Here is a 57,671-nt window from a genome sequence, read left to right on the forward strand (position 1 = left end):
CGCAATACACTTCAAAAAAAATCAGAAGCATTTAAAAATGTGGTTAAGATTGGTAGAACACATCTTATGGATGCAACGCCATTAACATTAGGTCAAGAACTTTCTGGATATGTAGCGCAGTTAGATCATGGTTTAAAAGCTTTGGAAAACACTTTGCCACATTTAAGCGAATTAGCTTTAGGTGGAACAGCAGTTGGCACAGGTTTAAATACTCCTAAAGGTTATAGCAAGCGGGTAGCTGAATATATTGCTAAATTTACGGAACTGCCTTTTATAACTGCTCCAAACAAGTTTGAAGCGTTAGCGGCACATGATGCGATTGTTGAAACGCATGGAGCTTTAAAACAACTAGCTGTTTCTTTAAACAAAATAGCAAACGATATAAGAATGATGGCTTCTGGACCAAGAAGTGGTATTGGGGAAATTATTATTCCTGCCAATGAACCTGGTAGCTCGATCATGCCTGGAAAAGTAAACCCTACTCAATGTGAAGCTTTAACTATGGTTTGTGCACAAGTAATGGGTAACGATGTGGCAATAACTGTAGGCGGATTGCAAGGACATTATGAGTTAAATGTATTCAAGCCTGTAATGGCTGCCAATATTTTACATTCTGCGCAATTAATTGGTGATGCTTGCATAAGCTTCGATGTAAATTGTGCTGTAGGTATAGAACCAAACAATGAAGTAATTACAAAATTACTTAATAACTCTTTAATGCTTGTTACTGCTTTAAATACTAAAATTGGTTATTATAAAGCTGCGGAAATAGCTAATACAGCTCATAAAAATGGTACAACGTTAAAAGAAGAAGCTATTAACTTAGGTTATGTAACTGCCGAAGAATATGACGCTTGGGTAAAGCCTGAAGATATGGTAGGTGGGCTTAAATAAAATTCATAAAAGCATTGAAAATAAAAAACAGGTAAAAATTATTTACCTGTTTTTTTTTGGTTAGTTAGCTATCAATCCTCTATATTTTGAAAGGAAATCAAGTCAAATATAGAATTTAACATGTAATTAATAATTAACAAATGTTAATCCTTAGCTATTTTTTTTCTTATTCTACTTAACTGTACAGCTGTAATACCCAAATAAGAAGCAATATGATATTGAGGTATTAAATATTCAACATCTGGTATTTGTCGCTTTAATTCAATATATCGATTTTTCGCATCTAAAGATATTAACTCTACTAAACGCTTTTCATAAGTCATGTATACAGTTTCTAAAACTTTAGCATACAACATATTAAGAGATTCATCCTTTTTACATAAATCCATTAATTTATAATAATCAACTTCATAAATTTCACAATCTGTGAGTGCCTCAAAAACAAATAAAGAAGGCTTTTTTTGAATTAACGCCGTAACAGGTCCAACAAAACTAAAGGGCAAATAAAAACTTTTATTAAACTCTTTACCAGATTCGGTGCTTAAAAAACATCTTATAACACCTGAAACAAGCATATACACCTTTGATGGTACTTCATTCAACTTTACAATTTGAGTCCCTCCTTTTACAGATTTTAACTCAGTAATTTTAAGAAGTTCCTCAATATTCCTTTCTGAAATACTGCTAAAGGAGTTTAAAAAATTAACATGTAATTCGTTTGGATTCATAAATTTATAGCTTCGTTAAATACCTTAGTTGCATGTATTGTTGTAGTATCAAAAACAGGCACACTAACATCCTCTTGCTTAATTAACAATGGTATTTCAGTGCAACCCAAAATTACACCTTCTGCCCCATCATCTATTAATTTTTCTATAATTTGCAAATAAACAAGTTTAGATGCATCGATAAAAACACCTTTTGCCAGTTCTTTATAGATTATATTATGAATTATATTTCTATCTTCAAGATTTGGCACCATGGCCTTTATACCATGAGATTCTAAAATTTTAGTAAAAAAATCATTTTCCATAGTATATTTTGTACCCAAAAGAGCTACGGTTTTTAGATTTTTCTCTTTAATTTTTTCCGATGTGGCATCAGCTATATGTATAACGGGAATACTCACAGATTTTCTTACGGCTTCTATAGTTAAGTGCATGGTATTTGCACAAATTAAAATACTTTTAGCACCGGCAGCCTCTAAGCTTTTAGCGGCATTTGCCATAATATCATTTAATAAATCCCATCTGTCTTCCTTTTGCAATTTTGAAATCTCAGCAAAATCAACCGAATTAATGATAACTTTACATGAATGATTTTCTCCAAAATATTTGCTTGCAAGATTATTCAAAACCTCGTAATACATAATGGTAGATTGTGGAGTAATTCCACCTATTAAACCTATGGTTTGCATTATTTAAAAATTTAAACTAAAGTATATTAATATTTACAGTATTCAAATTTATAGCCTTCTATAAATAAAAAAAGCCTCAAACATTACGTTTGAGACTTTTCAATTAAGTGTTATAATCAATATTATTTCAGCGTAAACTCAGAAGTTGCAACTAAATCTTTTTCATTAAAAACGTTTACTATATAACGTCCTGTAGCAAAATCACCATTAGAAGTTATAAACTCACAAATGTTTAAGTTGTCGTTTTCGTAGTTAAACTTACTAATTAAGCTATAGTTTAAAGTTTTCTCACCAAATGATACTTGCTCATTTAAACCTAAAGTGTTGTTTTTAGAATCAATTACTTGAACATATAATTCTTGCTCACCTGCTTGAATCAACTTGTTTTTAGCAACAATAAAACAAACTCTAATTTTATCACTACGACTAGCTCTTTCAGTAGGGATTACTTTACCAGAAGTTCTAACAATAACACCTGAAGCTTTTAAATCTACAGCGGTAAGTACTGATGCGTTAGATACAACTTCAGCTAAAGCATTGTTTTGTACTAATAAAGAATCTGTGAAAATTGTACGCTCTTCTAAACGAACTCTTGTACTATCTAAAGACGTAGCTAAATAAGAATTCTCTAATTTTAAAGAATCGTTTTGAGCTAATAATACGTCCATTTCTTTTTGTAAAGACATGTATTTTTGCTTATATCTCCATAAACTTTTTACGTTAGTCTCCGATATTTTTAATGAATCAATTAAACCTTGAATACGTGCTCTAGCTTCAATTAAATTATTGTTAGCTACTTCATTCTCTCCTATAGCTTCGTCATATTGCTTAGCCATAGCGTTTAAATCATTCATTACTAATTCTTTCTGCTCAGTTAAATCTTTCTCTACTTTTTTGCTGTTAGAGTATAAGTTCATGGTATAAAATCCAGTTGCCAAAAATAAAACTACTGCAATACCTAATGCTACTTTAAGCCCCATGCTGCTTTTGTTGTTTTCCATAATTACTTGTTTTTAGTGTTCTTAAAAGTTAATCTTGTTTTAATTTTTATATTTTTATTTAAATGCTTTAATTAATGATGTATTTTTATATCCAAACTATATTTTTTCATGGATAAACTGGTTTTATTTAACAATACGACTCGTAATAAATTATTAAACAAACGCTCCGGTGAATCCAAATTTGGTCAAAATGTTCAAATATTAACCCGCATTTCCAATATATACGAGCAACTTAAAAATTTAGACGTTGACTATGTAATTTTTGGTATACCTGAAGATGTTGGAGTATTCGCAAACTTAGGAAATACGGGCACTTCAAAAGCTTGGGATGCTACTTTAAAAATTTTATTAAATATTCAAAATAACCAATTTACAAAAGCTAATAGGGTTTTAATTCTTGGACATTTAGATTTTTCTGATGAATTGCTTGAAGCATCAAACCTAAATCCATGGAAAAAAAAGGATGTTATAAAGGCTAGAAAAATTGTGGAAATTATTGACTCATATGTTTCCGATTTAATTCATCAAATTGTACTTGCAGGCAAAAAACCTATCATAGTAGGTGGTGGACATAATAATGCGTACGGGAATATAAAAGGAACTAGTTTAGCTTTAAGTAAGGCCATAAACGTTATTAATTTTGATGCGCATTCTGATTTTAGACCTGAAGAAGGCAGACACAGTGGTAATGGTTTTAGTTACGCTTTCGCGGAAGGGTTTTTAGGTAACTATTTTATTTTTGGAATACATGAAAATTATACGTCTGATGCCATTTTTAAAACACTTAACAAATTTAAAAACATAAAGTATAATACGTTTGAAGCTTTAGAAGTTAGAGATGAACTTAAATTTAAAAGTGAACTCAAAAATGCTTTGAAACACGTGTCTGAAGCGAAATTTGGCATTGAAATAGATTGTGATACTATTGAAAATATACCAAGTAGTGCTATAACTCCAAGTGGGTTTAGTGTCGCTAAAACAAGACGCTTTTTAAATGTATTTGCAAGACATGAAAACGCCTGTTATTTACATATTTGTGAAGCAGCACCAACCAAAAAAACAGCTAACCAAGTTGGTAAACTAATTACTTATTTAATAACTGATTTTATTAGAGCTAATGACCGTTGATATTATTTCTTTTGAAAAACAATATTCTAAGGATTTTTATGAATTAAATAAAGAATGGTTGGAAACGTTTTTTTATGTAGAACCCTTTGATGAAGAAGTTTTAAGCAATCCAGATAAATACATTATTAATAAAGGAGGTCACATATTTTTTGCAAAACTTAACGATACTATTGTTGGTACCGTTGCTTTAATGCCTATGAGAGAGAAAGGTTTATTTGAGCTCACAAAAATGGCAGTTTCACCTAACTATCGTGGTTATAAAATAGGTCAAAAATTGATGCAGTATTGCATTGATTTTGCAAAGTCAATGAGGTTACCTAAGCTTATACTCTATTCTAACACCAAGTTAGAAAATGCTATTTATATTTATAGAAAATACGGCTTTGTTGAAATTCCTGTAGAAGCAGATAGCCCCTATAAGCGCAGTAATATTAAGATGGAATTGGTGTTTTAGAAATTAGTCACCAACCGCCTTCAACGAATCAATCTGCCTTTGAAGTTTTTCTAACAATTCAGTCTTATCATCCTTTACTGGAATAATTTTATTAATAGAGTCTAGTACCGTTTCACCTAACTCAATATTTTTTGTTTCTTCAGTAAAATAATAGCCTATACCTTCACTAGCTCTCCATGCTTCATTTAATTGGTCGTAAACCGTTTTATCCCATTGGCTTGGGTGTTTTACATCAATCCAAACCACATCCCTGTATTCACTATCAATCAATACTAAATCTGGTGTCGCAGAACCATCAAATTGTTGTGCATTTTTATCACTGATAGACGACACCGTTCCCATAAAAAACATACGCTTTCTACCTGCTATGTCTTTTATATAGGGTCTAAATTCTACTGGCGTATTGGCTGTCCAATCATATTCTTTACGTGATTCTTTCACTTTTAAAGGCATTGCAGAAACACCTGCATATCCTTGCTTTTTTGAAGCATGATCATAATAGTACAACTTATCGGTTCCATCAGCTGGAATTAAAACACTAAAGGTTAAACTAGTACGCTCATTTCCTACAGGTTCTAAACCAAACCAATGATACAGTCCGCTATAAGCATCTGTATTTGTGTCTGAAAAATCAAAATCAGTTACATAAGGTTGCTGGTTCTGGTCTTTAGGCATTTCTGGAATTTTTACAGCGGTTTCCATATTCCAAGGTAACGGATCGCTGAATCCGCCTAAAAACTTTAACGACTCTGCCTGAAGCTGTGATACTTTTTCAGCTAATGTGTTTTGACGTGTTAAGTACGGATAATTTTTCATTTCATCCGGACTTATATAAGTGCCTTTTCCTATCAAAATACGCTCCAAATAATCTTTAAAATCGTGCTCTCCACTATTAACAACCATCACACCACCAAAAGTTGGATATGGGAATAAAAAACCTTTCCACTTTATTAAACTAACTACTTGTACCCATTGCCCTGTATCGTTTTTCATATAATAGGTATCGCTAGGTTCCATGGTGAATAACTGAAAGAAATTAAAGCGCTGTACTACGGCATTATAGGTGTTTCTACTAAATTTTAACGACTCGCCTATTGAAAACGTAACGGATATTCTATTTTCACTTGAAAACCTTGGAAATGGTGTGGTACTGGATACAGCAAAAACCTCTTCGGTGTTATCAGTCATTCCCTGCCATACATATTTTTCGGTAGGCTGAATTGCCATGGTCCATTTGTTCTCATTACCAATTCTTACTAAATGTGGAAGCGATACATCTTTAGTTTCGCCAACGCTTTCATTTGCCATAGAAAAAATGTTTCGTAAAGGTTGAATACGCTCATTTTGGGTTAATGGTAACTCGTTTATCTCAACTTTATTCAGATTATTAAAAACATTGTAGGTTTTCATATAATCATACATTTTAAAGTGCCAACCTACAACGTATAATATCCCAAAGAAAATAACTAATAATGCCAAAATACCAAGTCTACCGCTGGTACTAGGGCTTCTTCTAAACTTGCGTAATCCAAAAAATAACACAATGGCGCTTAACAGAATAACGAATATATATTTTCGAAGAAATAGTAAAGCCGGTTGATAATCATCACGTAAAACAAATAATGTTATCAATAGAATAATTGAAACAATAATGGTTATTGTTTTTTGCTTTTTGCCTTTATTCCAGTAGTTCTTTATCATAATAGACCTTTATCTTTTAATCGTTCTCTGGCACTTTTCTCTTCAGTTTTTGGTGCTTCTTTAGTTTCTTCAACGACCTCTTCAGCATCTTTTGTTTTTAAATCTTCAATAAAATCCTTTCCTTTTTCAATAGTATCATGAACGATGTCTTCTAAGGAATCACTTTTTTCTTCAATAACCTCACTTGATTTAAATATAAAATTAGCTAAATAAGTTCCGACTAGCGTTCCAACAATCATAGATGCAAAAATGGAAATGGTTGCTAAATCAATAGGAATTAAAAATCGCGTAACTACAATACCCATTAAAAACAGAAAGCCAATAAATACTAGCCTTATAATAAACTTTTGTTGGTATACGAACCCTGTCTTATCATTAGGTTTCATTTGTAATTCCTTCGAATACATAAGTTTATTAAAAAATCTATATAAACCGTTTCCGTGAGATTCTCTCCAGTATATTAATGCTCCAAATAGTATGGATGCGATAAAAATGATTAGTTCTAGTGTCATGGTTATATTTTTAAAAGACTATTTATAAAATTAGTCTATAATTATTAAATATTGTTACTAATAGTTTCAATAGCCCAATCTTTAAGGGAATCGTCCCATGTTTTAAAGCTTTCATAAAACGTTTCCTTATCGTACCAATACCAATACAAAACATCTTTAGGAGCTATATTAACCAACAATTTCCAGATTAAATCTTGATGTTTTACATCTAACGAAGAATGCGGTTCGTGTAATGACTCAAAGAATTTTAAATCGACAATATCAGCTATTTTAAACTCATTGCTGTTTTCCAGTTTTTCCAAATAACGTTCTACACTCATCACCTTTTTTCGCGATTCGATATCTAACTTATTTAAATAACTTTTATATAAAATAGGGTCGTTCAATATATCCCTTACAGGATGTTGTGTCTTTTTTAAATACTGTGCAAACTCGAATTTCTTGATACGCTCGTAACGTTCAGTTTTTACAACTTTTTCTAAATCATATTCAATTATTATATGATCACGTAACTTATCCATAAGTTCGGGTTGCTCTATATGGTAGATAAGCACATCATAATTAGTATCCTTTATGGCTTCTTTGTACCATTTTAAATCTTCGAAAACAACAATAGGTGAAATAAAATCTCGTAGTATATAAACGCCTCCAAAAGCTCTGGTGTAAAAGGAGTTTGTTGTGAATTGAAGTTCGTGTAAATCTAAATCACGATAGCGTAAATCGCCATATTTTTTAGCCGAATCCAGTAATTGTTGATGAATAGTTTCATCAATAAAATTATTATCTCGATTAAAAGTGTCAACCAATTCTAACTGCGTTTTTTGAATTTTATCTAAATTATCTATGAGATGAAAATGAATGGTAACATTATTATATTTTAAAACATCTAAAGGTTCGTAAAAAGCATCGATACCTTGATCAAAATCTAAACAAATTGCACAATCTCGGGTAATATCTTTAATTTTCTCACCATGAATTTTAAAAACATATTTCATCATGTCTCTATCAAAAGTGTGAATAGGCAAATACACGGGCTTTCCTTTTTGTAATGGTGAAATAAGAATTCCGTGAGGATTTGCTTCGCCGTTATTTAAATAGTTTAGGTCATCTTTCTCTTCGGCAACTTCAGGGCTCCATCCAATACCATCAATAGAAAATGTTTTAAGCTTAGTTGCTGTAAACCCAAGTTTTACCAAGCATTTATTATAACGCTCAACCAGCTTTCCACTTACTGGTATTAATTCACTTCTATATAAATTGGCTTGTTTTAGTTTGTCCATACTAATCTAATAACCTATTAATTTGGGCATATTGTAACAACACAATGGTTCTAGTATCTTCAATCTTTCCGCTATTAAGCATATCAATGGCTTCAGTAAACGGAATTTCAAGAACCTCAATATCTTCATGTTCGCTATCCAACCCGCCTCCATCGTTAACTTTCATAGTATCTGTATATTCTCCCACAAAAAAGTGCATTTTTTCAGTCATAACTCCAGGTGATGAGTATGCTTCATACACTTTTTTAACCGTTTTAATTCTATAGCCTACTTCTTCTTCAACCTCTCTAATAATGCAAGCTTCAGGGTTGTCTTTATCTAATAAACCGGCACATATTTCAATAATAAACCCATCTTTATTGTCATTTAAATACGTGGGCATTCTAAACTGCTTTATTAAGATTATTGTTTGCTTTTCTTTATTATAAAGTAATATTCCTGCACCATCACCTCTATCGTAAACTTCTCGCATTTGATTTACCCATGTACCATTATCCATCAAATACTGAAAATTGTATTTTTTAAGAATATAATGATTATCAGAAAGCAAAGTGCTTTGTATGTTTTTTAAACGATTACTACTCATTATCAAATGTTTTTCTAGCCGCTGTTTCAATGTTTAATTGATTGACTCTAGCATCAACTTTACGTTTGAAATCGGTATCAGCAATGGTAGCCACATTATCCAAATAACGTACGACTTCCTGTCGACGAATCTCTGAAAAATCCAAACCTTTCATATTAGCACGCATCAGCTCTTGAAGCATATTAAACTTGGTTTCATAATCTTGTTTGAAATAAATTTCAGGATTTTCAAACCAGTTTTCTTCTAAATCAAAATCGGTTAATCGCAACGACACAGCACTTTGAATGTTTCGAACATCACGCGAAGAGAAAAAGGGGAATGCCTTTTGCATTTCCTTGTATAAATTGGCATAAAACAAATGCTGATTGGTTTTAAATTGCTTCTCCACCTTATCATAAACTTCATGAACACGCTCCTCGGTCGGTTTATCAGTTACATTCAAAATCTCACCCATATTTTTTGCCAATCCTTGATCTTGGAGATAACTATAATTTTCGGGCCCTTGCATGTTCACAAAATTTGGCATCGTTTCGTCTAGTTTTCGCCACCACAAATGATCTTGGTCTAAAAAGTCGTGTTCTGTTCTGGCGCCATCAATTTTAAAACGCCCTTGTACACGCGAAATAACCGCTTTATCAAGCATTTCAGGTAAATTGGTAAATAACCCAATGGAGCTATTCCCATAATTTACCGCATAAGCACCTTCCGTATATCGTAAAAATACACCTATAACTTCTTTAACACCTGCCGAAACACCTTGAGCTGTACGCTCTTGTAAATTATTTTCGGCATCATCTATAGGCGCAAAAATAAGTTTAGTTGGGTCTTGTAAAGGTTTCATCCACTCTACCATTTTTTCAGCAGAACCACCTTGAAACGTTGAAATAAGCGTATCTGGCATCGGGTGAAACAAAAATGGGATATCGAGCGTATCACAATGTTCTTTTAAACGTGTTGCAATAGCAGCAATCAACATGCTTTTTCCTGTACCAGGAATACCGTAGCCCATAAACACGGGCATAAAACCACCCAATTCTTGAAATGGATTCTTTTTAGCAACAAAATCGTAACTCAACATGCGCTCTGTTAATCGACGTGCAAAATGTTTTGCATCACGATTTCCTACAATTTGTTCAAATTGAATTTTATTAAACTCGACACTTTTTGCGGCACCTTGAAAAACATTACTCCATCCCGAAACTGCAAAATCAGAGTTTTCAAGTTTATAGGTTCTATCTTCAATAGTTTCGGTGTATTCCAAACTACTTTTACGCAATTGAATTTCATCAATCAAAGCCTCAAAATAAACCACCGTAAAATCAATGACATCTTTATCAGATTTTATAATATCTGGATGTCCTAAATATTTATCGTAATAAAATAAGCTACACGAAACTCCTTTTAATGGTGACATTAATGACACTTCGGGAATGCCTGCGAACTTTCGCTTCATAACACTTAAATCATCCGACGCATAAGGTTTTAACTCGTTTAATATTTTATAGGATGTTGCAAATAACATAAAGGCCGTAGCCGTATGCATTTTACTTTCAAACTCACGCTTTCCATTAGTGTCTAAAGCTGATTTATTTTCGTTTAAGCTAGATAACCCTGAGGCGTCATAATAACTGTCTTTTATCCAAATACCTAGTGTTAATCCTTCCTGAACGGCATAAAGTGTTTGGTTTAAGTAAATAGGAATAGCCACCGAATCTGGTAAAAGTCGTTTTTTTAAGGCTAAAATCGTTTTGGAAACTGATGTGATTTCAGCCGTATTCGTACCATTATTGGCACGTGATAAATACAATAAAATAGACTCGTCCTTTGCGTCCTTATCTTTGTTTTTAGCTCGTGCACCTTGCTCCCATTGTACACTTTTTAGATAAGATGCTGCTTCATCACGAAGCATATCGAGTTCAGATAATTTTATTGGGAATGTAGAATTGTGTTCCATGTTTTATAAGTTTTCAGTCGCAGTTTGCAAAACTAAATACTGTGACTGCGACTGTTACTTTTTTAAATCTATTTTTAAATCTGCTAATTCAATAGGCGCTTTAGCTAACCTATTCATAACATCTGGTGTTTTGTTGTACAATAATTGTATGATACGATGTGGTGCTAACACATAATTTTGTTTAAATACATCGTCCCACTTTTGAAGGATTTGTTTACTAAAAAAGCCACCTTCTTTAAACTCACTGTTAGATTTAACCTCATCCATTTTAAATGAAATAGCATACGATTCTAATGGGATTTCTTTTTTTGAAATACTCTCTAAAATGGCATGGGTTATGTCGTTTTCATCTTTTGCAAATACATTGTGAATTGGCCCCAAATCGATACGTTTTATAAGTTTTGGCGACACTTTTGGCAGCTTTCTATCAATAGTATAAGCCATAGTATCTAAGGTCATATCCCTATCGGCTACTGTTTTTAAAACCTCATAAATATCATCCTTATAATCATTTACTCTATTACCATCATAGTTAAAGTACATAAAGCATATAAAGGGTCGATTATGTGATACATCATAGAAGCTCCAACTGGTTAATAAATCGGCAGGAGCACCTTGCGATGCACTTAAAATTTTACCTTGTACAAAGCGATTAAAAATGAATTGCTTATTAACTGAAGAATAATACACTATTGATGCTGCTTGAAACAGTTTACTTCTTTTAATAGTCTGTTTTTTATGCATCAAGGTTGTTAAAAACTCTTCTTTTAAAGTTGCTATTGGGGTTAACTTTCCCATATACTCATCACGCAACTCCAAATCATTAAATAGATATCTGAATTCTAAATAGTTAGGGAATCCCGACTCGGTTAAATCAACCTTCATATTGTCTTCATCATCATACATATATTTTATACGCATGGCTTCAATAGAGTACAATAATAAATCGCAATATTGTTTAAATAACAACACCTCTTGTTCACTACAAAGTTTTTGACGTTGTACCGCTACAATAAGCTCTTTAAAAGCAAAGTCTATCATTTTATGATAAAAAACATAGTGCTCTTTAGAGTCGAGAATCGCTGAATCTAATGGTGTTACTATATGGTTTATGGACATTTTTTCAATTGATAATTAACAATTGTAAATTGGTTTGCGTTAAGGATTGAAGCGTTATCCTTTTTATTATGGATTCCTCTGCAGGAATAACATATTAAAAAGATTTAGCGGAAAGCCTGACCCCGATTTTTATCGGGGTAACGCCCTTATTATTTTAAGACAACAAATCGTCTTCTCCAGCTTCTGGTTTTGGCTTATCTGCTGGTTTACCATCATCACCTGAAGGCGCATTGGCATCAGCATTATAATAGTCTTCAAAAATCTCTTTCATATCAATACCATAGCGCTCTGCAAAATTCTTTTGAATTTCGCTGTCTTTGGCTCGAATTTCTTGCAAAGCCTCGGCATAACTACTGTAAACACCTTGCATCACTTTTTCGTGTACTGGAATGTTATCCATCATATCCTGACGCGCTTTAGCACTTGCGGTATGCATTGACGCTAATGTTTCACCAATATGCTCATCGGTTTTTACCCCTAAATGCTCCAGAATAGCCGCAAATTCCTGATCGGTTCTTGCTTTTAAAGCCACAACGTAACCATCGTAATACTTCAGACGTTCTTCGGTATCACTCTTTAATTTAGCACGATGTGTTTGTAAGTTACTACGTAAAGATGTTAACACTTTAATTGTTAAATTGTGCTTGTGAACAAAACTGTCTTTACTAGCAGCCAATGTTGTGTAGGCATTTTTAAGTCCTTCTAATTCTTCAACCTTTTGCTCAAGTCCAGTAACTTTACCGATAGCCTCGGCATACTGAGCTGATTGTTTATCAACTATATCCTCTAATTCTTGACGAGCTTGTTTTAATAAAGCATATTGCTCTTCTAGTTTAGCTTCTACCTCCTTTTTCTTTTCTAAAGCTTTAGTATGATTCTTAGTAGCTTCAACAATGGCGTCTTGTAATTTATCTTCAACTTCTTTAATCTCAACTTCGCGATTTTTTAAACGTGATACTGCTGCTTGCGATTTATATGATAATTCACTTAACAAGGTTTGTACATCAGCGCTTTCAATACGTTCTTGAAACATGGCTTTTGCTTTATTATCGGCTCCAGCTCTTGCTTTTTCTGCCTCTTTTAATGCCAATTCAGCTTTAGCTATTTTGCTTTTGCGTCCCCAAAGGTTATTCCACCAAGTGTCTGGTTTTGCTTGAGCATCTTCAAGTTCAATTTTAGCGCGTTCTAAAGCCTTTTGAGCATCGTCAATTACTTTTTGCTCGGTAGCGTTTAAGGAAGAAAATTTTTCGAAAATAATACCAACTTCGTCCTGATAATCTGTCAAATCTTTAATGGCATCTAAAAGCGTAGTCCTATCTTTTTCAGCCATATGTACCACATCATCAAGTGTAGCATTTAATATTTTTTGGCGTACTTCAGGATCATCCTCTTGAGATAATTTAGATTTCATAGTGTCAATGGCTTTACCCCAATTAACATCTACTTTTTCGGTTTTTTCGTTTGAAGAGGTTTCTAATAAATCAAAATCATCGGACATAATATGGTTTGTGTTTTAAGGTTGAACAATTTTACGGACAAGCAATTTCGTTAAAAAAGATGACTTTTAAAATTTAAATTGCTTTTAATTGTTGGTATAGTAAGTTTACAAAATGTTACAAACATTATCCAAATATATTTTTCATTGTTCTAATCAATTAATTGTGCTATATTTGAGTAACAAAAACAACTTTGTGCATTAATTATGCTACTTAACCAACTCGCTACTTTTCTACTTATTGACCAATCTAGCATCGTTACCGTGCTAATTATTGTAACTGTTTTTTTTGGTATTTTACTACTCTTAGGAATCAGAAAATCTTATAAGCTTAAAAAAGAAAATGAGCGTTTAGATGAGATTAATAGAAAGATAGCCGAGGAAAAAGAAAAACCTTATCAAGATTTTACCGAAGGCCATATGTATGGTGGTGATAACTAAAAAAACGCCCACTTTTAAGTGAGCGTTCTTAACATTTTATCTTACTAATTTTTTATATTTTATTCGTTTTGGCATTAAATCACCGCCTAAACGTTTCTTCTTATTCTCTTCATATTCTGAGAAACTCCCTTCAAAGAAATAAACTTGACTATTACCTTCGAAAGCCAAAATATGCGTACAAATCCTGTCTAGAAACCATCTATCGTGACTAATAACAACCGCGCAACCTGCAAAGTTTTCCAAACCTTCTTCCAGAGCTCTCAAGGTATTTACATCAAGGTCGTTTGTTGGCTCATCTAATAATAATACGTTCCCCTCTTCTTTTAGAGTCATGGCTAAATGCAAGCGGTTACGCTCACCACCGGAAAGTAACTTTACTTTTTTATTTTGCTCACTTCCACTGAAATTAAAACGACTTAAATAGGCGCGCGAGTTTACTTGCCTACCGCCCATCATTATCAACTCTTGTTCATCACTAAAGTTTTGCCAGATTGATTTTTCAGGATCTATATTAGAATGTTTTTGATCCACATAAGCTAATTTTGCGGTATCACCAACCTTAAACTCTCCTTTATCAGGTGTTTCCTCTCCCATAATCATTCTAAAAATGGTAGTTTTACCAGCACCGTTTGGTCCGATTACACCTACGATTCCTGCTTGCGGAAGATTGAAATTTAAATCTTCGTAAAGTAATTTGTCATCATACCCTTTACTAACTCCAACAGCTTCAATTACATTGGTTCCTAAACGTGGCCCGTTTGGAATATATATTTCAAGCTTTTCGTCAAGTTGTTTTTGGTCTTGACTCATTAACTTATCATAATTCTTTAAACGTGCTTTTTGTTTTGTTTGACGCCCTTTTGCTCCTTGACGAACCCATTCTAACTCTCGTTCTAAAGTTTTTTGTCGCTTGGAAGCGGCTTTACCTTCCTGAGCCATTCGCTTAGATTTTTGATCTAACCATGATGAATAATTCCCTTTCCAAGGAATGCCTTCACCCCTATCCAGCTCTAAAATCCAGCCAGCAACATTATCTAAAAAGTATCTATCATGGGTTACCGCAATTACAGTTCCTTTATACTGTGCTAAATGATGTTCTAACCAATGTACTGATTCTGCATCCAAATGGTTAGTAGGTTCATCTAAAAGCAATACATCTGGCTCCTGCAATAGTAAACGGCATAAAGCAACACGACGACGCTCACCACCTGAAAGTACAGCGATTTTCTTATCGCCATCTGGGGTTCGAAGTGCATCCATAGCTATTTCTAACTTGGTATCTAATTCCCACGCATTGGCAGCATCAATTTGATCTTGAAGCTCAGCTTGTCGGTTCATGAGCTTCTCCATCTTATCTGGGTTAGAATAAACTTCTTCTAAACCAAATTGGTCGTTTATTTTATTGTATTCATCAAGAATTGCTACAGTTTCAGCTGCACCTTCTCGAACAACTTCCATAACGGTTTTACTATCATCAAGAATAGGTTCTTGTTCTAAATATCCAACCGTGTAATCTTGTAAAAAGGTAACATCACCTTGAAAATTTTTATCTACTCCAGCAATAATTTTTAAAAGCGTAGATTTCCCTGAACCATTAAGTCCTAAAATTCCAATCTTAGCGCCATAAAAGAAGCTTAAATAAATATTCTTTAAAACGGGTGTGTTGGCACCTTGAAATGTCTTGGTTAATCCAGACATTGAAAATATTACTTTCTTATCGTCACTCATGTTATACGCGTCCTTTTAAAGCATTAAACACCCAAGCAATAGCAAAAAATCCTATACCAACGGTTGCAAAACCCCAGCCTGCAACATCATCATATCGATAAGCTCCCATTAGTATTAATATTATCCCCATAATTATCATGAGTACTGTTGCCCAAGCCAATACTGTATTTTTATTCATTGCCATAATTTAGTTCTTAATTTGTCTTAGTTGTTAGAAAAACAAATATCGTATTTTTAAAATAAAAAAAGCATCCATTTTGGATGCTTTTTGCTATTAATCAAACTAAAATTAATTTAAAGGGGCTTCAATAAACAAAAGCCCTGAATCTTCATTTGTTGTTACACTAAATTTATCAGTTTCTGAAATTCCTGCGGCATCTCTAGCTTCTAGCGAACTACCATTTATAGTATGATTTCCGAAAATTGTCATCACATAAACGCCATTATTTTTGTTTTTCATATGATACTCAAATGTAGAATCTTTATCCAAATCTATTCTTGAAATCACAGCGTTTTGATGAATTTTCAAACTTCCGTCATGGTTTCCATCAATAGATGTTACTAGAGTTTGAAGCTCATTTTTTCTTCCTTCTTCATTAAACTTTTTTTGATCATATCGTGGTTCAACATTTCTTTTATTTGGAATTATCCAAATTTGAAACAAACTTAAATGCTCCTTCGACGACCCGTTAATTTCGGAATGCTGCACACCAGTCCCGGCGCTCATAATTTGAACTTCGCCGGGTACTACTGGTATCCATTGATCACCCATATTATCGCGATGCTTTAAAACACCTTTTAATGGAATCGTAATAATCTCCATGTTATCATGTGGATGGGTTCCAAAACCCATATTTGGTGCTATTATATCATCATTTAATACTCGCAGTGCTCCAAATTGAATTTTATCTTTATCAAAATAGTTTGCAAAACTAAATGAATGGTTTGCTTGCAACCAACCATGATTTGCAAACCCTCTGTCTTCGGCTTTATGAATTACTGTTTTCATTTTCTTTCCTTTCTTTTATTATCTCATTTTATCAAGCAGCATACTTAATTGTTCTGCCTCTTCTTCATTTAAATTCTTTAATAAATCCTTATTAAAATTATTAGGAATGGATTCTAATAAATCTTTTCCTTGCTGTGTTATTTTTATTTTCACCACCCTTCTATCATGTTCAGATGGACAACGTTCAATATAATTTTTAGCACATAATTTATCCATCAAACGCGTAGCATTTGGTGACCGCTCAATCATTCTATTTTTTATAACTTGAACATTTAAGGGTTCATTTGCTCCTTTCAAAATTCTTAAGATGTTATATTGCTGTGGTGAAATACCAAAGGATTTAAAAAATTCGTTTTGATGACTCGTAATCCAATTTGCTGTATATAATATATTTATTAAAGCTTTAACTCTATTATTAACAAATTTTGAATTTATATCTTTTGATAAGTCTCCCATGATTATATGTTAAAATAAAACATCTGAATAGTCACTTTTCTTTTTAAAAACAGCATTTGCAAACGGACACAAAGGCAATATTTTTAAATTATTTGTTCGAGCAAATTCTACTGAAGATTCTACTAATTTATAACCTACACCTTGTCCTTTTAACGAAGGGTCAACCTCAGTATGGTCAATAATAATTTTATCACTATTTGCTACTGTATAAGTCATTTGTGCTAAAATCATGTCATCGACTTCAACATAAAAACTTCCTTTATTTTCACCTTGATTGTGCTTGATATTCATGCTAAAGTGATTTGCTAAATGTTTTTACTTTGCCAACCAATTCATCATTTAATTCCTCATTAGTAATTTTTCCTTCTGAAAAGTTCTCATCAAAAAGTGGTAATGAAAAGGTTTCTACAATATTAGCATCATGTCTTGGAAATCTATCTTTTGCAATTGCTAAAACTGAAGCACCTCCTCTAGCACCTGGTGATGTAGCCATTAAAAGCATCGGTTTTCCAAAAAATGTTTTACCTTCAACTCTAGACATCCAATCAAATAAATTTTTAAATGCTGCCGAATAAGCTCCGTTGTGCTCTGCTAAAGAAATCATAATACCATCAGCCGATTTTATGTGCTCTAAAAATTTATGCACGTTATCCGGAAAACCATTCTTATTTTCTAAATCCACACCAAAAACAGGTAATTCGAAATCGTTTAAGTCCAAAATATTAATATTACTATTCTCGGTTAAACTAGCTGCATATGTAACAAGTTGTTTGTTAATTGATTTTTTACTATTACTGCCTGCAAAGGCTACTATATTTCTCATATTATTATTTTATAGTACAAATATAGATTAAAAAATAATATATTCCAAGGAATATATTTCCATGTTATATATTTTATGATTTCATTAACAAACCCAATAAAATTTTTGAAACTTTTGTACATTAGCCTCAAAGAAAAAATACATGGATATCAACTTCAATAAAAACGAAGATTATAATAAACTTTTAGTATCTGAACTTAAAACCCGCCTGAGTAAAGTGAAACTTGGAGGAGGAAAATCGCGTATAGAAAAACTGCATGCTCAGGGTAAAATGAGTGCAAGGGAACGCATAGATTATTTATTAGATGCTAATTCAAAGTCTATAGAAATTGGAGCTTTTGCTGGAGAAGACATGTACAAAGAACATGGTGGATGTCCATCTGGAGGTGTTGTTATAAAAATAGGTTACATAAAAGGGAAACAATGTATGGTGGTGGCTAACGATGCCACTGTTAAAGCTGGTGCTTGGTTTCCTATTACTGGCAAAAAGAATTTAAGAGCACAGGAAATAGCTATTGAAAACCGGTTACCGATAATCTATTTGGTTGATTCTGCTGGGGTTTATTTGCCATTGCAAGATGAAATATTTCCAGATAAAGAACATTTTGGTCGTATTTTTAGAAATAATGCCATTATGAGTAGTATGGGTATTACACAAATTGCTGCTGTTATGGGAAGCTGTGTTGCTGGTGGTGCCTATTTACCTATTATGAGTGATGAAGCTTTAATAGTTGATAAAACTGGAAGTATTTTTTTAGCTGGCAGTTATTTGGTTAAAGCAGCGATAGGTGAAACTATAGATAATGAAACTTTAGGCGGAGCAACAACACATTGCGAGGTTAGTGGCGTAACGGACTATAAAGCAAAAGATGATAAAGACGCTTTAGACACAATTAAAAATATCATTGATAAAATTGGTGACTATGACAAAGCTGGTTTTAACAGAATTGATGTTAAGAAACCCTATGAAAATCCAAAAGATATTTATGGCATTCTACCCAAAAGTCGTGCTGACCAATATGACATGTATGAAATAATAAAAAGGTTAGTCGATAACTCTGAATATGACGAATATAAAGCTGGTTACGGACAAACTATAATAACATGTTATGCTAGAATTGATGGTTGGGCAGTTGGTATTGTTGCCAACCAAAGGCAGATTGTAAAGACAAAAGGTTCTAAAACAAAACCTAAAGAAATGCAATTTGGAGGTGTTATTTACAATGATAGCGCCGATAAGGCTACTCGTTTTATTGCTAACTGCAATCAAAAGAAAATTCCTTTAGTTTTTTTACAAGATGTTACTGGCTTTATGGTAGGCAGTAAAAGTGAACACGGTGGCATTATAAAAGATGGTGCGAAAATGGTAAATGCTGTTAGTAATTCGGTAGTTCCCAAAATCACTATTATTATAGGCAACAGTTATGGTGCTGGTAATTATGCTATGTGTGGAAAAGCTTATGATCCCAGATTGATTGTTGCATGGCCAAGTGCTGAACTTGCTGTAATGAGTGGAAACTCTGCTGCTAAAGTGTTGTTACAAATTGAAAAAGCTTCCCTGGAAAAACAAGGAGAAAAAATTACACCTGAAAAAGAAGAAGAACTGTTCAATAAAATTAAAGACAGATACGACAATCAAGTGTCGCCTTATTATGCAGCTGCTCGGATTTGGACAGACGCCATTATTGACCCTTTGGATACTAGAACTTGGATAAGTATGGGAATTGAAGCCGCTAACCACTCACCTATTATAAAACCATTTAACATGGGAGTTTTACAAGTTTAATTTTACAATCTCAAGCGTTTTTTGTATCTTAATAACTGAATTTCAATAACTTCTAATCATGGCTACAATAAAATCGCTTAATAAGTGGGCTAATAAGCACACTTATTTACCACTTGACTTATTACGCATTGCTTTAGGTGTCTTTTTATTTTTAAAAGGCATTGATTTTATGTCTAATAGCGCTATGCTAGTTGAACTGTTTAAACCCATGCAAAATATGGCTGGTGGAATGATTATGGTACACTACGTTGCTCCCGCTCATTTCATAGGAGGTATTTTAATTGGTTTTGGTTTATTAACACGTTGGGCAATTATAGCTCAACTCCCCATTTTAATAGGTGCTATAGCTATAAATTTTGTTGGTGAAATGAGTTCTAGCAATTTAATATTAGCAACAATAACACTTTTGGCATGTGTATTTTTTCTAGTATACGGTTCTGGGAAACGATCATTAGACTATTATTTTAAAATGCAACAATAGAAAAAGGGCTAAACTCTCGTTTAGCCCTTATAACAACATTTATACCTTATTATTTAATCTCAGTACTAAAAGGAAATAATAACTGAATGCCTTTTTTGTTTGATAAGGCTTTTATTTCTTTATAAATCTTATACTGCTCTTCTCCTAATTCCTCTTTTAAAATGGTTTCTTTGGCTTTAATAAAACCAAAATCTTCCAACATTTTATCTAAGTCCTTTTCATACACAGGGAACTCTTTTGTTTTATAATCCTCTATTCCTGCAGCTTCAGCAGCACGTGACAATGCTAAGTCCAAGCCACCTAACTCATCAACTAGTCCAATGTTTAGTGCATCAGTACCTGTCCAAACACGTCCTTGGGCAATAGTCTCAACTTGTTCTCTAGATAAATTTCTTCCTTCAGAAACACGTTGAGAAAATAATTCGTAGATATCTAATACGCCTTCTTTAATAAAAGCATACTGATTTTCATTCATAGGTTCAAAAAAACTATAGGTTACAGCATTTTTGTTTGTAACAACTTGTTCTGCATTAATACCCATATTATCTGCTAGCTGTTTGGCATTTGGAAGCATCCCAAATACACCAATACTTCCTGTTATAGTTGTTGGTTCTGCGATTATTTTGTCAGCATTGGTAGCAATATAGTAACCTCCAGATGCTGCTAAATCTCCCATAGAAACAATAACCGGTTTTACTTTTTTGGTAAGTTCTATTTCGCGCCAAATAAGTTCACTAGCTAAAGCACTTCCTCCGGGTGAGTTTATTCGTAACACGACAGCTTTAATTTTATCATCTTCTCTAGCTGCTTTTAAGGATTTATTCATCGCACCTTGACCAACAGTATTCTCATCGCCTTCGCCATAAATAATTTCGCCTTCAGCATAAATAACAGCTATTTTATTTTTGCTGAAATTAGATAGTAATTTAGTTGCTGTATATTTAGCATAATCTTCAATAGAAACTACATTTAAATCCTTTTTAAAATCTACTCCCATAGCCTGTTTCATACCATTAACGTATTCGTCGTAGTATGCTATTTTATCAACTAATTGGGAGGTTTTAGCTAAATTAGGATTTCTAGCTAATAAGCTATCGGCGATAACATTCAACCTTTCTACCGGGATATTTCTACTTTTAGAAATATCATGCTTTATTTCACTCCAAAGTGAATTCAGATACACAGAAATTTGCTCTCTATTATTATCGCTCATTTCGTTTTCTAAAAACGGTTCTACAGCGCTTTTATATTTTCCTAAACGCACCACTTCCATTTTTAAACCTGTCTTTTCTTGAAAATCTTTAAAATATAAACGTTCAGAGTATAAACCTTTAAACTCCATCATCCCAACAGGGCTTATATAAACTGTGTCTGCAACAGAACTTAAATAGTAATCCTTTTGAGTATATATATCGGCGTAAGACACAATAAATTTTCCTGACTCTTTAAATTTTAAAAGGGCGCCTCTTAAAGCTTTTGTTTGAGAAATTCCAGCAAGAATGAAATTATTATCAATTGAAATACCTTTTATATTGTTATCATTTGCTGCGTAATTGATGGCGTCAATTATATTAAAAAGTCCATTCTTTTTATTTTCGTTTAGAAAAGGATAATCAGAAAAAACCGTTTTTGGTGCATAGTCTCTTATTGGAAAATCTAACCTCAAATCAAGTACCGTATTAGGCTTTACCTTCACAACATCATCAGAGTTTGAACCAAATAATGCTCCCAAAAGAATTAAACCAAAAAAACAAATAATTAGGAATACAAAAATTCCGATTACTGTAGATAAAACGCGTTTTAAGAATGCCATAATTTAAAATTTGTGTATAAGTATATAGAAAAAGGATTTTGTTACGAAATTTATAGATTTAATTTTTTCAACGTTTTTTTACGTTGAATTTTACCTGTACTCGTTTTAACAAATTGCTCAACCGCAAATACATTTTTAGGCTTTTCAAACTTTTCTAAAACGTTAAAAATTGAAATATCAATTTGATTTGATTCTCCTTCTAAAACAAGCACCACTTTATTGCCTAAAGTTTTATGAGGTAGTGAGGTGATAAAAAATGGAGTTTTTATATGTGCTTTAAGTTTAGCTTCAATCTGTTCTGGGTATAATTTTACGCCGCCTGAATTAATAATATTGTCAAACCGACCTAACCATTGAAACTCAGTAGGTGAATGTGCTTCAATAATATCATTGGTTCTTATCTTATTATTTGAAATTTGAGGTGCACTAATTACTAAACAATCTCTCTGATCTTTCGAAATTGTAATATTTGGTAGTGTTTTAAAGTAAAGTGCTTCCGTTTCGTTTTTAGTTGTGTTGAAATTATTAAGTTTTTTAGCCGCTACATGAGTAACGGTTTCGGTCATTCCGTAAGTTTCATATACTTGAGTGGATAAGTTTTGAAGCTGATTTTTCAATTCAGTTGATACCGCTGAACCGCCCACTATAATCGTTTTAATTTTTTTACAAGAATCCAATGAGTTCTGAAGCTGCAAAGGAATCATAGCACAAAAATCATATGTTTTTTTTGTATTAAATTTAGGTTTTGAAGTAGGTTCTACCAAATCTAATTCAAGCCCAAGTATAATCGCTCTTATTAACATCATTTTACCAGCAATATATTCCGTTGGCAAACAATGTAAGGCTTTATCACCTGGTTCTAACTTAAAAAAATCACCAGTTGCAATGGCTGAATTAACCATCGCTTGTTTCATTATTTTTATGCTCTTGGGTTTCCCAGTAGATCCAGATGTTTTAACTTTTATATAATATTTATCATCCAACCAATCTAATAGAAAATTACCTATTTCTTGTTGATAAGTTAAACCTTCTTTAACGTAGCTATACGCTACTTCTTGTAAATCATCACGATTACAGTTAAATCCATTTAACTTAAATCTGTTGTGTACGTTGGTATAATTAGGTGTCATAGCGTTATTATTCTAAAATTTTATAGTCCTCTATTGGTGGTTCAACAACTTTACCAATCAATTTATCACCCCAATTGTTCCATTTATACACTTTTGAAAAAATAATAAGTATAATAGGATAAAATACCAAGACAGGAATTAATATCTCCGAAACGGTTGTATTGGCTTCTTCGGCTGTATATCTGAAAATTGCATCGGTTTGTAATGCAGACCAATCACTTGTTATTAATAGTGCCGCTAATAAATTATTACCCAAATGGAAGCCTAAAGCGAGTTCTAAACCGTCGTCCATTAAAGTCATAATTCCTAACAGTAAACCGGTTCCAATATAAAACACCATTGTTATAAAGCCCATTTCAGCTACTTCGGGATTTGCACTATGAGCAATTCCAAATAATACAGATGTAAAAATTAATGGAAACCATTTATTTTTTACGATAATACCAATGTGTTGCATTAAATAACCTCTAAAAAGATATTCTTCTAAACCAATTTGAAATGGAAACAGAATAATGCTTATTAAAAAAAGAATAGCGAATTTACTAGGATTAAATTGTACTTCTATTTGACTAGGGTCAGAATAATATGAAAATGCAAATGATATTATTGTAATGGCTACTATTAAACCAAAAGAGAAAAATATTCTTCTCCAATCTATCTTCTTCCTAGCTGTGGTTAATGATAAAATACTTCTTCCATGAAGGTATTTAACTAAAGCAAATAGTAAACCAAGTAAAAAAGCAAACGGCAGAAGGTTTACAACAAGAGAAATATTTGAAGGAATTGATTTCATCATTTCATAAGCAGCCTGTAAGTCTTCTTTTGATGTAAACAAATACATAACAAAATTCAAAATAAAAATACCAGAAATTAGTATTGATGTCAGCAAAAACATCCAAATTTCATTTTTGCCTTTATATGCTTGTTGTATGTAGTCCATAATTATAATTTAAATTCCCACGCTTTTGATTTATCGTATTGCAATGTACCATTTTTTACTTGTAATGGACTTTCAAAATTGTTGGTAAATAAACTTCCAGTACCTAAACCTTGAGGTAAACTGCTTCTTTTTGTATAAGTATATTGTGCAATAGCATTTAAACCCACATTACTTTCTAAAGCACTTGTTATCCACCATCCTATTCTATTTTTTTCTGCAACCTCAATCCACTCATCACTTCCTTTCATTCCACCAACCAAACTTGGCTTTAAAATAATATATTGAGGACTTATAGTTTGTAACAATTTTTGTTTTTCTGTTACTAAAAACACTCCAATTAATTCTTCATCTAAGGCAATTGGTAACGGTGTTTCTTCACATAACTTCGACATTTGTTCTATCTGACCTTGTTTAATCGGCTGTTCTATAGAATGTAAATCTAAATCTGATAATATTTTTAATTTTTCCAAAGCTTCATTAGGATGAAATGCTCCATTTGCATCCACTCGTAACTCAATATCTTTTGATGAGAATTGCTTCCTAATAGATTTTAGAAGGCTGATTTCAGTTTGAAAATCAATTGCTCCAATTTTTATTTTTAAACACTTGAAACCTGCTGCAATTTTATCGTGAATTTGTTGTTTCATAAACACTTCACTTCCCATCCATATCAATCCATTTATAGGAATACCTTCGTCTCCTTGCGTAAACTTTGATGGATATATTTCAAAAGGGGATTGACTTTTTAAAGATTTAAAAGCAGTTTCCAAACCAAATTGAATGCTAGGAAATTCATTTAGTTCATGCAAAAGATTTTCTAAACCTAAATGAATATTATTACAAGTCCATTTTAATTTTTCTTCATAATCTGGTCTGTCATCAATAGATAGTCCTCTAAACAAACCGCACTCACCAATACCTGTTTTGCTTTCCGATTTTAATACTATAAACCAAGTTTCCTTAGTTTTTAATACCCCACGTGACGTTCCGCTGGGTTGCTTAAAATTTAAAATATATTGCTTATAAGATGCTTCAACCATCTACAATTCTATAAAATCACCAATTTCTAATAGCATTAAATCTTTACCTTTTTCAAAAAATCTTCGCTTTGCATCTTCATGGTCTATTTCAATATATCCAAAAGTATCATAATGATAGCCTAATACTTTATCACATTCAACAAAATCACTAGCCAAAATAGCATCGTCAATTCCCATAGTAAAATTATCGCCTATCGGTAAAATAGCTAAATCTAACTTTGTTTGAAGTGGGATTAACTTCATATCGAAGGCTAAGGCTGTATCGCCTGCAATATAAATGTTTTTATGTTCGCCTTCAATTACGAAACCACCTGGTTGCCCGCCATAACTACCATCTGGGAATGATGACGTATGAATTGCATTCACATATTTAACAGTACCAAATTCAAAATCCCACTGTCCACCATGATTCATGGGATGACATTCAATTCCTAATTTTTCAAAATGAGAAACAATTTCAAAATTAGAAATTACGATCGCTCCAGTTCTTTTAGCAAGCGTTTCAACATCTAAAATATGATCTTGATGTGCGTGTGTTACTAAAATATAATCTGCTTTAAGAGTATTAACATCTATTGATGATGCCTTTGGGTTACCCGATATAAAAGGGTCTACCAAAATATCAACATCATTTACCTTAATACCTAAGCTTGCGTGACCATAGAATGTAATTTTCATAGGCTTAAAATTTATTCTAATAAATGACCTATTCCCATAAGAACAGCTAGCAATACCGTTGTTAACGCAAGTTTTTTTAATTCCGGATCTAATAACTTTAGGTCATTATTCTTATTTACCTTTCTTAAATGTACCAATAAAGGAATGTATGCAATAACAAAAATTAAGTTATATGGTGATGTATAATATAAAATACCAAATAACGACGATAACCCTATTGCTAACAAAATTAAAACATTATGGTATAATTTAACCTTTTTCTCTCCTAATAAAACAGCAAAGGTTATTTTATTTGACTTAGTGTCTGAAAGTCTATCTCTCATATTATTAAGATTTAAAACTGCAGCACTCAAAAGTCCAATGGTAAAAGCAGGTAAAAACACAACATGATCAATTCTTTTAGCAAATAAAACATAGCACCCTATAACACTAACTAAGCCAAAAAATATAAATACAAAAATATCGCCTAAACCTCTATAGCCATATGCCTTTTTACCAATAGTGTACCGAACTGCAGCAACTATTGAAGCTAAGCCCAGTAAAAAAAACACTAATGCCAAAGAAAAATACTTAACACCAAATGCTATAAAAATCAATAAACTAGCTAAGACAATTGATATTAAAACATTTATTTTAATGGCATTAAATAGCTCTTCTGGAGAAATTTTACCAGATTGAATCACGCGTTCTGGACCTATTCTATTAGCATTATCAGTCCCTTTTACACCATCGCCATAATCATTAGCCAGGTTTGAGAGAATTTGAAAACTCAATGTCGTTAATATTGCCAAAATGCAAATTCTCCATTCAAACACACCATTGTAAACTGCTAAACATGAAGCTAAAATAATGCCCGATATTGATAAGGGTAGCGTTCTTAAACGTATTGCTGAAATCCAAATTGAAACTTTCTTCATTATGGAATCCATTTTTTTTCAAAGTTTGGCTTTCTCTTTTCTAAAAAAGCATTTCGTCCTTCTTTAGCCTCTTCAGTCATGTAAGCTAACCTCGTTGCTTCACCCGCAAACACCTGTTGTCCAACCATACCGTCATCGGTTAAATTCATTGCGAATTTTAACATTTTAATAGATGTTGGAGATTTTGCCAGTATTTCTTGAGCCCATTCATAAGCTGTACTTTCCAATTTTTCGTGAGGAACAACAGCATTAACCATGCCCATATCAAAAGCCTCTTGAGCTGAATAATTTCGTCCTAAAAAAAAGATTTCCCGAGCTCTTTTCTGGCCAACCATTTTTGCTAAATATGCGGAGCCATAGCCGCCATCAAAACTTGTAACATCAGCATCTGTTTGTTTAAAAATAGCATGTTCCTTACTAGCTAATGTTAAATCGCAAACAACATGTAGGCTATGACCGCCTCCTACTGCCCATCCAGGAACAACTGCTATTACAGCTTTTGGCATAAACCGTATCAACCGTTGAACTTCTAATATGTTTAAACGATGGTATCCATCTTCACCAACATAACCTTGATGCCCTCTTGCTTTTTGATCGCCGCCGCTACAAAAAGAATAAACTCCATCTTTACTTGATGGTCCTTCAGCCGATAGCAAAACAACTCCAATGTTTACGTCTTCACCTGCATCGTAAAATGCATCGTATAGTTCGCTTGTTGTTTTTGGTCTGAATGCATTTCGAACATCTGGTCTGTTAAAGGCTATTCGTGCAACACCATTACACTTTTTATAAGTTATATCTTGGTATTCTTTGGCAGTAACCCATTTTAGCTCCTTCATTTTCTATATTTTATTCAAAAATAAATTTTATTTCATTAAATCAATTATTCTGACTACAAAATGTTACTTAGCGATAGCATATAGTGCTCTATATGTTAAAGCAAAAGAAGATATTCGAATTATTTTAAATATTGAATTTGAATCTAATTATTATTAATATAGATAATGCAACAAAAATGACGTTAAATTTTTATTATATAAGCAAAAATGGAAATACTAAATTAAACATATTACAAAAGTTTAAAATAAGTAGAAGTACGTATTGCTTTACAATATTAATTTGCTAATTTTGTGGCAGATAATTACTGGTATATTTGCATTTTATCGTTTAGTTATGTATTTTGCCGATTATTTAATCCCAAATGCTTATGTTAATTACAATTACTCTTACAATTTCATCTCTTATTATAATTAATTTGCTATTGCTTAAGTTTAGTTGCAATAAAACAATAAAACCAGAAAAGGTTAATAAAAAACCTATCGTTTTAAAACCAGAGATTACCATATCACTAAACTCTTCGACATTAGCTCCAACTGGGAGTTAGTTTTACTAAAGTGTTTATTTCCAAACCAATACCCCCTATTTGCACTTAATGGCGATGGATGCCCTGAAGTTAAAATTTTATGCTTTCCGTTATCTATTAACTTAGCTTTTTGCTTTGCATATCCACCCCACAACAAAAACACAACGCTTTCTTTTTTGCTACTTATTGTTTTAATTACAGAATCGGTAAAAATTTCCCACCCTTTATTTTGATGACTTCCTGCCTGATGCGCTCTAACAGTCAATGTAGCATTTAATAGCAAAACACCTTGATGTGCCCATCTTAGTAAATTACCACTCTTTGGATAAGAAGTTCCTAAATCATTTTCAATTTCTTTAAATATATTTATTAATGAAGGCGGATGCTTAACACCATCATTAACTGAAAAACACAATCCGTTGGCTTGTCCAAAATCATGGTAAGGGTCTTGACCAATTATTACCACTTTAACATCATCAAAATGACAATGATTAAAAGCATTAAATATTTGTTTTCCTGGAGGGAAACACGTGTGAGCTTTATATTCAGATTTAACATAAGACACTAAATCTTTAAAATAAGGCTTCTTAAATTCTTCTTCTAAATGTGGTTTCCAACTCTCGTGAATATCAACATTCATTAACATATTAATTTAGAATTCTTACCAGTAACTCCTTAAGTAAATCACCTTGTGGCACAGAATTAGCACCAACGCCTTTACTTTTAACATCAAACTCTCTTAAGGTAGAAACTACTGCACTTACTTTGCGCATCGGGTAATAACGGGCCGCCGTAATATATTCGTTAACAAAATAAGGGTTGATTTTTAAAGCGGATGCTACACTTCGAGGGGATTTATCATTTAATCCATGGAAATGAAGTAACTGTGAGAAAAAATTAAATAATAGTGACACGGTAACCACCATTGGATTATCCTTTGGGTTTTCAGCAAAATAATTGACTATTTTGTAAGCTTTCAAACTATCTTTCTCTCCAATGGCTTTACGAAGTTCAAAATTATTATAATCTTTACTTATGCCTATATTTTCCTCAATATGCTCTGGAGTAATTTGTATACCTTCTGGTAAAATAATTTGAAGTTTTTCTAATTCGTTATTAATTTTACTTAAATCTGTTCCTAAAAATTCCACAAGCATTTGTGCCGCTTTAGGTGATATAGTGTACTTTTTTGAAGACAATACACGTCTTATCCAATCGGCTACTTGATTTTCATAAAGCTTTTTACTTTCATAAATTACTCCAACTTTGTTTATAGCTTTGTAAAGCGACTTACGCTTATCTAGTTTTTTGTATTTGTAATTTATCACTAACACCGTTGTTGGTTGTGGGTTTTCAGCGTATGACATCAATTTTTCAATGGTCCGAGATAAATCTTGTGCTTCCTTAACAATAACAACTTGATGTTCTGCCATCATGGGATATCGTTTAGCGTTGCCAATAATATCCTCAATAGTTACATCTCGCCCGTATAAAACCATTTGGTTAAACCCACGTTCTTCTTCAGATAAAATGGTGTTTTCTATAAAATCGGATATCTTATCAATGTAATATGGTTCTTCTCCCATTAAAAAATAAATAGGCTTTATATTCCCATTATTAATATCCGTTACTAGTTGCTTTACTTCGTCCATTGAAAAAAAATCACCAAATTTGTGCAGTGCAAAAATTAAATTTCCCTACATATTCGTTTCGATTCAAAAATAGCGAAAATAAAATTTCTATTTTCGATCCTATTCGTAAAAAATACGTGATTTTACAGCCAGAAGAATGGGTGAGACAGCATTGCGTTCAATTTTTGATTCATGAAAAAAGGTTTCCTAAATCATTGATAAATATTGAGAAAGAATTAACTATCAATTCATTAAAAAAAAGATATGATATTGTTGTTTTTAATTCGGATGGAAGTATTCATTTAATTGTAGAATGCAAAGCACCAAAAATTGATATCAAACAAGATACGTTTGACCAAATAGCACGCTATAATTTAAAACTAAATGCAACCTATTTAATGGTTAGCAACGGATTAAATCATTATTATTGTCAAATGGATTATAAAAATGAATGTTATAATTTTCTAGAGGACATACCCCAATTTATAAGATGAAACTAGCTATCGTCATATTAAACTGGAATGGGAAAAAGCTTTTAGATCAGTTTTTACCTTCGGTTCTTAAACATTCTGAGGGCGCCAATCTTTATGTTGCAGATAATGCTTCAACTGATGATTCGGTTTCATTTTTAAAACATAATTATCCAGATATAAAAATCATTGAAAACAAAACTAACGGCGGTTATGCCAAAGGCTATAATGATGCTTTAAAACACATTGAAGCTGATGTTTTTTGCCTATTGAATAGCGATGTTGAAGTTACTGAAAATTGGCTTTCTCCTATTATTGAAACCTTTGATAAAAATGCGAATACAGTTATTGTTCAACCAAAAATTTTAGATTATAAAAATAAGTCTTTCTTTGAATATGCTGGAGCTGCTGGTGGTTTTATTGATAAATATGGGTATCCATACTGTAGAGGCAGAATTTTTAATACCCTTGAACAAGATTTAGGACAATACAACGATTCCTTAGATATATTTTGGGCATCTGGAGCTTGTTTGTTTATTCGAAGTGACATATTTAAAGAATTACATGGTTTTGATGAATCGTTCTTTGCTCACATGGAAGAAATCGATTTATGTTGGAGGGCAAAAAATTTAGGTTACTCTATAAAATATGTTGGAGATTCAGTAATCTATCATGTTGGTGGAGCTACTTTAAATGCAACCAATCCTAAAAAAACGTTTTTAAACTTTAGGAATAGTTTGTTTACACTGACTAAAAATGCTAAAGGAAATTTGTTTTTAATTTTAACGGTTCGGTTAATTTTAGACGGTGTTGCTGCCATCAAATTTTTATTAGAGTTAAAGCCTAAACACACTTTTTCTGTATTGGGCGCACATTTAAGCTTTTATTTCTCCATTTTTAGATTACTAAAACACCGGAATTTATCAAAAAGCAAATTAAAATATTATAAAAAAACATCCATAGTGTTCGATTATTTCGTAAATAAAAATAAGATTTATAACGATTTATAATTAGATAGCAAAAGTTTTGTTAAAATGTTAGAAACAACTGATTTTTATATACTTTTGTGCAAACAAATTTGAAAATTAATCCTTAAAATAATTATGAAAAAAATTTTATTACTTGGCGCAACAGCGATGTTAGTTTTAAGTTCGTGTGTATCTAAAAAACAATACACAGATTTACAAGCAAAGCAAAAAGAAACTCAAGATTTGCTTAACTCTGCAACCGTAAAACTAAACTCTTGTTTAGAGGAAAGAGCTTCAGCAACAGCAAGAGCAAAAGCTTTAGAAGAGCAAGTTGCCGATTTAAGAAAAAGCAATGACAACCTACAAATTTTATCAGCAAAAGGAGCTAGCAATGTTGAAAAAACACTTGAAAGCATCAAGGAAAAAGATTTAAAAATCACACGCTTGCAAGATGCTATAACTAAAAAAGACAGCGTAACATTAGCGTTAGTAACAAGTTTTAAACGTGAAGTAGGTATTAACGATCCAGACATTGAAGTAAATGTTGAAAAAGGTGTTGTGTTTATCTCTATCTCTGATAAATTATTATTCCAAAGTGGTAGTTACAATGTAACATCAAGAGCAAAAGAAGTTTTGGCTAAAGTTGCTAAAGTTGTAAAAGCAAAACCAGATTTTGAATGTATGGTTGAAGGTCACACTGATAACGTTCCTTACAGAAAAGAACCATTATTAGACAACTGGGATTTAAGTGTTAAACGTTCTACTTCTATCATTAGAGTTTTAGAAGAGTTAGGTGTTAACCCTGGTAGATTAATTGCAGCAGGACGTAGTTCTTATGTGCCTTTAGTTGATAATGATACAGCTGAAAACAGAGCAACAAACAGACGTACAAGAATTGTTGTACTACCTAAATTAGATCAGTTCTACGAGTTGGTAGAAAAAGAAATGAAAAATTTAGAAGCTACAGGAAACTAATCCTTTTTTAAAAACATCTAAAAAGCTCAACTTACTAAAAGTTGGGCTTTTTTTATTGATCTGACCAAACAGCGAGTTCATTACCAGAAGGGTCGATAAACTGAAACCTTCTTCCTCCAGGAAATGAAAAAATATCTTTTGATATTTTTCCTCCATATTTCAACACATTCCTTTTAGCTAAATCCAAATCGTTATGATACAAAACTACTAAAGCGCCATTAATAATTTTTGATTCCACTTTTTCAAATCCACCTTCAAGTCCACTTTCTGAAAAAGCCACGTAGTTAGGTCCGTAATCAGTAAACTTCCAGCCAAAACAACTGGAATAAAACCCTTTCACTTCTTCAAGATTATCAGCCTTAAATTCAATATAATTTATGTGATTATCTTTCATGTTTATAGATAACTAAAATATTTCAACACTTCCTTTACCTTCTCTAATTACTACAGGTTCACTTTCAGATAAGTCAATCACTGTTGAAGGTTCATTATCGCCATAACCGCCATCAATCACTAAATCAACCAAGTTATCCCACTTTTCTAAAATCAGTTCAGGATCAGTCGTGTATTCAATTACCTCATCCTCATCATGGATAGAGGTAGATATTATTGGGTTTCCTAAAGCTTTAACAATATCCAAAGCTATATTATTATTAGGCACCCTTATACCAACCGTTTTTCGTTTTTTAAACGGGTTTGGTAGCGATTTCGATCCCGGAAGTATAAAAGTATAAGGTCCTGGAAGCGCCCTTTTTAAAATTTTAAAAGTCGACGTGTCAATTTGCTTTACATAATCACTTAAGTTGCTTAAGTCATGACATACAAACGAAAAATTGGCCTTTTCTAAATTTACTTGTTTTATTCTAGCTACACGCTCTAAGGCTTTTATATTAGTAATATCACACCCTAACCCATAAACCGTATCGGTTGGATAAATTATAAGTCCACCACTTCTTAAAACCTTTACAACCTTATCAATTTCTTTTGGGTTAGGGTTTTCCTCATATATTCGAATAAACTCAGCCATAATTTAAAATTAACCTACTACTTCCAATTTAGCAAAACGTAATAATAATTTTTTCACGCCACCATGCTGAAACTTTATTTCTGCTTTTACATCAGCTCCTGTGCCTTCAATTTTTAAAACTTCCCCTGTACCAAAACGAATATGCTTCACAATATTACCTACTACCAATTTGCTATCAAATAAATTAGTGTTTCCGTTGGTCTTTGAAACTGGTTTTAAGTTTTTAGGTGTTGTTACTTGAAACTTTTCTGGTTCTTTCTTTGCAGAATTTCCTTTTTTAAGTTTTGGTTGTTTTGCTGGTTTATACCTAATCACATTTGGTTCCACATCACCAAAAATGTCGGCACTTAGCATGGGGTTAAATCGCCGCTCTTCAATAGGAGTTACAATATCTAAGTATTCTTCATCAATTTCTTCAATAAAACGACTTGGTTCAGAATCTACTAATTTCCCCCATCTATAACGAGATAACGCATAGGTTAAATACGCTTGTTTTTCAGCTCTCGTTAATGCTACATAAAATAAGCGTCGCTCCTCCTCTAACTCAATTCTGGATCCCATACTCATGGCGCTTGGGAATAAATCTTCTTCTAATCCTACAATATACACGTATGGAAACTCCAACCCTTTTGCTAAATGTATGGTCATTAACGCCACTCTATCTTGGTCGCCTTTGTCATTATCTAAATCGGTTGCCAATGCCACATCTTCTAAAAATTCAGCTAAAGACCCTGTTGTATCGGCAATTTCTTTCTGTCCTTCAACAAAATCCTTCATACCATTCAAAAGCTCTTCTATATTTTCCATTCTGGTAACGCCTTCTGGCGTTCCATCTTTATTAAACTCGCGAATTAAACCACTTGTTCTGGTAACATGTTCCGCTAATTCAAAGACGTCGGCAGTTTGATTTAAAACCTGATAGCTTTCAATCAATGTAACAAAATTTTGTAGCTTCGTTCTAGTTCCTGAATTGATTTTAACATCTGTTTTATCAATGTTTTTCATCACCTCGAATATGGTTTTGTCATATCCATTTGCAGAAACAATCAATTTATCAATAGTCGTTTGCCCAATACCACGAGGTGGAAAATTAATAATTCGCTTTAATGCTTCCTCATCAGCAGGGTTTATAATAAGACGCAAATAGGAAAGCACGTCTTTTATTTCTTTTCTCTGATAAAAGGATAATCCACCATAAATTCTATAAGGTATATCGCGCTTTCTCAAGGCATCTTCAATTGACCTTGACTGGGCATTAGTACGATATAAAATGGCGAAATCACTATTTTTTAAATGGTTTTCCATTTTGCTTTCCCAAATCGTACTTGCTACGTAGCGCCCTTCATCGGCATCCGTTAACGAGCGATTAACCTTTATTTTAGCCCCTTCATCATTGGCTGTCCAAACCACTTTATCAAGTTTTGTTTGGTTTTTATCAATTATGGAGTTTGCGGCGTTTACAATATTTTTTGTTGAACGATAATTTTGCTCTAGCCTAAAAACTTTTACATCATCATAATCCTTCTGGAAATTTAAAATATTATTAATATTAGCACCACGAAACGCATAAATACTCTGAGCATCATCACCAACAACACAAATATTTTGAAACTTATCAGATAAAGCCCTTACAATTAAGTATTGAGAATGATTTGTATCTTGATACTCATCAACTAAGATGTATTTGAAACGGTTTTGATATTTAGCAAGAACCTCTGGAAAACGTGTAAACAACTCATTGGTTTTTAATAACAAGTCATCAAAATCCATAGCGCCCGCTTTAAAACAACGTTCCACATATTCCTTATAAATATCACCCATTCTAGGTCTTCGCGCCATGGCATCGGCTTCAATCAATTCTGGGTTTTGAAAATACGCTCTTACTGTGATTAAACTATTTTTATAAGAAGAAATCCTTGAACGTATTTGCTTATACTTGTAAATATCTTTATCAAGATTCATTTCCTTAATAATCGAAGCGATTAACCTATCTGAATCTTGCGTGTCATAAATAGTGAAGTTACTAGGGTAACCTAATCTATCAGCTTCAATACGCAAAATTTTAGCAAAAACCGAGTGGAATGTACCCATCCATAAATTTTTAGCTTCACTATTGCCAACAATGGTAGCAATACGTTCTTTCATTTCACGCGCTGCTTTGTTTGTAAAGGTTAGGGCTAAAATATTAAAGGCATCAATACCTTCGCTCATTAAATAAGCAATACGATATGTAAGCACTCTGGTTTTGCCCGATCCTGCACCTGCAATTACTATCATAGGGCCTTCTTTTTGCAAAGTAGGTGCTAGTTGAGCATCATTTAACTGACTTAAATAGGTCTCCAATGTCATTTTCATTTTAAGATGTGAAAATAACCAATGTTACGCTTTTAATTAAGTGGATTTATTAATAATTATAAACAATTGAATCTTGTTTAATGCTTTAGTAAATTTTGAATATCTTTAAGCTTCAATTTTTAAATTCAAGTATGAAATTTCTTTTACTACCTATCGCTCTTTTAGCAGTTATTAATTTACATGGACAAAACGATTTTGATAAACAATTTGTCGAAATAGAAGCTAAAGTTATTGAATGGCGTCGCGATTTTCATAAATACCCTGAATTATCAAACAGGGAATTTAAAACCGCCGAAAAAATTGCTAATCATTTAAAATCATTAGGATTAGAAGTGCAGACTGGTATTGCACATACTGGTGTTGTTGGTGTTTTAAAGGGAGATCAACCAGGAAAAGTAATAGCTTTAAGAGCCGATATGGACGCTCTTCCTGTAACAGAACGAAACGATTTACCATTTAAATCTGAGGTTAAAACCACCTTTTTAGATACGGAAACTGGTGTGATGCATGCCTGCGGGCATGATACTCATATGGCTATTTTAATGGGAGTAGCAGAAATACTTTCAAAAAATAAGGATAAAATAAAAGGAACGGTGAAATTCATTTTTCAACCTGCTGAAGAAGGCCCCTTACCTGGAGAAGAAGGTGGAGCAAAACTCATGATTAAAGAAGGCGTTTTAGAAAACCCTAAAGTCGATGCTATTTTTGGATTGCATATTCGTTCAAATTATGAAGTAGGTACGATTTATTACAAAAAAGGTGGTGTTATGGCTTCCGTTGAGAGGTTTGTAATAAATGTAAAAGGAAAGCAAACACATGGAGGTCGTCCTTGGCAGGGTGTAGATCCTATTCTTATTTCTGCTAAAATTATTGATGGATTACAAACCATAATAAGTAGAGAATCAGAATTAGTCAATGAGGCTGCAGTGATTACAGTTGGCAAAATTACAGCTGGCACACGCTTTAATATCATTCCTGAGACTGCTGAACTTATTGGAACCGTTAGAACACTGGATCCTGATATGAAATCACATATTGAAAAACGAATGACAGAAATGGTTACTACTCTAGCTAAAGCTTATGGTGGTGAAGCCACGATAAGTTTTCAAAATAACACAGCCATAACCTATAATGATTTTGATTTAGTGGATAAAATGTTGCCCTCTTTACAAAAAGTGGCTGGTCAACAAAATGTTAGACTTAGAAAAGCAACTACTGGTGGTGAGGATTTTTCATATTACCAAGAAGTAGTTCCTGGGTTTTTCTTCTTTTTAGGTGGGATGACTCCGGGGAATGAGGAATTTTACCCACATCACACCCCAGATTTCTATATTGATGAAAGTGGATTGATTTTAGGCGTTAAAGCGTTTACACAAATAACATTCGATTTTTTAAATAATTAATATGGAAGGAGTTTTAGGTTTTTTATCTTCAATCCCTTGGTGGGTTTGGGTTTTAATACTTTTAGCACTAGTAGCAATTCGCGATGTTTTTTTTCAAAAAGCACATACCATAAGTCACAATTACCCTATAGTAGGGCATTTACGTTATTTTTTAGAAAGCATTGGTCCTGAAATGCGTCAATATTTTGTTGCAAACAATAGAGAGGAACTGCCTTTCAACCGTATTGAACGTGGGTGGATTTATGCCTCAGCTAAAAAAGAAAATAACTACGAAGGATTTGGTACCGATAGAGATATTTACGCACATCATCATATTTTTATAAATAATGCTATGATTCCTTTTAAATTACCAGAGAATCATCCTAATACAATTGATAAAACGTTTTTACCCTGTGCCAAAGTTATGGGCGCCTTTAATAAAAGAAAAAAACCTTACAGACCTGCTTCTATCATTAATGTTTCTGCTATGAGTTTTGGCTCACTTTCAGCGAAAGCTATAGAATCGTTAAACAAAGGTGTTAAAATGGCTGATGCTTATCATAATACAGGTGAAGGTGGACTATCTCCCTACCATAGTAATGGCGGTGATGTTGTTTTTCATTTTGGTACAGGCTATTTTGGAGTTCGTGCAAAAGATGGTAGTTTTTCAATGAAAAAAATGATAAAGCTGGTTGAAGAAAACCCTTTTATTCGCGCCATTGAAGTAAAACTATCGCAAGGTGCCAAACCTGGTAAAGGTGGTGTACTCCCTGGAAAAAAAATTAGTCCAGAAATAGCAAAGATTAGGCATGTTGAAGTGGGCAAAGATGTACTATCACCTCCTAATCATTCGGCTTTTTCAAATGTTCCTGAGATGGTTGATTTTATTGAAGATATTGCCGAAGCCACTGGATTACCCGTTGGTATTAAAGCTGCCATTGGAAAACTTGACCAATGGAAAGAGTTGGCAGACATTATGGAAAAAACAGGCAGAGGTCCAGATTTTATTACTGTAGATGGTGGTGAAGGTGGTACTGGTGCTGCTCCACCAAGTTTTGCAGACCATGTGTCGTTACCTTGGGTATATGGGTTTAGCGATTTATACAAACTTTTTAAAGATAAAGGGCTAACGGAGCGCATTGTTTTTATTGGTAGTGGTAAACTCGGTTTTCCTGCAAAAGCAGCTATGGCTTTTGCCATGGGAGCAGATTGTATTAATGTTGCTAGAGAAGCTATGATGAGTATTGGTTGTATTCAAGCACAAATATGTCATACCAATCGTTGCCCAAGCGGTGTTGCTACACAAAGCAAATGGTTACAAAATGGCATCGACCCAACATTAAAATCAGCACGTTTAGCACAATACTTTAAAACCTTTAGAAAAGAACTTATTGAAATTACTCATGCCGTTGGTTACGAACATCCATGTCAATTTAAAATGTCTGATATTGAGATTAATGTTGATGACCATAATCTATCAAAAGAATTAAGCAGAACTTATATGTATGAAAAAACACCTGTACCATTTAACGGGATGCAAGCATTAAAAGATTGTTTATATTTGGGCGGAGCAAAAGTTAAATAACCTAACCGAAATTTATTTATGGAGACCACCGAACGCATCATCGATTTGTTTTTATATGCAATACCTACAGTCATTACTGGAGTTATTGCTTACTATTTCTTTAGGGAACATACTAGAAATGAAGATGGTCGTAGACGATTTTTATTAAAAAAAGATTTACAAGTAAATGCGATGCCCTTGCGCTTACAAGCTTATGAACGTATGGCACTTTTTTTAGAGCGTATATCTCCATCAAAATTACTAATAAGAATTCAACCAACAGACTCAAATAAAGAAAGTTATGAGTCTTTACTTATACAAAGCATTGAACAAGAATATGAACATAATTTATCGCAACAAATTTATATTAGTGATAAATGCTGGAACATAATAACTACTGCAAAGAATGCGACTATTCAACTTATTAGAAAGGCGAGCATGCTTGAAAAAACAGACACTTCAAACAAATTACGTGAAGTAATTTTAACTGAAATGATGGAGCGCATATCACCGAGTGATGCAGCACTGTCGTTTATAAAAGATGAAGTTTCTGATTTATGGTAATTAACCCATACGTAGTTCGTTTGAACTAGCCTCTTCACATTTCTTTTTAGCGTAATAATACCCTTGTTGCCACCACGAGGTCATTAATTTTTTGTTAAAAATCAATGAGTTTTCAGTGAGTTTTGAAGGTGTGTAGAATAAATTAAGCTTTACGTCTTTATTTTTTGCTGCTAATTTTCCAATAATAATATCGCTCCGCTCTACCTGATCAAGTAGGTGTCCAAATAAATTTATCATTAACGAAAAAGGGTTTTTACCTAGCACTTTATTGTAAGCCATATTTTCAGATTCTAAAATAACAGCATCAACCTCGGTAGCTCCTCGTAAAATAGCCTCTCGTATTGGAACCACACAACCCAAACCACCATCGGCATACTCAAATCCGTTTTTCTTTACCAAGGACATAAATGGAATATAATTACAAGAAATCCATATCCAATCACAAAACTCATCATAGCTAAAATCTTTTATAGACTTATATTCAACACAGTTTTTAGATAGGTTTGAAACTGTAACTACAACATCATCTTTGGTTTTCTTTATTAAATTATACTCCTCATAAGTAAAATGCTTTTTAATGTGTCGCCGTAATGCTTTACTCTCTCCAAAGGTGCGCTTCATTTTTATAAATTGCCACAGCGTATTAATAAAATCTATGGAAACAAACTCTCTATCACCTTTCTTTCTTAAAGCAAAAGGATTTACACTAAAAATATTACTTTGATTTACGTTTGTAAAAACTTTATGAATTTTATCAATCTTACCCGCTGCTATATGAGGTATTAATAAACTCCCTGTGGAGGTTCCTAAAAATAAATCATAATCTCTCTTCTCTTCTTTTATTAAATATTCGGCTACACCACCAGCATAAGCGCCTTTACTTCCTCCTCCTGATATTACTAATGCCCTCATATTTAATTTTCTAATTGACTTACTTCTTGGTTTTTAAATTTAGCAAAATTATATCCATCCTGCCACCATTTGGTCATTTTCTCTTTATTAAAAATTAATGAATTGGTGGTTAAAACCGTAGGCGCATAATAAAAGTTAATGATGGCGTTATTATTTGATGCAACAAACTTACCTATTTTAATATTTTGAGACTCAATGCGGTCTAACATAAAATTAAACATATTGGTTAACAACGAAAAGGGATTACGAGAAGGCATCCTATTGAGCTGATTGGTTTCTGTTTGCAAAATAATAGCATCTACCACCGTTGCACCTCTTTTTATCGCTTCTTCAATAGGCACCATACTCCCTAAGCCACCATCAGCATATTCACAGCCATATTTTTTTACTAAAGACATAAACGGCGTATAGTTACAAGATATCCATATCCACTCACAAAATTCATCATAATCAAAATCTTTAATAGATTTATACTCTACTTGGTTTAATGACAAATTAGAAACCGTAACAACAATTTCTTTACCCGATTCCTTTAAAAGCGTAAAATCATCGATTGTTATAGATTCCTTTATAAGTGTTTTTAAATTATAACTTTCGCCAAAAGTTTTACTACCGCGCAATAAGTTTTTAAGAACGCTGAAATGATTAATCGCGATGTTTTGAACACCATATTTAGATTTAATTACAAAAGGACAGACATTAAAAATACTGCTGTTATTAACGTTTGTGTAAACCGATTTGATTTTATCTATTTTATTTATGGCCAAATGAGAAACCAACAAACTGCCAGTAGAAGTACCTATAAACATTTGATAATGATGTTTTAAATCTTCAATAAGATATTGAGCCACACCGCCAGCAAATGCACCTTTACTACCGCCTCCTGAAATAACTAATGCTCTCACTTGATTGTTTTTAAAAGTTCTTTAGCAAACTTAGAAAATTGCCAGTTATGATGATTCGTGGCCTGTTGTAAATTTTCTTTGCAAGCATCATTACACGATTGTATTTGGCTCAAATAACGAAACGCATTAATGCGACTTTCAAAGCCATATTTAGGGCTTGTATAATCAATCAACTCATCAAAATACGTCTTTTTGTTCTCAGTCTCAAAATCTTCAGTAACCAAAGCTAAAGTTAACCAAAGCATTCGCACATTTTTATCACTAAACCCTTGAATACCGTTTGTTTTATTAAGGTATTTATGTCGCTCTTGCGGAAAATTAGCCCATAAATTATACAAGGCAGCTTCAATGGTGATATATGATTTGTCATCAAGAAGCGATTCGTAATCCGTTTTTAATTCTGATGGGATTGTAGTTAACGTTTTTGCAATGGCTTGACGAACTTTGACGTCATCAATAAGAAATGTTGATTTTGAAATGTTATTTCCTAAATCTTTTACTATTCTAGCTTTATAAAATGAATTATTTTGACCCAATAAAAACAATTTACATACTTCTGGTGTTTCTTTACAATTATATTGAAGGTATTGTTTTATTGATATTGAATTCAAATACAAAATTTCTTCCATTTCACCATAATTAAGCTCATCACTTTCTAACCAATTTTCAACAAACTCACTCAAGTCTTGCCCACTAGCCTTTTCAACTTCATTTATAAAATCATCAGTCTCAACATTTTTAAACTGATATTTTAGCAAATAGTTTTTTACAGCTTTTTTGAAAGCCTTATCGCCTACTTTTTCTCGTAAAATATGCAAAGCCCATGCTCCTTTTTTATAAAAGGTTGTGCTACTCGATTTCGAATCCAACAATGAAGTGCTTCCACCAGCTTTATCCTGCTCTAAAAGCTCTTGTGCATATTCATAAAGTCGCCAATAGTAGTAATCATCACCAAACACCTCGCGCTCTGCTAATAAAGCGTAATACGTTGCAAAACCTTCTTGCAACCAGTGGTGCGTTCCCGATGTTTCGGTTACCAAATTACCAAACCATTGATGCGCCAATTCATGAGCATTTACATTTACATAGTTTTTATCAACAAATGCAATAGAATCAATTACATAACTATCTGCAAAAATGGTACAACTTGTATTTTCCATTCCGGCATACAGAAAATCTTTGACAGGCACTTGTTTATAATTTTGCCATGGATACGGAACACCAATTTCCTCTTCCAAAAAATCAAATATTTGCTTGGTGTAGCGATACGTAGGTTCAAACTTCAAGGAATCTTCAGGGTAATAATACATTTCTAAAGGAATACCGCTCTTTGAATACGCTACTTTTTTATCGTATTTACCAATGGCTAAAGCAACCAAATAGCTAGACATAGGTTGTTGCATATCGTAATGCCAAGTGATTGTTGATTCGTTTATCTGTTTGTCTAATAATTTACCATTGGCTATAACTTCATAATCTTTATCAAAAGTGATGGATAAATCGAACTCTATTTTATCGTTCATGTCATCAATACTAGGCAACCAATTGCTCGTGTATTTTCCTTGACCTTGTGTCCAAATCTGTTTATTGCCATTTTCATGTTCCCAATCGATAAAATACATGGCTTTTTTGGGATTGTTTTTAAAAAAGAAAAATCTCAAACCATACTCTTGACCCTTTTTGAAGTCATGTACAAGCCATATTTTTTTATCATTGCAATTATTTACAACCTCACCTCTATGAAGAAGATCTGCTTTTTTATTCTTAGGAAACATAATCATTTTCATGTAACGCATATCAACTGCATCTAAATAGATTGAATCTACATCTTTTAAAATTTCGAAAGTACATTCAAATTTACCATAGACTTTGCTTTGAGATACATCAAAATTAACACTGGCATTAATCCTTTTAAAATCAACATATTCCGTTTGTTGAGAAAACCCCAATAAAGCAAAACAGAAAAAGAAAAGTGACACTAAATACTTCATACTAAAATAATAACAAGGATTAGACCAAAATAGCACTTTTAATCTTAATTGGAATAACGTAAATTCGCTTTTATGTCTGTTAACCTTCAAACTCCTATTGATTACTTAAAAGGTGTTGGCCCCAATCGAGCCGACTTACTTCGTAAGGAGCTAGGTATTTACACATATCAAGACTTAATCAACTTATTTCCAAATAGATACATTGACAGGACACGTTATTATAAAGTTAACGAATTACAACGTAATAATGCCGATGTACAAGTTGTTGGAACTATTACAAAGTTTGAAGAAGTTGCTCAAAAAAACGGAAAACGTCTTGTAGCTACGTTTCAAGATGAAACAGGAACCATGGAGTTGGTTTGGTTTCGAGGACTAAAATGGATTCGAGAAAGTTTAAAACTTAACAAGCCTTATGTAGCTTTCGGTAAAACCAATTGGTTTAGTGGCAAGTATAACATGCCGCATCCAGAACTAGAATTGCTCGAGGAACACGAAAAAAATATTCGATCTGCGATGCAACCCATTTATCCATCAACAGAAAAGCTTTCAAATAAAGGCATTTCAAATCGGGTGATTAATAAAATAATACAACATTTATTTGTTGAAACCAAAGGGCAATTTTCTGAAACCTTATCAGAAAATTTACTTTCCGAACTGAAACTAATAAGCAAAAAAGAGGCGCTTTTTAACATCCATTTTCCGAAGAGTCAAGAGCTACTTGCCAAGGCTCAATTTCGATTAAAATTTGAAGAATTATTTTATATTCAACTTCAATTATTAATCAAAAATTTAATTCATAAATCTAAAATAAAAGGGTTTCCTTTTGAAAAAGTCGGCAGCTATTTTAACACCTTTTTTAAAGACCATTTACCCTTTGAATTAACCAATGCACAGAAACGTGTCTTGAAAGAAATCCGAGCCGATTTAGGCAGTAATGCACAAATGAATCGATTATTACAAGGTGATGTAGGTTCTGGAAAGACCATAGTGGCGCTAATGTCAATGTTAATAGCACTTGACAACGGTTTTCAAGCGTGTTTAATGGCTCCGACTGAAATTTTGTCAGTCCAACACTATAATAGATTATACGAACTATGTAACTCATTAAATATCAGTATAAAAATATTAACCGGTTCAAGTAAAACTTTAGAAAGAAAGGAAATTCACGAATCTTTAGAAAATGGTGAATTACAGATCTTAATTGGCACGCATGCACTACTTGAAGACAAGGTGAAATTTAAGAATTTAGGACTCGCTATTATTGATGAACAACATCGTTTTGGGGTTGCTCAACGCAGTAAATTGTGGCATAAAAATTTATCTCCACCACATATTTTAGTGATGACCGCTACCCCTATTCCACGCACCTTAGCTATGTCCGTTTATGGCGATTTAGATATCTCCATAATTGATGAATTACCACCTGGCAGGAAGCAGGTGAAAACAGTTCATCGGTATGATAAAAACCGACTCAATGTATTTCGCTTTATTCGAGATGAAATTGAAAAGGGCAGACAAATTTATATCGTTTATCCACTGATTCAGGAAAGTGAAAAAATGGATTATAAAGATTTGATGGATGGCTATGAAAGTATTGCTAGAGACTTCCCGATGCCCAAATACCAAATTTCCATTGTTCACGGCAAAATGAAACCCGCTGATAAGGAATATGAAATGCAACGCTTCATAAAAGGCGAAACACAAATTATGGTAGCCACAACCGTAATAGAGGTTGGTGTAAATGTTCCAAATGCCTCCGTAATGATTATTGAAAGTGCTGAGCGCTTTGGATTATCTCAACTACATCAGTTACGTGGTCGTGTGGGTCGTGGTGCAGAACAGAGTTATTGCATTTTAATGACTGGACATAAACTTAGCAACGATAGTAAAACGCGCTTAGAAACTATGGTTCGAACCAACGATGGTTTTGAAATAGCCGAAGTAGATTTGCGACTTCGCGGACCTGGTGATATTATGGGCACACAACAAAGTGGTGTGCTAAACTTAAAAATAGCTGATATTATTAAGGATAATGATATTTTAAAAAGTGCTCGTTATCATGCTAAACGTATTTTAAACAATGACCCTACTTTAACCTCAACGGAAAACAAAGTGTTGTTGCACACCTACAAACAATTGAGTAAATACAAGAATATTTGGAATTATATAAGTTAAAAAGCTCAACCAATTAATTTGATTGAGCTTAATAACTGATTGCAGTTTGATTGATGATATGTTTATATAACGCCTAATTCCTTTAAATGTTTCTCCGAATTGGCTTTTACATTTGCTGGCGGATTCATTGATAACGATTTTTTAAAGTATTTAATTGCCTCTTTATTATTTCCCATGGTTCTGTAGGCTTCCCCTAAACTGTCATAAACATTAGCATTGGTAGGATCTAACTTAGCCGCTTTTTTAAAGTAAGTCAGCGCTCTATCATAGTCTTTATTTCCTAACATTTGATATCCCAAAGCATTCAATTGATTGGCATTAGCCATAGAAGCCGCTTCATCCATCATGGTTACATACTCATTCGTTTTTCCTAGTTTATTCAGTATTTGTGCTTTTATTGCCACATTATTGAATGTTTTCTGACTAAAAAATTGTCCAGCAATAGCAGCATCAATCCACGTTAAAGCTTCATTTAAATCACCGCCATTGTTTAAAGAATAGCGCGCTGCTTGTTCCCAATTTTGACGCTGAAACCCAGCTTGCCCTTTAAATTTTGCTCTAAAATCATTTAAAACAATATCTGTTACATTGAACGATACATTAAAAGGAAACGCTTTGGTTCCCCAAGCTAAAGAAGCTGTTGTTGAATTTGGCGTCACTTCATTAAACTCAAATGTTAATAATTCATGATGCGGAACCGTTGTGGTAGTAATATCAGCTCTTAAAGCATCTTTACTTTCGTCATAAAAGAAACTTCCCCAAGCATCAGCATCTTTTGATAGAATTAAGGTCGCCGTATCATCTTCTCTTACTTCAAGGTGCAAACCATAAGTCCCTGCCTTTATAGGCTTTCCTTCTACTTGTGCATCGTGCGAAAAAGTAATAGTTGTATTTTCATCGGCACCCGCTCTCCATGGAGCCGCTGTTGACGTACCAAAACCAAGATTATTCATACCATAAGGCACCAGTTTTCCCCAAATTTCTCGTCCTTTTACACTAGGTCTTGAATACGTAATGGTTACATCAGACACTCCAACACGTTGAGAAATTGTAGCTTGTTGACTGCCACGTGGCGTGTTTAATTGAGCAAATGCGCTTAAACTAAAGGAAAGTAAGCAGATAAAAATTAATGCGGAAAGGTTGTAGTTAGTTTTCATTTGTTGATTGTTTAATTATTTTTAAAGATCAAATGGAATTCGCCAATAAGATTGAAGTATCAAAATTCAATTATAGCTCATTTCATAAAAGTTCAGTTAATTGATTGAGTTATCAAGTTATGTAGAAATCTGACCTACAGATGTTAGCGTTATGTTAAACAATTACCCAACACTGTTAATTAACTATTTATTAAGAAAGTGCAGAGAGCGTAAAACATCTTAAGTTTAATGTTTAAATTTGCTCTTCTTTTAAAAGTATGTTTTACCGATAATGATTCATATACACGAAAAAACTTTACAAGATTTAGAGTTCCCAATTGTTTTAGAACAGGTGAGCGAACACTGTGTTACCTCTTTAGGAAACAAGAAAACTTTAGAGATTTCTCCCCACAAAACAAAGGAAGAGTTGCTGGCTGCTTTAGGGCTTACCAACGAATATCTTTCTTCATTTTATAATGATAACAGAATACCGAATCATGGTTTTGACGACCTTACTAAAGAATTAAAGCTGCTACGTATTGAAAATACTTATTTAGAAGTACACAGTCTTAAAAAAATAGTGTCTACATCAATAACCGTAAACGACATTGTAACCTTTTTAAAGAAATTTGAAGACTATTACCCAAACCTTAATAATTATGCTTCGCATATCGAGGTTACCAAGGTTATTATTGAGAAAGTTGACAATATTGTTGATCGATTTGGGGATATTAAAGACGATGCGTCTTCGCTTTTATTTGAATTACGCCAATCAATTAATAAAATAAAAGGCAAAATAAACGCCAGTTTTGCTACTGCCTTAAACATGTATCATAATCTTGAATATTTAGATGATATTAGAGAATCCGTTGTTGACAACAAACGTGTTTTAGCTGTTAAAGCTATGTACAGACGAAAAGTGAAGGGAGCTATTATGGGTGGCAGTAAAACAGGTAGTATTGTTTATATTGAACCTGAAACCACCTTACAACACACACGTGAACTCAATAATTTAGAATATGAAGAACAGGAAGAAGTGATTCGTATTTTAAAAGAAGTCACCGATTATATTCGTGCGTTTTTACCATTACTTAACGATTATCAAACCTTTTTAATCAACATAGATGTTATTTCCGCGAAAGCGAAATACGCAAAATCTATGAACGCCATTCTTCCTGAAATTTCGGAAGATAGAAGTATGTTTTTACGCGATGCGTACCATCCACTGCTTTACTTGAACAATTTAGAAAAGAAAGAAAAAACATTTCCGCAAACCATAGAACTAAAACATGATAGCAGGATTATTGTTATTTCCGGACCCAATGCTGGTGGAAAAAGTATCACTTTAAAAACAGTAGGTTTATTGCAAGTCATGCTTCAAAGCGGTTTGCTTATACCAGTACATGAGCGCAGTAAAGCGTGTTTGTTTGATAGAATTTTGAGTGATATTGGCGATAATCAATCCATAGAAAATCATTTAAGCACTTACAGCTATCGCTTAAAGCAAATGAATTATTTTTTAAAGAAATGTAATAAAAACACACTCTTTTTAATTGATGAGTTTGGTACCGGCAGCGACCCTGAACTTGGTGGTGCTTTAGCTGAAACGTTTTTAGAAGAATTTTATCATCGAGAAGCTTTTGGTATTATTACAACCCACTACTCCAACTTAAAAATATTGGCAAACGAGCTACCGTACATGCTAAATGCCAATATGTTGTTTGATGAAAAAACTTTAGAACCTTTATTTAAATTGGTTATCGGTCAAGCCGGAAGTAGTTTTACATTTGAAGTTGCTCAAAAAAATGGGATTCCTTATAGTTTAATAAACAGAGCTAAAAAGAAGATTGAGCGTAGTAAAGTACGTTTTGATGCAACTATTGCAAAGCTTCAAAAAGAGCGCTCAAAACTCGAAAAAACAGGGCAATCACTCAAGCTTAACGAAAAGAAAAAGATTGAAGAGGCAGACAAACTAGAGGAAATTAATGCCAAAATTCAAAAGAAACTAGAAAGCTATCAAGAGTTATATGACAGTAACCAACGTTTAATTTATTTAGGACAAAAAGTAAATGATTTAGCCGAAAAATATTTTACTAATAAGCAGAAACGGGAGCTCATGGGCGAGCTTTTTAAATTAGTCCAAATAGAAAATTCCAAACGTAAAAAGGTTTCAGCAAAACAAAAACAGCAGGAAAAAATAAAAGAAACCCAAATAAAAAAAGAGGTTGAAAAAAAGGTAAATGTTATTCGCAAAAAGAAGAAAGCTGAAAAACAAAAAGCCGTAGAAACGCCTAAACCAAAACCTGTTTTAAAAGTTGGCGACCGTGTGCGAATGGAAGACGGTCGAGCAATAGGTAGTATTGACAAAATTGAAAAAAATAAGGCGGTTGTAAATTATGGTGTTTTTACCACTAATGTAAGTTTAGAGCAGCTAGAATTGGTTGAAGCGGTAAAAAAATAGCAAAAATCCATACTTTTTTAAGTGGACAAAAAGGGGACATGGCCATTTTTAAACCTATCTTCTTAAGTGGACAAGCAAAATTCCTACATAATTATAATTAATTGATAATCAGTTTTTTAAAAACTATTTTAAATCGATTTTGGTGTTAAAATTATAGACATCCAACGGACAAGCACGTCTTCATCAAATCTTAAAACCGTAATTCCAAGAGTTATAATATCTATCTTAGCAATAGCTAATTAACAAATATTATGAAGACGCTTTTACTACTTTTTATTACGTTACTTTTTACTTCTAATGTTACATACAGTCAGGACACAAAACTTGTTGACAGTTTAAAAAACGAACTTAAACTTAGAAAGGAAGACGACTCCATTAAGGTTATGATTCTAACAAGGCTTCATGAAAAACTCATGTTTTCAAAACCTGAAGAAGCTAAAGGCTACGCAAAACAAGAATTAGAAATTTCAAAACGTATTGGATACAAAAAAGGTATTGCGGTTGCCAATATGCATTTTGGAGATTATTATGGTAATAGAAGCGAAAACGATTCTGCTTTACACTATTACGGTGTAGCGAAACAGCATTTTAAAGACGTTAACAGCACTAGAGGACTCATCTTTATAAATCACTCCATGTCCACCATTAAACAGCTAACAGGCGACTTAAATGGTGCTATTGACCTTACTAAAGAAACCCTCAATTTAATTAAAGAAAACGAAGCTGATGGTGATTTAAAAACAAAATTTATTGGAGCGCAACACAATGCTTTGGCTAATATTTATATTGAAAAGGGAAGTTACAACATAGCACTTGGTGAAGCACTAAAAGCCCTAAAATGCTTTGAAGACATAAATCATGAATCGCGAAAAGCCGATGTTTTAAAACAGATTGGAGATATTGAGTCTGGTTTAGAAAATCATCAAGCTTCTATTGAGTATTTTAATCAAGCCATTGAAATTTATGAACACTTGGGCGAAAAAATGTATGCGGCGTATGCTTACAACTCTATGGGCATTTCTTATCAAAATTTAAAAGACTATCAAAACGCTAAAAAAAACTATGATTTAGCTATCAAATACTCAAGAGAGGTTGAAGACAAACTATCGCTTTCAAACACCTTGCACAATTTAGCAGATATAGAAATCATTAATAAAAACTATACGAAAGCAAAACAGCTTTTAGAAGATGCCAAGGCCATTTCAGAAGAGGAAAATCTGCAATTAAGTTTGGTTAATGCGTATGATGGCTTGTCGCAAATAGACTATCATACCAATAACTTTTCAAACGCCTTAGACCATAACGACCAAGCGGTTGCACTTTCTAAATCAATGGGTGCTTTACCACATTTAAAAGATCTTTATAAATACCGTTCTGAAATACTGTTGAAAGTAAACAGAAGTGATGAAGCGGTGTATTATTTAAAAGAATCACAAAAAATAAACGATAGCTTGTTTAACGCCAAAAAATCGCAACAAATTGAAGAATTAAAAGCCATTTACCAAACTGAAAAGAAAGAAGCCGAAATAGCTTTACAGCAAGAAGAAATTAAAACCTTAAACCAAAAAGTTGAAATCAGTAATTTACGTAAAGGCTTGTATGCTGGTGGTATGTTTACTTTTGTAGCTGTTTCAGGACTCTTGTTTTTTGGATTTAAACAACGTATGAAAAAGAATAGGATTGAGCGTGAAAAACAAGAAGCCATATACAAGCAAGAAATAGAGTTTAAAAAGAAAGAGTTGGCGTCTCAAACACTTCATTTAGTGCAAAAAAGCACCTTTATACAAGAGTTAAAAGAAAATCTTGAAAAGATTAAGCAATCGCCACAATTATTTAAAGTAGAGTTCAGGCGTTTAGTAATGTTGCTTAAAAAAGAAAGCGCTGAGGATAAAGATTGGGAAGTATTCAAATCTTATTTTACTGAGGTGCATAACGACTTTGATAATAAACTTAAAAGCATCTACGAAAGCATTAATGAAAAAGAAATTAGGCTCGCTTCCTTTTTACGCATGAGCTTGTCTACTAAAGAAATTGCCAATATGCTTAATGTACTCCCAGAAAGTGTTTTAAAAAGTAAATACCGCCTTAAAAAGAAGCTTAAATTAGATAAAGACACCGACCTTACAGAGTTTTTAAATACCTTATAAAGGCGTATCTTTGTTTTATGAATATCAATATTCCTGAAGGTAAAAAACTTATTTTATTTGATGGTGTTTGCAACCTTTGCAACAACAGTGTGCAATACGTAATTAAACACGATACCAAAAATCAATTTATGTTTACCGCTTTACAAAGTGAAGCAGGTAAACAAATTATTGACGCTTACCATATTGATACAAACCAAGTAGACTCCATACTACTTTACACACCTAATAAGGGTGTGGTTTACAAATCTTCTGCAGCTTTAAAAATTGCAACACATTTAGGCTTTCCTCAAAATTTAATCGGTGTATTTTTTATTGTACCACCTTTTATACGTAATTGGGTATATGACTATATTGCCAAAAACCGCTACAAATGGTATGGTAAACAAGAAACTTGTTGGATACCCACGCCAGAGCTAAAAAGTAAATTTTTAGAATAAAAATAAATCAATAACGCTGACATGTAATTGTTTATAACTTTTAATGTAAACCTTATATTACATATTGATTTTTTAGCTTTAAAAACCTAACTTCGCTTATACGTGCTGAATTTGTTTCAATATTAAAACAGCTTCATATCATGTCGTTGTACATAATTTATAAAATGAAGTATTTTATTATAATAATATTGTTTTCGATAACAAAGGTTTTTGGCCAAGAAAGTAAATTAGGACTTTCTGAACTTTTGGTTAATTCCACTATTCGGATTGAATCATCTGGAGATACATTAATTAATGGTATTAATCAAAAGTTTAAGTCTGTTGGAACTGGCTTTTTCTTTCAATTCCAAGTTGATAGTACCAAAATAGCTACTATTATTACAAATTACCATGTAATAAAAAACACTGACAGTTTAAACCTGAATTTTACAGAAGAAATAAATGGCAAACCAAATTATGGTAGTATTTTAAAAACAAAAACGGGTCGAACAAAAAATAAATGGATTAGACACCCAGATGTTGACTTAGCAATTTTACCATTAGACTCTATCAATTGGAGCTCTATAGAAAATAATAAGATTCCATTTTATGTGTCATATACTCAATCGGAATTACCAAAAAAAGAATTAATTGAATCTTTAAGAGCAATCGAGGATTTATACATGATTGGTTATCCAATTGGTTTGTCAGACACTAGAAATAATATTCCAATAACAAGAAAAGGAACTACAGCAACACCAATCTTTTTAGATTACGAAGGAAAAAAAGAATTTCTACTAGACATTTCTATATTTTCAGGCTCAAGTGGTTCACCTATTGTACTTTATAATGAAGGTTCATATAATAACGGCCCTGGTTTAGTTATAGGTACACGCCTATTTTTACTTGGTATTAATGCTCAATCCAAAAATTATAATGCCAAAGGAAATCTAATTTTACCATCAAATGTTAAAAATATTGAGACATATACTAGAATTCCTATTGATATAGCAATTATAATTAAATCATCAAAAATTATAGATTTCAAACCCATTTTAAAGAAAATAATCGAGCAAAAGTAACTATGTACGACAATGGCTATAAGTAATTGCTTGTTCTCGCCTACTTTAAACTCCTTAAAATAAAATCTACCTTGTTATTGGTATTTTTGTTTTCGGCATACGAATCCGTAATATGTTTTGCAGGTATAGCTAGTTCGCTTTCAATTAAAGATTCTATTTCGTTTACATAATCTAAAGACACTTTTCCAGTAAGTAACAAGCTTAAATCTTTTCCTTCATGGTAGTAATCGTAAATTTTTTTAAGTCCTGTTAAATACAAATAATCTTTAGTAAAACCGCCACCACGATGCGCTCGCACAGTGATATAATACGCTTCTTCACGCTCTAAATCGTATTGATTATGCAACAGCCTAAAAGTTCTTGAAAAGGTATAACCTTTGGCTAAACTATCTACAGCAATCACTCTATAAGCCAACTCTTTTAAGCGTGTAAGCGTTAAGTTATTACTCATATACTCCGAAAAAACCGCTAATCCTTCTTGGGTTTCTTCATTGTTCGGAAATCCGTGTGAAAATATTTTTAAAGGTTGCAAAATACCATTCATAGTAGTAACCATATGCACACCAATTTCATGATTGGTTAAAACAGCAATTTCATTGTCGGAATAGGTATAATTAGCATTTAAAACCAGTGTTTTTATATTATTTAAAACCATAGCTATCGCCGACATTTTATCAGACTGCTTAATGCTATAGCTAAAATCGTATTTCTTTGAAAAGTCTTTAAAAAAAACCTCAGCTTCGGTAGCGCTATACTTAGGTTGAAAAGCGGGTACTTCTTTATTTTCATCTTCAAAATGAAGAATAAACTTAGCGTTTTCCACATCATTCTCAGTAGGCGTACCAAAACAACGCAAACAGTTGTAGTAAAACTTTTTATCATTACCTATATTTTCAATACAGCGTATAAGCCCTGAATAGGTATAAATAATGTCTTCGTAAAGTTTTCTTATCGCTTCATCTTCAATAAGTTCGATGCTTTGTGTATATAACTCTCTATGCAGTTTAAACTTGTCAAAATTAATCTCAGGATACTTAAAAACGGGGTCGGTCAAATATTTAGACGCAAAAAAAAGGGTTTTTTGTTCTTCAATATTAGTTGGGTTAACGTAGCTTAAAAGTTCAATTTGCTTTACTAAGGCATCAATACTTTCATCTATTTCAAAAAGGGCTTTAATAGCAACGTCGTTTCCAATCTTCATAATTTCTAACTTTTAAAGGCATTATAAACACGCATAGCGTGTTCGGGTATGCGTTTTACCAATTCGGTTTCCACAGCATGTACAACTTCGGGGTATATAATTTGGTCGTATTCATCGCAGTACACCTTGGCAATTTCGGTTGCCAAAACTAAGGTATTTTTAAAATTCTGCGTAATGTATTTTAAAAAATAACCATTGCCTTGAAAGGTATCGTTAATTTTTGATGTCGATTTTATATTATTAGGAAACCTTATTTCAGATAAGCTTTGTCTCCAGCTTTCAACCACTGCTCCAAACCGATTGTTGTCAATATTGCTTGTTCCTAAATTCCAAGTAGGCACTTCCCTATCCCAACGTTTCCAATTATAGCTGTGCATATCGTAAACTGTACAAAAACCAAATTTAAACTCTATAGTTTCTATTAAAGTATGCACCACTTTGTAAAAATTGCTGTGTTTTTCAAGGCTTTTGTTTATCATCACTTCGGAAAGTGGATACTTCCAAAGTTGTTTTCCCCAAGCGTCGAAATAAATAGCACTTTCAGGCGATCGGTTTAAATCGTATTCAAATCGCGAATCGCAACCAGCAATCACAATAGGATGACTTTTAACCATGTTTTTAGTTTCAGGGTCTTCTTCGTACCATCTTTCATATTCGGTATGCAAGCAAGACTTCCAAAGTTCTTTCCTAAATTGATGACCATCGTGTACCGCACCACATACATATGGTACATAAGCATCAATTTTTATGGTAAATGAATAGTCTGAAGCTACTGCTTCAAACGTTTGCTCGTTTTTAATTTTAGTAATAATATCTTTTAAAGGAAGTTTTTGCATGATTAATCCTTTACTAAACTTCCCCACTCCGTCCAAGACCCATCATAAACCGAAATGTTTTTATAGCCCGCAATATCCGCTCCTAAAGCTAACACACAAGCTGTAATACCCGAGCCACAAGAAAAAATAACAGGATCGTTTTTATGAGCAACCATATACAAAGCTTTTTCAAGCTCTATTTTAGGTTTTAAAATACCATTATCGAGCAGTGTTTCAAAGGGTAAGTTTACCGAATTTGGAATTGTACCTTGACGTAAACCTGCTCTGGGTTCTGGCTCCTCGCCATTAAATCTACTGGGAGAACGTGCATCGACAATTTTGTGGGTTTTATTTTTTGAAGCGTCTTCAACATCTTTAAAAAACTTCATAAGGTCAGGTTGAAGGTTTGGTGTAAAATTACCAGAAGGACCATCATATAATTTCATTGACTCGACTGCATAGTTAGCTTGTAACCAAGCCGGAAAGCCACCATTTAAAACAGCTACATTATTGTAACCAAATGCTTTAAACAACCACCATACCCGTGCACTGGAATATATACCTTTATCGTCATAAACTACAATGGCACTATTATTATTAATACCTAAAGCTCTTGCTTCTTTTTGAAATTGTTGAGACGAAGGAAAAGCACTCGGAAACGGGTTTGAAGTATCACTAAACTTATTTTTTATATCGAAAAGTCTTGTGTTGGGAATTTGCTTTTGAGAAGCGTCAAACACTTTGTTTATGGTGCCATCTAAAATAACAAGATTGTCTGCATTCAAATTAGCATGAAGCCAATCAACGGTAACTATAGGCTGATTTAATTCGATTCCTTTCATCTTCCAAAATTATTTAAAAGCTAAAAACACTTGAGGAATAATAACCCATCTATCTCCCACTTTAAAAAAAGCAGCTCTTGTTTTATGATTAGAATCCGCATCATTTACATACTGCAATCCATAAACCGTTACACCATCGTTAAGATAATTTGCTAATATGGCATAATCTTCGGGAAGTCCGTTCGTTATCCCTTTGCTCAATTCTGATTTGGTTGCAGACAGTACGTTGGCTTTATCAGTATCGCTAGTTGGTTTCATACTACTATCAGGCACCTTATCAATGCCATTCCATTTTTCATGGGAGTAATCAAAAGCTTTTTGAGCATAATCTTCATTTAAAAAAATGATAGAATAATCACTTTGTAAAGGTTTGAGTGTTTTAAGAAACGTATGATTGGTATCTACTCTTAACTTTGTAATGACATCTTGCAGCTCGTCTATTTCATTATTCTGAGCAAAAATATTAGAACAAGTAAAACTGCATAGAATACAAATAATAAGGAGTTTATATGTTTTTATGACCTTAAGCATCTTGAACAGTTTTTCTAAGTCTGGTACGTCTATCAAAAGCTTGAAGTTTATCTAACACCTTCATTTCTAAAAAGTCAATTACTTTTTCTTCAATTTTCGTTTTAAGCTTATAAACTTTATTGATATAGGTGATTCCACCCGGAGACATCACATTAACCTCAACCAGTTTACCACCAATAACATCAATACCTACAAAGTAAAGTCCGTCGTTTACTAATTTAGGCCCTATTTGTTTACAAAGCGCTTTTTCAGCTTTTGTAAGCGCATGTCGTTGCACACTACCACCAGCAGAAACGTTGGAACGGTGGTCGTCATTTCCTGGAACACGTTTCATGGCTCCTACAGCTTCACCATTAAGCATTAGAATACGAACATCGCCTTGGTCTGCACCTTCAATATAATCTTGAAGAATTACATAGTTTGAAGACCCATCGCCACTATTTATATAAAAATCGAGCAAGGAATTAATATTACTCATGGCCGATTTTTCAATTAAAATAACACCCGAACCACCAAAACCATTAAGAGGTTTTAGTATCATTTTATCAGATTTCGATTCTCGTATTTGTCTGATTAAATATTTTTTGCTTTTTGAGACATGAGTAGCAGGAATAATATTGCTGTGAGCATCGCCAAAAGCTGCTGTATAAAGCTTGTTATTTGCTTCACGCATGCCTTCTAAAGAATTCATGATAAACACATCGTCTTTAACCGAATCTAAAAAGTTAAGCATGATAGGGTCTAGTGGTGGGTTTGCTCTAAAAAAGATAACATCAAAACCTGCTAATGGTAGCATTTCTTCGCGTAATTCTGCCTTTTTGTAAAATGACTTTAACGAACCTGGAGTTTTATCCATTCTACCAACAACCTTACAAGTCGCATTTGTAACACTATTCCGTATAGTTAAATTTGAAGGTGTACACATGGCTACACCATGTTTTCTTTTTACACATTCTTTAATCAATGCTAAAGTTGTATCATGTTCTGGGTCTATTTCTTCCCAAGGATACATAATGAAACAGATGTTCATGTTTTTAGAGTTTTCTATTGATCAATTATCTCTTAAATTTAAAAATTTTATTTCACTTCATCATAATGGTCGTCCCATTCTTTTGGTTTGGGATCGTGTAGTTTACCTAATGATTTTGCTACCATTAAAGAAACGGTGGCATCACCTGTTACATTTACTACCGTTCTGCACATATCTAAAGGTCGGTCTACTGCAAAAATCAGGGCTAACCCTATGGGCAATAATTCCGCTGGAAACCCTATAGATTCAAGCACAATAACTAACATAACCATACCAGCGCTTGGTACCGCTGCACTACCAATTGATGCTAATAGTGCTGTCGCAACTATAACCAGTTGATTTGTAAATGTTAAACCTTCGGGCCAAATAACTTGCATGATAAATACAGCAGCAATACCTTGATACAAACTAGTTCCATCCATATTTACAGTAGCACCAACAGGTAAAACAAATCCAGACACTTCTTTATCTACTCCTAAGTGTTCTTCCACACGCTCCATAGTTACTGGTAAGGTAGCAGCACTACTACTGGTTGAAAATGCTAATAGTTGCGCTGGACTTATCTGTTTTAAAAACCATAAAGGTGATTTTTTTCCGTAGACGGTTACTAAAATCATGTAGAAACCAATCATTAAAATGAGTCCGCCCACAACACAAAGCGAATACCATAATAGTTTTATTAATATTTCGGCATCATCAAAGGCAATAATAACATTGGCTAATAACGCAAACACCGCATAAGGTGCAAAAAGCATAATTAAGTCGACCATTTTCATCACGACTTCATTTAAAGAATCAAAGAAATCTATGAGTGGTTTTGCTTTCTTCTCACCAATTAACAACAAACAAATACCTACAAATAGGGCAAAAAAGATAACCTGTAACATAGATGCCTCAACAAAAGATTCGAAAATGTTACTCGGAAAAATATCTACTAAAGGTTGT

Annotated in this window: 55 protein-coding genes (2 of these 55 running past the window's edge); 17 read left to right on the plus strand and 38 right to left on the minus strand. The window is 33.0% G+C overall.

The genetic code is table 11. The features are described from left to right. Positions 1-894, plus strand: the 3' portion of a protein-coding gene (fumC, locus tag L3X39_RS05320; RefSeq protein WP_237230735.1) for a class II fumarate hydratase. Its footprint begins 504 nt before the window's first position; only the last 894 of its 1,398 coding nucleotides appear in the window; the start codon falls outside the window, past its left edge; it ends in the stop codon at positions 892-894. Positions 895-1,037: 143 nt separating this feature from the next. Here the strand turns inward: fumC and L3X39_RS05325 are convergent, their stop codons facing one another. From L3X39_RS05325 to L3X39_RS05335, 3 genes are all read right to left on the minus strand, one after another. Beyond that, on the minus strand, positions 1,038-1,622 hold the full coding sequence (locus L3X39_RS05325) for a Crp/Fnr family transcriptional regulator (protein ID WP_237230736.1): 585 nt from the start codon (positions 1,620-1,622) through the stop codon (positions 1,038-1,040). Then, positions 1,619-2,311: an aspartate/glutamate racemase family protein gene (locus tag L3X39_RS05330; protein ID WP_237230737.1), complete on the minus strand. Its 693-nt coding sequence runs from the start codon at positions 2,309-2,311 to the stop codon at positions 1,619-1,621. The genes L3X39_RS05325 and L3X39_RS05330 overlap by 4 nt, the downstream gene beginning before the upstream one ends. A gap of 122 nt (positions 2,312-2,433) precedes the next feature. Continuing rightward, positions 2,434-3,312, minus strand: a complete 879-nt coding sequence (locus L3X39_RS05335) for a DUF8428 domain-containing protein (RefSeq protein WP_237230738.1) — start codon at positions 3,310-3,312, stop codon at positions 2,434-2,436. A 108-nt stretch (positions 3,313-3,420) separates the two neighbouring features. On the opposite strand from L3X39_RS05335, the gene L3X39_RS05340 reads away from it, so the two are divergent. Both L3X39_RS05340 and L3X39_RS05345 read left to right on the plus strand, forming a co-directional pair. Continuing rightward, on the plus strand, positions 3,421-4,440 hold the full coding sequence (locus L3X39_RS05340; protein WP_237230739.1) for a formimidoylglutamase: 1,020 nt from the start codon (positions 3,421-3,423) through the stop codon (positions 4,438-4,440). Continuing rightward, entirely contained in the window at positions 4,430-4,894 is a 465-nt protein-coding gene (locus L3X39_RS05345; protein ID WP_237230740.1) for a GNAT family N-acetyltransferase, read from the plus strand. The genes L3X39_RS05340 and L3X39_RS05345 overlap by 11 nt, the downstream gene beginning before the upstream one ends. Before the next feature lie 3 nt (positions 4,895-4,897). Here L3X39_RS05345 and L3X39_RS05350 read toward each other — a convergent pair whose 3' ends face one another. The 7 genes from L3X39_RS05350 to L3X39_RS05380 form a co-directional block, all read right to left on the minus strand. Continuing rightward, positions 4,898-6,595: an energy-coupling factor transporter transmembrane component T family protein gene (locus tag L3X39_RS05350; RefSeq protein ID WP_237230741.1), complete on the minus strand. Its 1,698-nt coding sequence runs from the start codon at positions 6,593-6,595 to the stop codon at positions 4,898-4,900. Further along, positions 6,592-7,107, minus strand: a complete 516-nt coding sequence (locus L3X39_RS05355; protein WP_237230742.1) for a hypothetical protein — start codon at positions 7,105-7,107, stop codon at positions 6,592-6,594. Before L3X39_RS05355 ends, L3X39_RS05350 begins: the two co-directional genes overlap by 4 nt. Before the next feature lie 44 nt (positions 7,108-7,151). Further along, on the minus strand, positions 7,152-8,387 hold the full coding sequence (locus tag L3X39_RS05360; RefSeq protein WP_237230743.1) for a DUF6638 family protein: 1,236 nt from the start codon (positions 8,385-8,387) through the stop codon (positions 7,152-7,154). A gap of 1 nt (position 8,388) precedes the next feature. Beyond that, positions 8,389-8,973: an NUDIX domain-containing protein gene (locus L3X39_RS05365; protein ID WP_237230744.1), complete on the minus strand. Its 585-nt coding sequence runs from the start codon at positions 8,971-8,973 to the stop codon at positions 8,389-8,391. Beyond that, positions 8,966-10,927 (minus strand): AAA family ATPase, encoded by a 1,962-nt coding sequence (locus L3X39_RS05370; RefSeq protein WP_237230745.1) that lies wholly within the window; start codon positions 10,925-10,927, stop codon positions 8,966-8,968. Before L3X39_RS05370 ends, L3X39_RS05365 begins: the two co-directional genes overlap by 8 nt. 54 nt (positions 10,928-10,981) lie before the next feature. Beyond that, positions 10,982-12,046, minus strand: a complete 1,065-nt coding sequence (locus tag L3X39_RS05375; RefSeq protein WP_237230746.1) for a hypothetical protein — start codon at positions 12,044-12,046, stop codon at positions 10,982-10,984. A 154-nt stretch (positions 12,047-12,200) separates the two neighbouring features. After that, positions 12,201-13,544 carry a coiled-coil domain-containing protein gene (locus L3X39_RS05380; RefSeq protein WP_237230747.1) on the minus strand — a complete coding sequence of 448 codons (1,344 nt, stop codon included), beginning with the start codon at positions 13,542-13,544 and terminating at the stop codon, positions 12,201-12,203. A 204-nt stretch (positions 13,545-13,748) separates the two neighbouring features. Here L3X39_RS05380 and L3X39_RS05385 point away from each other — a divergent pair, with 204 nt between their 5' ends. Further along, positions 13,749-13,982, plus strand: a complete 234-nt coding sequence (locus tag L3X39_RS05385) for a hypothetical protein (RefSeq protein ID WP_237230748.1) — start codon at positions 13,749-13,751, stop codon at positions 13,980-13,982. A gap of 36 nt (positions 13,983-14,018) precedes the next feature. Here L3X39_RS05385 and ettA read toward each other — a convergent pair whose 3' ends face one another. The 6 genes from ettA to L3X39_RS05415 all read right to left on the minus strand — a co-directional run bounded on the left by ettA (position 14,019) and on the right by L3X39_RS05415 (position 17,998). Then, positions 14,019-15,710: an energy-dependent translational throttle protein EttA gene (gene ettA / locus L3X39_RS05390; protein ID WP_237230749.1), complete on the minus strand. Its 1,692-nt coding sequence runs from the start codon at positions 15,708-15,710 to the stop codon at positions 14,019-14,021. Position 15,711: 1 nt separating this feature from the next. Next, a complete protein-coding gene (locus tag L3X39_RS05395; protein ID WP_237230750.1) occupies positions 15,712-15,894 on the minus strand; it encodes a CAL67264 family membrane protein in 183 nt (60 codons plus the stop codon). A gap of 105 nt (positions 15,895-15,999) precedes the next feature. Further along, entirely contained in the window at positions 16,000-16,719 is a 720-nt protein-coding gene (locus L3X39_RS05400; RefSeq protein ID WP_237230751.1) for a pirin family protein, read from the minus strand. Between the two features lie 18 nt (positions 16,720-16,737). After that, on the minus strand, positions 16,738-17,175 hold the full coding sequence (locus L3X39_RS05405) for a MarR family winged helix-turn-helix transcriptional regulator (protein ID WP_237230752.1): 438 nt from the start codon (positions 17,173-17,175) through the stop codon (positions 16,738-16,740). 9 nt (positions 17,176-17,184) lie between these two features. Next, a complete protein-coding gene (locus L3X39_RS05410) occupies positions 17,185-17,466 on the minus strand; it encodes a GNAT family N-acetyltransferase (protein WP_237230753.1) in 282 nt (93 codons plus the stop codon). A 1-nt stretch (position 17,467) separates the two neighbouring features. After that, positions 17,468-17,998, minus strand: a complete 531-nt coding sequence (locus L3X39_RS05415; protein WP_237230754.1) for an NADPH-dependent FMN reductase — start codon at positions 17,996-17,998, stop codon at positions 17,468-17,470. A 142-nt stretch (positions 17,999-18,140) separates the two neighbouring features. Between L3X39_RS05415 and L3X39_RS05420 the strand changes: the two genes are divergently transcribed. Both L3X39_RS05420 and L3X39_RS05425 read left to right on the plus strand, forming a co-directional pair. Further along, complete coding sequence (locus L3X39_RS05420) at positions 18,141-19,784, plus strand: acyl-CoA carboxylase subunit beta (RefSeq protein ID WP_237230755.1); 1,644 nt, start codon at positions 18,141-18,143, stop codon at positions 19,782-19,784. 58 nt (positions 19,785-19,842) lie between these two features. Beyond that, the gene (locus L3X39_RS05425; RefSeq protein ID WP_237230756.1) at positions 19,843-20,265 is read left to right on the plus strand and encodes a DoxX family protein; all 423 of its coding nucleotides are present in this window, start codon (positions 19,843-19,845) and stop codon (positions 20,263-20,265) included. A gap of 49 nt (positions 20,266-20,314) precedes the next feature. Here L3X39_RS05425 and sppA read toward each other — a convergent pair whose 3' ends face one another. The 9 genes from sppA to holA form a co-directional block, all read right to left on the minus strand. After that, positions 20,315-22,078: a signal peptide peptidase SppA gene (gene sppA / locus L3X39_RS05430; RefSeq protein WP_237230757.1), complete on the minus strand. Its 1,764-nt coding sequence runs from the start codon at positions 22,076-22,078 to the stop codon at positions 20,315-20,317. Positions 22,079-22,128: 50 nt separating this feature from the next. Then, positions 22,129-23,208, minus strand: a complete 1,080-nt coding sequence (locus L3X39_RS05435) for an AMP-binding protein (protein ID WP_237230758.1) — start codon at positions 23,206-23,208, stop codon at positions 22,129-22,131. Between the two features lie 7 nt (positions 23,209-23,215). Beyond that, a complete protein-coding gene (locus tag L3X39_RS05440) occupies positions 23,216-24,148 on the minus strand; it encodes a CPBP family intramembrane glutamic endopeptidase (RefSeq protein WP_237230759.1) in 933 nt (310 codons plus the stop codon). A gap of 2 nt (positions 24,149-24,150) precedes the next feature. Continuing rightward, positions 24,151-25,188: an o-succinylbenzoate synthase gene (locus L3X39_RS05445; RefSeq protein ID WP_237230760.1), complete on the minus strand. Its 1,038-nt coding sequence runs from the start codon at positions 25,186-25,188 to the stop codon at positions 24,151-24,153. Next, positions 25,189-25,866 carry a metal-dependent hydrolase gene (locus L3X39_RS05450; protein ID WP_237230761.1) on the minus strand — a complete coding sequence of 226 codons (678 nt, stop codon included), beginning with the start codon at positions 25,864-25,866 and terminating at the stop codon, positions 25,189-25,191. Between the two features lie 11 nt (positions 25,867-25,877). Continuing rightward, complete coding sequence (menA, locus tag L3X39_RS05455; RefSeq protein ID WP_237230762.1) at positions 25,878-26,783, minus strand: 1,4-dihydroxy-2-naphthoate octaprenyltransferase; 906 nt, start codon at positions 26,781-26,783, stop codon at positions 25,878-25,880. After that, entirely contained in the window at positions 26,783-27,622 is an 840-nt protein-coding gene (locus tag L3X39_RS05460; RefSeq protein ID WP_237230763.1) for a 1,4-dihydroxy-2-naphthoyl-CoA synthase, read from the minus strand. The genes menA and L3X39_RS05460 overlap by 1 nt, the downstream gene beginning before the upstream one ends. A 498-nt stretch (positions 27,623-28,120) precedes the next feature. Next, positions 28,121-28,786 carry a uracil-DNA glycosylase gene (locus tag L3X39_RS05465; RefSeq protein WP_237230764.1) on the minus strand — a complete coding sequence of 222 codons (666 nt, stop codon included), beginning with the start codon at positions 28,784-28,786 and terminating at the stop codon, positions 28,121-28,123. A gap of 7 nt (positions 28,787-28,793) precedes the next feature. Further along, complete coding sequence (holA, locus tag L3X39_RS05470; RefSeq protein WP_237230765.1) at positions 28,794-29,798, minus strand: DNA polymerase III subunit delta; 1,005 nt, start codon at positions 29,796-29,798, stop codon at positions 28,794-28,796. Between the two features lie 26 nt (positions 29,799-29,824). Here holA and L3X39_RS05475 point away from each other — a divergent pair, with 26 nt between their 5' ends. The 3 genes from L3X39_RS05475 (at position 29,825) to L3X39_RS05485 (ending at position 32,190) form a co-directional block, all read left to right on the plus strand. Next, positions 29,825-30,271 (plus strand): type I restriction enzyme HsdR N-terminal domain-containing protein, encoded by a 447-nt coding sequence (locus tag L3X39_RS05475; protein WP_237230766.1) that lies wholly within the window; start codon positions 29,825-29,827, stop codon positions 30,269-30,271. Continuing rightward, complete coding sequence (locus L3X39_RS05480) at positions 30,268-31,257, plus strand: glycosyltransferase family 2 protein (protein ID WP_237230767.1); 990 nt, start codon at positions 30,268-30,270, stop codon at positions 31,255-31,257. Before L3X39_RS05475 ends, L3X39_RS05480 begins: the two co-directional genes overlap by 4 nt. Before the next feature lie 93 nt (positions 31,258-31,350). Next, a complete protein-coding gene (locus L3X39_RS05485; protein WP_237230768.1) occupies positions 31,351-32,190 on the plus strand; it encodes an OmpA/MotB family protein in 840 nt (279 codons plus the stop codon). Between the two features lie 52 nt (positions 32,191-32,242). On the opposite strand, the gene L3X39_RS05490 is transcribed toward L3X39_RS05485, so the two are convergent. The 3 genes from L3X39_RS05490 to L3X39_RS05500 are packed head-to-tail and all read right to left on the minus strand — an operon-like array spanning position 32,243 to position 35,560. Further along, positions 32,243-32,584, minus strand: coding sequence for a VOC family protein (locus L3X39_RS05490; protein WP_237230769.1), 342 nt, complete (start codon positions 32,582-32,584; stop codon positions 32,243-32,245). A gap of 12 nt (positions 32,585-32,596) precedes the next feature. Further along, positions 32,597-33,217 (minus strand): L-threonylcarbamoyladenylate synthase, encoded by a 621-nt coding sequence (locus L3X39_RS05495; RefSeq protein ID WP_237230770.1) that lies wholly within the window; start codon positions 33,215-33,217, stop codon positions 32,597-32,599. A 9-nt stretch (positions 33,218-33,226) separates the two neighbouring features. Further along, positions 33,227-35,560, minus strand: coding sequence for an ATP-dependent helicase (locus tag L3X39_RS05500; RefSeq protein ID WP_237231310.1), 2,334 nt, complete (start codon positions 35,558-35,560; stop codon positions 33,227-33,229). A gap of 143 nt (positions 35,561-35,703) precedes the next feature. Between L3X39_RS05500 and L3X39_RS05505 the strand changes: the two genes are divergently transcribed. The 3 genes from L3X39_RS05505 to L3X39_RS05515 are packed head-to-tail and all read left to right on the plus strand — an operon-like array spanning position 35,704 to position 39,082. Next, a complete protein-coding gene (locus tag L3X39_RS05505; RefSeq protein ID WP_237230771.1) occupies positions 35,704-36,975 on the plus strand; it encodes an amidohydrolase in 1,272 nt (423 codons plus the stop codon). Between the two features lies 1 nt (position 36,976). Beyond that, positions 36,977-38,539 (plus strand): FMN-binding glutamate synthase family protein, encoded by a 1,563-nt coding sequence (locus L3X39_RS05510; RefSeq protein WP_237230772.1) that lies wholly within the window; start codon positions 36,977-36,979, stop codon positions 38,537-38,539. An 18-nt stretch (positions 38,540-38,557) separates the two neighbouring features. Next, positions 38,558-39,082: a DUF7935 family protein gene (locus tag L3X39_RS05515; RefSeq protein ID WP_237230773.1), complete on the plus strand. Its 525-nt coding sequence runs from the start codon at positions 38,558-38,560 to the stop codon at positions 39,080-39,082. Here the strand turns inward: L3X39_RS05515 and L3X39_RS05520 are convergent, their stop codons facing one another. From L3X39_RS05520 to L3X39_RS05530, 3 genes are read right to left on the minus strand one after another with little or no spacing between them, the layout of a single operon-like run. Continuing rightward, positions 39,083-39,994 (minus strand): patatin-like phospholipase family protein, encoded by a 912-nt coding sequence (locus L3X39_RS05520; protein ID WP_237230774.1) that lies wholly within the window; start codon positions 39,992-39,994, stop codon positions 39,083-39,085. A 2-nt stretch (positions 39,995-39,996) separates the two neighbouring features. After that, positions 39,997-40,899: a patatin-like phospholipase family protein gene (locus L3X39_RS05525; RefSeq protein ID WP_237230775.1), complete on the minus strand. Its 903-nt coding sequence runs from the start codon at positions 40,897-40,899 to the stop codon at positions 39,997-39,999. After that, positions 40,896-42,890 (minus strand): M1 family metallopeptidase, encoded by a 1,995-nt coding sequence (locus L3X39_RS05530; protein WP_237230776.1) that lies wholly within the window; start codon positions 42,888-42,890, stop codon positions 40,896-40,898. The genes L3X39_RS05525 and L3X39_RS05530 overlap by 4 nt, the downstream gene beginning before the upstream one ends. Positions 42,891-42,962: 72 nt before the next feature. On the opposite strand from L3X39_RS05530, the gene recG reads away from it, so the two are divergent. After that, the gene (recG, locus tag L3X39_RS05535) at positions 42,963-45,065 is read left to right on the plus strand and encodes an ATP-dependent DNA helicase RecG (RefSeq protein WP_237230777.1); all 2,103 of its coding nucleotides are present in this window, start codon (positions 42,963-42,965) and stop codon (positions 45,063-45,065) included. Positions 45,066-45,127: 62 nt separating this feature from the next. Here the strand turns inward: recG and L3X39_RS05540 are convergent, their stop codons facing one another. After that, complete coding sequence (locus L3X39_RS05540; protein ID WP_237230778.1) at positions 45,128-46,222, minus strand: DUF2911 domain-containing protein; 1,095 nt, start codon at positions 46,220-46,222, stop codon at positions 45,128-45,130. Positions 46,223-46,493: 271 nt separating this feature from the next. On the opposite strand from L3X39_RS05540, the gene L3X39_RS05545 reads away from it, so the two are divergent. The 4 genes from L3X39_RS05545 (at position 46,494) to L3X39_RS05560 (ending at position 52,307) form a co-directional block, all read left to right on the plus strand. Beyond that, positions 46,494-48,662 (plus strand): endonuclease MutS2, encoded by a 2,169-nt coding sequence (locus L3X39_RS05545; RefSeq protein ID WP_237230779.1) that lies wholly within the window; start codon positions 46,494-46,496, stop codon positions 48,660-48,662. A gap of 251 nt (positions 48,663-48,913) precedes the next feature. Continuing rightward, positions 48,914-50,809, plus strand: coding sequence for a tetratricopeptide repeat protein (locus L3X39_RS05550; RefSeq protein WP_237230780.1), 1,896 nt, complete (start codon positions 48,914-48,916; stop codon positions 50,807-50,809). Positions 50,810-50,826: 17 nt separating this feature from the next. Further along, positions 50,827-51,246, plus strand: a complete 420-nt coding sequence (locus L3X39_RS05555; RefSeq protein WP_237230781.1) for a thiol-disulfide oxidoreductase DCC family protein — start codon at positions 50,827-50,829, stop codon at positions 51,244-51,246. A 164-nt stretch (positions 51,247-51,410) separates the two neighbouring features. After that, entirely contained in the window at positions 51,411-52,307 is an 897-nt protein-coding gene (locus L3X39_RS05560) for a trypsin-like peptidase domain-containing protein (protein ID WP_237230782.1), read from the plus strand. Positions 52,308-52,347: 40 nt separating this feature from the next. On the opposite strand, the gene L3X39_RS05565 is transcribed toward L3X39_RS05560, so the two are convergent. The 6 genes in view from L3X39_RS05565 to L3X39_RS05590 are tightly spaced (at most 47 nt apart) and all read right to left on the minus strand, a layout consistent with a single transcriptional unit that may run on beyond the window. Beyond that, on the minus strand, positions 52,348-53,508 hold the full coding sequence (locus L3X39_RS05565) for a peptidase MATCAP family protein (RefSeq protein ID WP_237230783.1): 1,161 nt from the start codon (positions 53,506-53,508) through the stop codon (positions 52,348-52,350). A gap of 5 nt (positions 53,509-53,513) precedes the next feature. Continuing rightward, positions 53,514-54,344, minus strand: a complete 831-nt coding sequence (locus L3X39_RS05570) for an N-formylglutamate amidohydrolase (RefSeq protein WP_237230784.1) — start codon at positions 54,342-54,344, stop codon at positions 53,514-53,516. Between the two features lie 2 nt (positions 54,345-54,346). Continuing rightward, on the minus strand, positions 54,347-55,165 hold the full coding sequence (locus L3X39_RS05575) for a sulfurtransferase (RefSeq protein ID WP_237230785.1): 819 nt from the start codon (positions 55,163-55,165) through the stop codon (positions 54,347-54,349). A gap of 9 nt (positions 55,166-55,174) precedes the next feature. Continuing rightward, a complete protein-coding gene (locus L3X39_RS05580; RefSeq protein ID WP_237230786.1) occupies positions 55,175-55,696 on the minus strand; it encodes a hypothetical protein in 522 nt (173 codons plus the stop codon). Next, complete coding sequence (gene gshB, locus L3X39_RS05585; protein WP_237230787.1) at positions 55,689-56,726, minus strand: glutathione synthase; 1,038 nt, start codon at positions 56,724-56,726, stop codon at positions 55,689-55,691. The genes L3X39_RS05580 and gshB overlap by 8 nt, the downstream gene beginning before the upstream one ends. 47 nt (positions 56,727-56,773) lie before the next feature. Beyond that, positions 56,774-57,671: the 3' portion of a dicarboxylate/amino acid:cation symporter gene (locus tag L3X39_RS05590; protein WP_237230788.1), read on the minus strand. 428 nt of this gene lie beyond the right edge of the window; only the last 898 of its 1,326 coding nucleotides appear in the window; the start codon falls outside the window, past its right edge; the stop codon is at positions 56,774-56,776.

The organism is Flaviramulus multivorans, assembly GCF_021728415.1.
GTDB classification, from domain to species: domain Bacteria; phylum Bacteroidota; class Bacteroidia; order Flavobacteriales; family Flavobacteriaceae; genus Sabulilitoribacter; species Sabulilitoribacter multivorans.

What these genes read in the sequence shown, in the direction of transcription:
- L3X39_RS05325 (WP_237230736.1), bottom strand. Translation starts at nt 1,622, where the DNA reads ATGAATCCAAACGAATTACATGTTAATTTTTTAAACTCCTTTAGCAGT.
- L3X39_RS05330 (WP_237230737.1), bottom strand. Translation starts at nt 2,311, where the DNA reads ATGCAAACCATAGGTTTAATAGGTGGAATTACTCCACAATCTACCATT.
- L3X39_RS05335 (WP_237230738.1), bottom strand. Translation starts at nt 3,312, where the DNA reads ATGGAAAACAACAAAAGCAGCATGGGGCTTAAAGTAGCATTAGGTATT.
- L3X39_RS05340 (WP_237230739.1), top strand. Translation starts at nt 3,421, where the DNA reads ATGGATAAACTGGTTTTATTTAACAATACGACTCGTAATAAATTATTA.
- L3X39_RS05345 (WP_237230740.1), top strand. Translation starts at nt 4,430, where the DNA reads ATGACCGTTGATATTATTTCTTTTGAAAAACAATATTCTAAGGATTTT.
- L3X39_RS05350 (WP_237230741.1), bottom strand. Translation starts at nt 6,595, where the DNA reads ATGATAAAGAACTACTGGAATAAAGGCAAAAAGCAAAAAACAATAACC.
- L3X39_RS05355 (WP_237230742.1), bottom strand. Translation starts at nt 7,107, where the DNA reads ATGACACTAGAACTAATCATTTTTATCGCATCCATACTATTTGGAGCA.
- L3X39_RS05360 (WP_237230743.1), bottom strand. Translation starts at nt 8,387, where the DNA reads ATGGACAAACTAAAACAAGCCAATTTATATAGAAGTGAATTAATACCA.
- L3X39_RS05365 (WP_237230744.1), bottom strand. Translation starts at nt 8,973, where the DNA reads ATGAGTAGTAATCGTTTAAAAAACATACAAAGCACTTTGCTTTCTGAT.
- L3X39_RS05370 (WP_237230745.1), bottom strand. Translation starts at nt 10,927, where the DNA reads ATGGAACACAATTCTACATTCCCAATAAAATTATCTGAACTCGATATG.
- L3X39_RS05375 (WP_237230746.1), bottom strand. Translation starts at nt 12,046, where the DNA reads ATGTCCATAAACCATATAGTAACACCATTAGATTCAGCGATTCTCGAC.
- L3X39_RS05380 (WP_237230747.1), bottom strand. Translation starts at nt 13,544, where the DNA reads ATGTCCGATGATTTTGATTTATTAGAAACCTCTTCAAACGAAAAAACC.
- L3X39_RS05385 (WP_237230748.1), top strand. Translation starts at nt 13,749, where the DNA reads ATGCTACTTAACCAACTCGCTACTTTTCTACTTATTGACCAATCTAGC.
- ettA (WP_237230749.1), bottom strand. Translation starts at nt 15,710, where the DNA reads ATGAGTGACGATAAGAAAGTAATATTTTCAATGTCTGGATTAACCAAG.
- L3X39_RS05395 (WP_237230750.1), bottom strand. Translation starts at nt 15,894, where the DNA reads ATGGCAATGAATAAAAATACAGTATTGGCTTGGGCAACAGTACTCATG.
- L3X39_RS05400 (WP_237230751.1), bottom strand. Translation starts at nt 16,719, where the DNA reads ATGAAAACAGTAATTCATAAAGCCGAAGACAGAGGGTTTGCAAATCAT.
- L3X39_RS05405 (WP_237230752.1), bottom strand. Translation starts at nt 17,175, where the DNA reads ATGGGAGACTTATCAAAAGATATAAATTCAAAATTTGTTAATAATAGA.
- L3X39_RS05410 (WP_237230753.1), bottom strand. Translation starts at nt 17,466, where the DNA reads ATGAATATCAAGCACAATCAAGGTGAAAATAAAGGAAGTTTTTATGTT.
- L3X39_RS05415 (WP_237230754.1), bottom strand. Translation starts at nt 17,998, where the DNA reads ATGAGAAATATAGTAGCCTTTGCAGGCAGTAATAGTAAAAAATCAATT.
- L3X39_RS05420 (WP_237230755.1), top strand. Translation starts at nt 18,141, where the DNA reads ATGGATATCAACTTCAATAAAAACGAAGATTATAATAAACTTTTAGTA.
- L3X39_RS05425 (WP_237230756.1), top strand. Translation starts at nt 19,843, where the DNA reads ATGGCTACAATAAAATCGCTTAATAAGTGGGCTAATAAGCACACTTAT.
- sppA (WP_237230757.1), bottom strand. Translation starts at nt 22,078, where the DNA reads ATGGCATTCTTAAAACGCGTTTTATCTACAGTAATCGGAATTTTTGTA.
- L3X39_RS05435 (WP_237230758.1), bottom strand. Translation starts at nt 23,208, where the DNA reads ATGACACCTAATTATACCAACGTACACAACAGATTTAAGTTAAATGGA.
- L3X39_RS05440 (WP_237230759.1), bottom strand. Translation starts at nt 24,148, where the DNA reads ATGGACTACATACAACAAGCATATAAAGGCAAAAATGAAATTTGGATG.
- L3X39_RS05445 (WP_237230760.1), bottom strand. Translation starts at nt 25,188, where the DNA reads ATGGTTGAAGCATCTTATAAGCAATATATTTTAAATTTTAAGCAACCC.
- L3X39_RS05450 (WP_237230761.1), bottom strand. Translation starts at nt 25,866, where the DNA reads ATGAAAATTACATTCTATGGTCACGCAAGCTTAGGTATTAAGGTAAAT.
- menA (WP_237230762.1), bottom strand. Translation starts at nt 26,783, where the DNA reads ATGAAGAAAGTTTCAATTTGGATTTCAGCAATACGTTTAAGAACGCTA.
- L3X39_RS05460 (WP_237230763.1), bottom strand. Translation starts at nt 27,622, where the DNA reads ATGAAGGAGCTAAAATGGGTTACTGCCAAAGAATACCAAGATATAACT.
- L3X39_RS05465 (WP_237230764.1), bottom strand. Translation starts at nt 28,786, where the DNA reads ATGAATGTTGATATTCACGAGAGTTGGAAACCACATTTAGAAGAAGAA.
- holA (WP_237230765.1), bottom strand. Translation starts at nt 29,798, where the DNA reads ATGGACGAAGTAAAGCAACTAGTAACGGATATTAATAATGGGAATATA.
- L3X39_RS05480 (WP_237230767.1), top strand. Translation starts at nt 30,268, where the DNA reads ATGAAACTAGCTATCGTCATATTAAACTGGAATGGGAAAAAGCTTTTA.
- L3X39_RS05485 (WP_237230768.1), top strand. Translation starts at nt 31,351, where the DNA reads ATGAAAAAAATTTTATTACTTGGCGCAACAGCGATGTTAGTTTTAAGT.
- L3X39_RS05490 (WP_237230769.1), bottom strand. Translation starts at nt 32,584, where the DNA reads ATGAAAGATAATCACATAAATTATATTGAATTTAAGGCTGATAATCTT.
- L3X39_RS05495 (WP_237230770.1), bottom strand. Translation starts at nt 33,217, where the DNA reads ATGGCTGAGTTTATTCGAATATATGAGGAAAACCCTAACCCAAAAGAA.
- L3X39_RS05505 (WP_237230771.1), top strand. Translation starts at nt 35,704, where the DNA reads ATGAAATTTCTTTTACTACCTATCGCTCTTTTAGCAGTTATTAATTTA.
- L3X39_RS05510 (WP_237230772.1), top strand. Translation starts at nt 36,977, where the DNA reads ATGGAAGGAGTTTTAGGTTTTTTATCTTCAATCCCTTGGTGGGTTTGG.
- L3X39_RS05515 (WP_237230773.1), top strand. Translation starts at nt 38,558, where the DNA reads ATGGAGACCACCGAACGCATCATCGATTTGTTTTTATATGCAATACCT.
- L3X39_RS05520 (WP_237230774.1), bottom strand. Translation starts at nt 39,994, where the DNA reads ATGAGGGCATTAGTAATATCAGGAGGAGGAAGTAAAGGCGCTTATGCT.
- L3X39_RS05530 (WP_237230776.1), bottom strand. Translation starts at nt 42,890, where the DNA reads ATGAAGTATTTAGTGTCACTTTTCTTTTTCTGTTTTGCTTTATTGGGG.
- recG (WP_237230777.1), top strand. Translation starts at nt 42,963, where the DNA reads ATGTCTGTTAACCTTCAAACTCCTATTGATTACTTAAAAGGTGTTGGC.
- L3X39_RS05540 (WP_237230778.1), bottom strand. Translation starts at nt 46,222, where the DNA reads ATGAAAACTAACTACAACCTTTCCGCATTAATTTTTATCTGCTTACTT.
- L3X39_RS05545 (WP_237230779.1), top strand. Translation starts at nt 46,494, where the DNA reads ATGATTCATATACACGAAAAAACTTTACAAGATTTAGAGTTCCCAATT.
- L3X39_RS05550 (WP_237230780.1), top strand. Translation starts at nt 48,914, where the DNA reads ATGAAGACGCTTTTACTACTTTTTATTACGTTACTTTTTACTTCTAAT.
- L3X39_RS05555 (WP_237230781.1), top strand. Translation starts at nt 50,827, where the DNA reads ATGAATATCAATATTCCTGAAGGTAAAAAACTTATTTTATTTGATGGT.
- L3X39_RS05560 (WP_237230782.1), top strand. Translation starts at nt 51,411, where the DNA reads ATGAAGTATTTTATTATAATAATATTGTTTTCGATAACAAAGGTTTTT.
- L3X39_RS05565 (WP_237230783.1), bottom strand. Translation starts at nt 53,508, where the DNA reads ATGAAGATTGGAAACGACGTTGCTATTAAAGCCCTTTTTGAAATAGAT.
- L3X39_RS05570 (WP_237230784.1), bottom strand. Translation starts at nt 54,344, where the DNA reads ATGCAAAAACTTCCTTTAAAAGATATTATTACTAAAATTAAAAACGAG.
- L3X39_RS05575 (WP_237230785.1), bottom strand. Translation starts at nt 55,165, where the DNA reads ATGAAAGGAATCGAATTAAATCAGCCTATAGTTACCGTTGATTGGCTT.
- L3X39_RS05580 (WP_237230786.1), bottom strand. Translation starts at nt 55,696, where the DNA reads ATGCTTAAGGTCATAAAAACATATAAACTCCTTATTATTTGTATTCTA.
- gshB (WP_237230787.1), bottom strand. Translation starts at nt 56,726, where the DNA reads ATGAACATCTGTTTCATTATGTATCCTTGGGAAGAAATAGACCCAGAA.